Here is a 53,142-nt window from a genome sequence, read left to right as displayed (position 1 = left end):
ACTGGCCGACACCGATCGACTTGGGGTCGATCTTCACCAACTCGGCCAGTACCAGCACGATGTGACCCCGGGTTCGCTGGCCCGCAGCCTCGACGCCGTCGTCGAGGACGCCGTCAACGCGGTGGGGGTGGACCTCAACACCGCCTCGGTGCCGTTGCTGGCCCGGGTGTCGGGGGTCACCGAGTCGCTGGCCGAGGCGATCGTCGCGCACCGCGAGAGTGCCGGCGCGTTCCGCAGCCGCAAGGCCTTGCTGGATGTTCCGAGGCTGGGCCCCAAGGCATTCGAGCAGTGCGCGGGCTTCCTGCGGATCCGCGACGGAGACGATCCGCTCGACGCGTCCGGCGTGCACCCCGAGTCCTACCCGGTGGTGCGACGCATCCTGGACCGCTCGAAGGTCACCCTGGCCGAGCTCATCGGCGACGAACGTGCGTTGCGCTCGCTCAAGCCGGCCGAGTTCGCCGACGACCGGTTCGGTATCCCGACCGTCACCGACATCCTCGCCGAGCTCGAGAAACCGGGCCGCGATCCGCGCCCGGCGTTCTCCACGGCCACCTTCGCCGCCGGCGTCGAGAAGATCGCGGACCTGAAGCCCGGGATGGTGCTCGAGGGGGTGGTGACGAATGTGGCCGCGTTCGGAGCCTTCGTCGACGTCGGGGTGCACCAGGACGGCCTCGTGCATGTCTCGGCGATGGCCGACCGTTTCGTCTCCGATCCGCACGAGGTGGTCAAGTCCGGTCAGGTGGTCAAGGTCAAGGTGGTCGACGTCGACGTGGACCGCCAGCGGATCGGGCTGACCCTGCGCCTCAAAGACAGTCCGGACGGCAAGCGCAACGATCGCGGGGCCGGCCAGAACCGGCAAGGCGGCGGCAACCAGGGCCGAGGGCAACAGCGAAACCAGAACCGCGGCAAGAACTCAGGCCGCCGGGACGCGGGCCGGCCGACGGGTTCGATGGCCGACGCGCTGCGTAACGCGGGTTTCGGCCGGTAGCGCCGCCCGCGTCTAATTGAGGAACGAGGTGAGCCCGGGCGGAGCTTCCGCGGGGTGGTTGGCGGCCAGCCCGCGTTTGCTCAGCGCGGCCATGTGCCGAGCGGCCAGCTGCATGAAACGCCGGGTGGCCGGGGACATTCCACCCCCGGCCCGGGTGATGAAGGCGAACCGTTCCTCGTAGCGCGGATCCAGCGACACCCAGTTCACCCGGTTGGCTCCGTCGTAGCTACGGACGATGAAGTAGGACGCCAGGGTGTCACCGGCTCCGTGCGCGGCGAGTTCGAGGGCCCCGGACTGGAACTCGACTTCGACCGCGGGCTCGATCCGCACGCCGGCGTCGACCGCCCGCTCGGCGAGCCCGCGGCGCAGCGGGTCGTCGCTGCGCCAGTGCGCCTCGGACAGGATCAGGCTGCATTCCGACAGGTCGGTGATGGTCTTCGGGGTGACGGCCCGGGCCGGGTCGGCGGTGACGAACACGACCTCGTCGATCAGCACGGGTCTGCTCACCGCGAGGTTCTGCTCGTCGACCGGCAGTTGCACCAGCCCCGCCTCCAGGTCGCCGCTGCGGACACTCTCGGCGACCTCGGAGGAGTTCAACCCCAGGATGCGCACCCGCACGTGCGGGTGCAGGGCACGGAACTCGGTGATCAGCGGCGCCAACAGGTAGCGGTGCGCGCTGCTGAACGTGCCGAACGACACCTCGCCGCCGGCCAGGGTGCTGGCGGCGCGGGCCGCGGCGGCGAGATCATCGGCACTGCGGATGGTGTTCTCGGCGAGCGGAACGATGAGCCTGCCGACATCGGTCAGTTGCAGCCTGCGATTGGTCCGGGTGAACAGCTGCGACCCGATGGTGCGCTCCAGGCGACGGATCTGATCGGACAGGCTCGGCTGCGCCACGTATTCCGCGGCCGCGGCGGCGGAGAACGACCCGGTCTCCACGGCGCGCAGAAAGTATCGCAGCTGGCGAAGTGTCGGTCCCTCGGACATCCAGGTTGCTCCCGGCAGGTATAGCCAAAACCTTGATCTGCTGCTCGAAGTATCCCGTAGACGACTCGGCGTGGGCGGCCCACCCTGGAAAACAGCATTTCAGCCGCCGGCGGGGTGCGTACAACGCAGATCACACAAAGGAGTTCACGATGACGCTTGCCCCGGACGCGAAAGTCGCGGTGGTGACCGGAGCGGCCAGCGGCATGGGACGATCGACAGCCGTCACCCTGGCGAAAGAGGGGTGGAACATTCTCGCCATGGACCGGGTCGCGACCACCATCGCCGAACACGGCCATACCATCACCACCACCGAGGTCGACGTCACTCGGCGCGGCGAGGTGGCCGACGCGATCGCGGCGCACTGTGACGACTCGGGGCGGGCGGTCGATCTGGTGGCCAACATCGCCGGCATCTACCCACCCAGCACCCTCGACGATTTCACCGAGGACCTCTACCGCCGGGTGTTCGACGTCAACGTGCTGGGCGTGCTGAACGTGACCGCCGAGGCCGCCAGCCGGATGGCCGACGGCGGCGCGATCGTCAACTTCGCCTCTGCCGACGCGTTCGCGGTGTCACCCGGTCAGCTCCTCTACGGCGCGTCCAAGGCCGCTGTGGTGATGCTGACCAAGGAACTCGCGGTCGAACTTGCCCCGCGCCGCATCAGGGTCAACGCGATCGCTCCCGGATGGGTCAACACTCCCGGCAACGCGGCCACCGGCCGCATGGACGCCGCGGCGGCGGGCGTCCCGATCGGCCGGGTCGGCGAACCCGACGAAATCGCCCGCTGGGTCTCCATCCTCGCGGGCCCGGACGCCGGCTACATGACCGGCGAAACCATCATGCTCTCGGGCGGAGACGTCATCCGATGACGCCGACGACGAAATACTGCGTGATCGGGGCCGGCGCGGCGGGACTGTCCGCGCTCGACACGCTGCTCGGGCAGGGTTATCACGTCGACTGCTTCGAGAAGACCGGCGTGGTGGGAGGCCACTGGAACACCGACTACGACGCACTGCACTTGATTACCTCGCGCAATCAGACGGTGTTCGAAGGCTTTCCGATGCCCGAGCACTATCCGCACTTCCCACGGCGCGATCAGGTCGCCGAGTACATCGATGCCTACGCCGGCAGCCGCGGTCTGCACCGGCGCATCACCTTCGGCACCGAAGTCCTTTCGGTCACGCCGGTGCAGACCTCGGGACCGGTCGGCTCCGCGGGCTGGGTGGTCACGACATCGGCCGGGGCCGACACCTACGACGGGGTGCTCGTCGCCAACGGGCATCTGTGGGACAAAAAGGTGCCCGAGGTGCCGGGAACCTTCACCGGTCCGCAGATCCATTCCGGCGACTACCGCAACACCGACGACCTCGAAGGCACTCGCGTGTTGGTGATCGGGGCCGGCAACTCGGGCTGCGACCTGGCCGTCGACGCCGCCCAGCACCGGCTCGAGGTCGACGTCGTCATCCGCCACGGCGCCTACTTCCAGCCCAAGATGTATTTCGGGCGGCCCCGCGCGGAGCTGGCCTTCATGGCCGAATTCTCCGCCGCCGAACAGGATCTGATCGCCCGGCTGCTGGCCAGGGTCTCGATCGGTGAGAACTCCGACTATCCGGGGCTTCCCGTCCCGGCGCACCGGGCCATCGCCGACGGGCCCGCCGTCGTCAACGACCTACTCCTGTACTGGGTCCACCACGGCCGGATCGGGGTCATCGGCCACGATGTCGAGCGCTTCGACGGCAACACGGTGCACTTCGCCGACGGCACCGTCAAGGATTACGACAGCATCCTCTACGCCACCGGATTCCATGCCACCCTGCCCTTCCTCGACGATGCGCTGGTGCCCCGCCGCAACGGCGTGCCGCTGCGGTACGCCGGCGGCATCATCCCGCACGGTCTGGAGAAGCTCTACTACATCGGGCTGACCTCGCCGCGCGGACCCCAGCTGCCGGTCTACGGAATCCAGGCCAAGATCGTCGCCCGGTTGCTGGCCCTCCATGAGCGTGCCGGCGCGGACGGCGCGGGCATCGCCGACTATTTCCGACAGCTCCAGGATGCCGACGACCGGATCGACCTGCCGCGTGACATCTGGAACAACCAGCTCGCCGACACCGCACGACTGTTGGACGCGTTCGAGGTCGGCCACACCACCAGCGGGATGAGGGAGAGGCTATGACCCCGGCACCGACGGGACATCTGCTCGACGACAGTCCGCTGACGAAATACCACAAACGACTGATCGTCGCCTGCTCGGGCGGCCCGTTCCTCGACGGCTACCTGCTCAGCATCATCGGGGTGGCCCTGACCGGTGCGCAGGCCGACCTCAAGCTCGATTCCAGCACGCTCGGCATCGCCGGCGCGGTCTCGCTGGTCGGGATGTTCGTCGGCAGCCTCATCTTTGGCCCGATCACCGACCGCATCGGGCGACGCGTGATGTACACCGCCGACCTGCTGCTGATGATCGTCGGTTCGGCACTGTGCCTGGTGATCGGCACCGGATGGCAGCTGATCGTGCTGCGCCTGGTCATCGGAATAGCCGTCGGCGCCGATTACCCGATCGCCACATCGCTGCTCGCCGAATGGATACCCAGGAAGTCCCGGGGAACGATCCTCGGGCTGATGGCGACCACGATCTGGCTCGTGGGGGCCGTGGTGGCCTATGTCGTCGGGTTCCTGATGATCAGCGTCTGGGGCCATGAGTCGTGGCGATGGATGCTGGGCACCGGGGCGGTATTCGGTGTGATCGTCCTGCTGTTGCGGATCGGCGCCCACGAATCGCCGCGATGGCTGGTGTCGAAGGGACGTGCCGAAGAGGCGCGGGCAGATATCTCGAAGGTGCTCGGACGCGAGGTGAGCGCCGGTGAGCTGGCCGTGCTGACGGCGGACGACGCCCCCGGCCGGGCGGGTCTGACCAGCCTGCTGCGGGGCCGGTACCTGCGGCGCTCCCTGTTTTGTGGATTGACCTGGATGTGCTACGCGATCCCGCAGTTCGCGCTGTTCACCTACGGTCCGATCATTCTGTCGCACATGGGTTTCACCAACGGCGGGACCGGAGAAACACTGGGGCAGGTCGTGCTGAACCTCGGTTTTCTGCTCGGAACGCTGCCCGGGATGTGGTGGGTGGAGAGCCGTGGCCGCCGCCCGCTGATGCTGGCGACGTTCCTGTTTGGTGCCCTCGCGCTGGTGCCGCTCGGAATCTGGCCGGAAGCCCCGGCGTGGTTCGTGATGGTGTTCTTCTTCCTGTTCGCGCTGATCAACGGTGCGGGCACGATCCTGGTGCTGATCTACCCGAATGAACTGTTCCCCACCGAAATCCGGGCCAGCGCGGTCGGGCTCGCCACGGCGATCAGCCGGCTGGGTGCGGCGGTTGGGACCTACCTGGTTCCCGCGTCCCTGGAGGGGCTCGGCACCGGGCCGACCATGTACATCGGTGCCGGTCTGACCCTGCTCGGATTCGTGATCAGCATCTTCTGGGCCGAAGAGACGCGCAACCGAACCTTGTCCGACGCCGCGCGGGCCGACGGGTTGGGCACCGGGCCGTTGCAGAACAGGTCAGGGGAGCTGACCGTATGAGTTTGTGGTGGTCGGTAACTGGTCAGGGTTTCTTCGAGGTCTGACTCCCGGCTGTGTGCTGCCCCCGCCGTCGCCACGACCGGTAGCCGCGGTGCGCGGCGAACGCACCGACGACAGCCGTCACGCACCACACCCCGATCGCGGTGTAGGCCAACGGTGCCGACAGATCGCCGATCGAGGCGCCCAGCGCGGTGTAGACGAATGCGCGCGGCACCGACCCGATGAAGGATCCAACGGCCATCTGCCACAACGGGACCCCGAACGCGCCGAAGGCGTAGGAGGCCAGCGCATCGGAGATCCCCGGCACGAAGCGCTGACCCACGACGGCCCACAGCCCGCCGCGCTCGATCTGGCGGTCCAGCCGGTCCGCGCGTGCTGCCCCGAGCAGCGCCCTGGCACTGTCACGCCCGGCGCGCCTGCCGATCACGCTGGCCACCACGGCGGTGCCGACCGTCGCACCCAGCGTCACGAACGTCCCCAGCACCGGGCCGAACAACACGCCGCTGCCTGCCGCCAGCAGCGGACCGGGCACGAACAACGCTCCCAGACAGGCCGACACCACCACATAGGCCAACGGTGCTGCCGGGCCCGCCGAGGCGACCACCCCTCGGACGGCGTCGACGTCGATCACCCGCGCCACCGCGACCAGGTAGAACAACCCCAGCAGGAACACTGCGAACACGGCGAGCCGCACGATGTGGGGCCACCGGCGAGGGGCGGGGGAGTCGTCGCTGTCAGCCATGCCGGTCTGGTTGAGACGCGGCGGCGATCACCCCGTCGAGGACGTCGCGGGAGGTCGCGAGATCCCGGATGGCCCGGTCGAGGCGGGTCCGCTCGGCGGTGAGCTCATCGACCAGCCGCGGCGTGGCTTCGGGGGCCGGTCCGCCGTCGCTGTCGCGCATACACGGCAGCAGCGACGCGATGGTGCGGCTGTTGAGCCCGGCCGCGTACAGCTCCTGGATGTGTATCACCCGGTCAACCGCTCGCACCGGGTAGGTCCGCTGCCCGCTGGGAGTCCGGTCGGAGGCCAGCATGCCCTGCTGTTCGTAGTACCGCAACGACCGCTCACTGACCCCGGTCCGGCGTGCCAGCTCACCAATCCGCATGGTCCCGTTATACCGCGCGGACTTGACCCTGACATTGGTGTCAGCTCGTACCGTGCGGCATGACCACACCGCAGCCGCCCTTCAGCTACCTCCCGATCACCGAACGCGCCCCGTTGACCTGGCCCGACGGTGCCCGGGTGGCGGTCTACCTCGGGCTCAACGTCGAACATTTCCGGCTCGACCGGCCCTCGACCAGCGTCTGGCCCGGCACCGCGGACCTCACTCCGGACGCGCTCAACTACGGGTGGCGCGATTACGGTGCCCGCGTGGGCATCTGGCGCACAATCGAAAGTCTCGACCGGCACGGCGTGCGCCCCAGCGTGTTGCTCAACTCGGATGTGATCGACCATCATCCGCAGATCGTCACCGCCGGCCTGGAACGCGACTGGGCCTGGCTGGCGCACGGAGAGACCAACTCGGTGCTGCACACCGGCCTGTCCGTCGACGAGGAGCGCCGTGTTCTGGCCGAGATCACCCGGCGCATCACCGATGCGACCGGACAGCAGCCCCGAGGGTGGATGGGCCCCGGCCTCACCGAGACACACCACACGCCGGCCCTGCTGGCCGAACTGGGCTTCGACTATGTGCTGGACTGGACCAACGACGACCAGCCGTATCCGCTCACCACGCCCGGTATGCTCAGCGTTCCCTATTCGGTGGAGCTCAACGATCTGCTGATCTTCGGGAAGGGTTTCACCGGGCCGGAATTCGTGCAGATGGTGATCGACCAGTATGAGCAACTGTCCATCGACTCGGCCCGCAGCGGCCGGGTGCTGGCGCTGGCGCTGCACCCCTTCGTGATCGGGCAACCGTTCCGGCACAAGTACTTCGACCAGGTGCTGGGTTTCCTGTCCAGCCGACCCGACGTGTGGTTGACCACCAGCGACGACATCGCCGCACACGTGCGGCCTACCCTGCAGGGCTGACCGCGGTCACCGGCGACGGGCTGAACCTGCCCCGCCAGTACCGGGCCGGATGCCGATCGGGCAACGCCGGACCGGCGCCGAAGAGCTTGTCACGCAACGTGCCCGGTGCGTACTCGGTCTGGGCCAGCCCGCGCGACTGCAACTCGGGGACGACGTGGTTGACGAAATCCTCGAAGCTGCCCGGCGTGGTGATGTAGCGGATGTTCACCCCGTCGACCCCGGCGTCCTGCCAGTGTTCGAGGGCGTCGGCGATCTGTTCGGGGGTCCCGACGACGCGCGTCGACTCCTGCTGCTGGCGGATCAGGTCGGCGATGGTCGGGTTGGTTCCCGGTGGGGCCGCCGCGATGAGCGCCTCGATCGTGCTTCGGGTGCCCTGGATGTCGGGCGCCAGATCGCCGATCGGGGTGTGATGGTCGAGCCCGCCCAGGTCGACGCCGATCCCGCCGCTGCGGTGGGCGATCAGGCCGTCCACGCTGAGGTACTCGTCGAGTTCGGCGGCCCGCGCCCTGGCCTCGGCCTCGGTCGAGCCGACCACGAAGGACAGCCCCTGGAAGAACTTGATGTCCTCGCGGCGGCGTCCGGCCGCCACCGCCCGGTCCCTGGTGTCCTCGGTCACCACCCTGGCGCCGTTCGGCGATGCGGCGTTGATGAAGACGCCTTCGGCGTGCCGCGCCGCAAAGGTCCGGCCCGCCGTGGAGGTGCCGGCCTGAAAGATCACCGGGGTACGTTGCGGCGACGGGAAACTCAGGTGCGGTCCCTCAACCCGGTAGCGCTTGCCGGCGTGGTGGATCTTGTGCACCTTGTCGGGGTCGGCGTGGATCCCGCGGTCGCGGTCACGCAGCAGGGCACCGTCGTCCCATGAGCCCTCCCACAGCTTGTAGACGACCTCGGTGTACTCCTCGGCCCATTGGTAGCGTTCGTCGTGCTCCTCGCGTTCGGACAGGCCGAAGTTGCGGGCCGAGTTCTGCAGTGCACTCGTGACGACGTTCCAGCCGATCCGGCCCTTGGAGGCGTGGTCGAGGGTGGAGATCTTGCGGGCGAACGAGAACGGGTGGTCCTGCAGCACCGAGCTCGTGATGACCAGGCCGAGGTGTTCGGTCGACAGGGCCAGCGCCGACACGATCGCCGACGGATCGTGGTTGGGGATCTGCAGGCCCTCGCGCAGATAGGTCTCCCAGCCGCCGCGGTAGTCGTCGTACAGCCCGACGACATCGGCGAAGAACACCGAATCGAACTTGCCCCGCTCGAGCAGCTGCACCAGATCCACCCACACGTCGAGCTGGTCGAACTCGACGCTGCGGGTCTGCGGGTTGCGCCACGAGCCGTATGACACGTGGGTTGCGGTGTTCATGGTGAACGCGTTGAGGATCAGGCGCGGGCGGGTCATGATGGCCGACGGTAAGGAGCCGAGCGCACCCCGGCAACGGTTTATCTCACCTGGCGTCAAACACCCGCGTCGAACGGAACCGTGCGGTGCTGGTCGCGTCGATGTGACGCCAGCACCCAGTAGACCGCCATGGCGACCAGAAACGCCACGACCCAGTTGTAGTCGTAGAGCGGCCGCAGGAACGGGATGACGCCGTCGGCGGGGAAGGGACCGGTCTTCGCACCGTCGGGTCCGAGCGCCGAGTACGCTCCACCGACCGCGACGACCGCGCCTACCGCCGTGGCGATCACCGCGCGGACGTTCCACCCGCTGGTGAAGTGGTAGTGGCCGCCGAGGGAGAACAGGTCGGGCACCCGCAGTTCGGTCTTGCGGACCAGCCAATAGTCGGCCACCAGGACACCACCTACCGCGCCCATGACTCCACCGTAGAACCCCAGCCAGACGAACACGTAGGTCTCGGGGCTGGCGAGCAGCTTCCACGGCAGCACCAGAGTGCCGAGCGCCACCGACACCAGCACGCCGCGCCGGAAGGTGATGAGCTTGGGCAGTGCGTTGGCGAAGTCCAGCGCCGGGCTGACGAGGTTGGCCGCCATATTGGTCTGCACGCTGGAGACCACAATGGCCAACGCGCCCACGAAAACTGCTACCGGGCTGCCGAAATGGGACACCAATTCGTCGGGATTCCACAGCTCGGCGGCCGAGACACCGTAATGCTGCGAAGCGAGCGAGGTGGCAAGGATCGCCATGAAAGACACGACCAGCATGGTCGTCGGCAGGCCCCACGCCTGCCCTCGTCGCTGTGCCTGCATGTTCTCGGCGAACCTGGTGAAGTCGGGCATGTTGAGCGACAGGGTCGACCAGAAGGCGATGTTGGCCATCAGGCTGATCGGGAACACCGACACCCAGAAGTGCGCTCCCCAGCCCAGTTTCGAGGGCTGCGACACCACCGGCCCGAGATCGCCGCCGGTCTTGACCAGCAGGGTGATGATCAGGATCAGCACGGCGAACAGGACGATGGGTGCCGCGATCGCCTGGAATCGGCGCAGCGACTCGAACCCCTTGTAGATGATCGCCACCTGGACGATGAGACAGATCAGGTAGCACGCCAGGGTGGTGATCGGCACCGTTCCGATGACGCCGAGGTCGACCGGTGCGGCCTGCGACCAGGACGGCCCGATCGCCGCACCGAGGGCGAGGTTCAGACCGAGCCCGCCGAACCACGTCTGGATGCCGAACCATCCGCACGCGACCAGTCCGCGCATCACCGCGGGCAGGTTCGCGCCGCGCACCCCGTAGGCGGCCCTGGCGAACACCGGGAAGCTGATCCCGTGCTTGGCCCCGGCGTGGCTGTTGAGCAGCATGGGGATCAGCACGATCAGGTTGGCCAGCACGATCGTGAAGAGGGCTTGAATCCAGTTCATTCCCAACGCGATCAGTGATGCCGCCAGCGTCCAGGTGGCGGGGTTCATGGATATCGCCACCCACAACGCCAGATAGCTGCGGCCCTTCCAGGTGCGCATGGCGGGATGGATGGGACGCAGGTCGTCGTTGTAGAGCGACGGCTCAAGGGTGTGCCCGTGCTTGTCCAGGGTGATCGAGGACTCCATCTGTCCGGTTGACCTACCGGGCGGGGATGGCTTCGTAGGAATCGGGGCGACGATCGCGGTAGAACTGCCAGTCGTTGCGCGCCGCCCGCACCTGGGCCAGGTCGAGATCGCGCAGGACGATCTCCTCGGAATCCTGCGATGCCACGTCGCCGACGTAGTTGCCGCGGGGATCCACGAAGTATGAGCTCCCGTAGAAGGTCACCGCGTCATCACCGAATTCCTCGGTCTCGGTGCCGATGCGGTTGTTCGCCGCGACGAAATACTGATTGTTGGCGGCCGCGGCGGGCTGTTCGAGTTCCCAGAGGCGGTTGGACAGTCCGGGTTTGGTGGCCGACGGGTTGAAGACCAATTCGGCGCCGGCGAGGCCGAGTTCGCGCCACCCTTCCGGGAAATGGCGGTCGTAGCAGATGTACACGCCGACCTTGCCGACCGCGGTGTCGAACACCGGATAGCCGAGATTGCCGGGCCTGAAGTAGAACTTCTCCCAGAACCGATCGAGGTTGGGGATGTGGTGCTTCCGGTACTTGCCGAGATAGCTTCCGTCGGAATCGATCACCGCCGCCGTGTTGTAGTAGACGCCCGGCATCTCCTCTTCGTAGACCGGCAGGATCAGGACGATCCTGAGTTCCTTGGCGAGCTCGGCGAACCGGTCGGTGAGGGGACCGGGAACGGTCTGGGCGTAGTCGTAGTACTTCGCGTCCTCCACGATGCCGAAGTAGGGCCCGTGGAAGAGCTCCTGGAAGCAGACGATCTGTGCGCCGTCCGCTGCGGCACGTCGTGCCAGTTCCTCGTGTCTGGCCACCATCGACTCCTCGTCTCCGGTCCATGCCACCTGGGTGATCGCTGCCTTGATCGTGGTCATTGCGTATTACCTATCTCGCTGAATGGTGTTGTCTAGGTGAGGATGACGTCGGCGGGGCGGTTGATCGCGGGGATGACGGCTGTGCCGTAGGAGGCCAGGGTGTGGTCCTGGCCGTCATGTTGGAGGTAGATCGCGAACTGGTCGACACCGAGCTTCTGCAGTTCCTGCAGCTTGGCGATGTGAGCCTGGGCGGGGCCCAGGATGCAGAATCGGTCGATGATCTCGTCGGGCACGAAGTCGGTGTGTGAGCTTCCGGCGCGGCCGTGGTCGTTGTAGTCGTATCCGCTGCGGCCCTTGATGTAGTCGGTGAGTGCCGAGGGCACCGCGCCGCTGCTGCCGTACTTGGCGACGATGTCGGCGACGTGGTTGCCGACCATCCCGCCGAACCACCGGCATTGATCGCGCTGATGATCGAGATCGTCGCCGATATAGGCCGGTGCGCCGAGACACACTTTGATGTCGTCGGGGTTGCGGCCGGCGTCGGCCGCGGCGTTCTTGACCCGCTCGATCATCCACTTGGTGATGTCGGGATCAGCCAGTTGCAGCAGGAATCCGTCGGCGACCTGACCGCACAGGTCGAGAGCCTTCGGACCGTAGGCGCCGACGTAGACGTCCAGGGCGGACTTCGATGCCCAGGGAATCTGCACGGTGGAGCCGTTGACCTCGGTCGGCCGCCCGTTGGCCAGGTCGGAGATGACTTTGACCGCCGATCGCAGGGTGGCCAGACTCGAGGGTTTTCCGGACAACGTGCGCACCGCGCTGTCGCCCCGGCCGATCGAACACACGGTGCGGTTACCGAACATCGAGTTCAACGTCGCGTGGGTCGATGCGGTGACCGTCACGTCGCGGCTGAGTGGGTTGGTCACCATCGGGCCGACGATGACGTTGCGGGTGGCCGCGAGGATCTGGCTGTGGATGACGTAGGGCTCCTGCCACAGCAGGTGCGAGTCGAACGTCCAGACGTAGTCGAACCCTCTGTTCTCCGCGGCGACCGCCAGCTCCACCACGCGCGAGGCGGGTGGATCGGGCTGGAGTACGATGCCGAAATCCATTGGTATGCCCTTCTTTACTAAATGAGGTACTGGCTGAGGCTGCGCTTGAGGTACTGGCCGTGGCCGGCCCGGCCGTGGTAGGCCTCGCCGTCGACGATCACCTGCCCGCGGGACAGGACGGTGTCGACGTGGCCGTCGACCTGGAAGCCCTCCCAGGCGGAATGGTCGATGTTCATGTGATGGGTCTCGGCGCTGATGTGGGTCGTGCCCTTGGGGTCGTAGATGACGATGTCGGCGTCGGCGCCGGGCTGGATCACGCCCTTGCGCCCATAGATTCCGAACATGCGTGCCGGTGTCGTCGAGCAGATCTCGACCCACCGGGGCAGCGAGATCTCACCGAGCACGACGCCCTGGTAGAGCAGGTCCATCCGATGCTCGACCGAGCCGATTCCGTTGGGAATCTTGGAGAAGTCGCCCAGGCCCAACTCCTTTTGCCCCCTCATGCAGAACGGGCAGTGATCGGTGGAGACGACCTGCAGGTCGTTGGTCCGCAGCCCCTGCCACATGTACTGCTGGTGGTGTTCGGCGCGGGACCGCAGCGGCGTCGAACACACCCATTTGGCACCGTCGAAGCCGGGCGCCCCGAGATGCTCCTCGAGGGAGAGGTAGAGGTACTGCGGGCAGGTTTCGGCAAAGACGTTGCGTCCGTTGTCACGTGCGGCGGCGATCTGTTCCACGGCCTGCTTGGCGCTCACGTGCACGATATAGAGCGGGGCACCGGTGATGTCGGCGAGCATGATGGCGCGATGGGTTGCCTCGGCCTCGGCCTGCCATGGCCGGGTCAGGCCGTGGTGGTAGGGCGAGGTGTCGCCGCGCGCGATGGACTGCTGGACCAGCACGTCGATGACGCTGCCGTTCTCGGCGTGCATCATGATCATCGCGCCGTTGTCGCTTGCCTTCTGCATACCGCGCAGGATCTGACCGTCGTCGGACAGGAAGACGCCCTTGTAGGCCATGAAGAACTTGAAGCTGGTCACGCCCTCGGCGACCAGTTCGTCCATCGCGGCCAGCGACGAATCGTCCACGTCGCTGAGGATCTGGTGGAACCCGTAGTCGATGGCGCAGTTGCCGCGGGCCTTCTCCTGCCACCGTTCGTACTGGATCAGGGGGTTCTCCCCGGCCTTCTGGACGACGAAGTCGATGATCGTCGTGGTACCGCCCCAGGCCGCGGCCCTGGTCCCGGTCTCGAAGGTGTCGGATGCGCTGGTGCCGCCGAAGGGCATCTCCATATGGGTGTGGGCGTCCACCCCGCCGGGGATGACGTAGCGGCCGGTGGCGTCGATGGTGCGCTCGACCGCCAGCGGCCCGTCGCCCAACGTCGCGTGGGGCTCCAGCACGCCGACGATCCGCTCGCCGTCGACCAGAACATCGGCGGGGTAGGTGCCGGTGGCGTTGACGATCGTGCCGCCGGTGATCAGGGTTCTGCTCATTGCCAGTTCATTCACTCTCGTTGTACTGCCGATGGAGGACCTTGGCGAGAAGGTTGATAGTGGCGCACTGTGCGCCTCGGCGCGATTCGTGGCTTGTGGTCTGTGGCCGCCGTCACATCAATGTAGGTGACCGGAGAGCACTGAACCAGCCACTCGATGCACCGAAAATGCGCGTCATCTGTGTGCACCTGCACACTGCGGGTGACTACGGTGGCTTTCATGCAAACGGCGTCGGATCCCGGTCAGCGCTCCCACAGCCGCTGGATGGAATTGATCAACAGCGTCACCGACCACCGCGAAGACCTGGTCGACGCGTTCATGGCGCAGGTCGACGACGGGCGCCGGTTCTACGAATCGCGGGTGGAGACCGCCGACCTGCGCGACAGCTCCCGCGCGGCGTTCACGATGCTGCTCAGACAGCTTCGCGGCGCCCCGATCAGCGAGGAGGACCGGCGCATCACCCGTGAGCTCGGGGTGCGGCGTGCCACGCAGGGGGTGGAATCGGAGAAGCTCACCGCCGCTGTACACCGGGACTTCTCGGTGCTGTGGTCAGCGTTCCGGGAGTTGGCCGACGACGACGATGCCGCGGTGCTGGCGGCCCACGCCGAAGACGTATGGCGCGTGGTCGACGTCTTCGCGGGCGCCATCCATGCGGCGTACTTCGACGAGATGATCGCCATTACGCAGGAACGGTCGTCGAGTGTGCAGTCGTTGCTGGCGAAGTTGGTCACCGACGAAAAGCCGTCGGTGACCTTCATTGCCCGCGCGGGCCAGGCGCTGTCCATCCGTGAGGCCGACGGCATCTGGGTGGCCGCGGCCCTAGCCGCCGAGGGGACGCCCTTACAGCAGTTCGCCGAGCGGCTGCGTCGGCGCGGCCGATTGGCCTACACCTATGCGATGGGGCAGTGCATCGTGGCGGTGTGGGTGGCGGGCGCCGCCAATACCGGGCTCGACGGCTGCACCGAGGACCCGGACTATGCCGAACTCCGATCGGTGCGCTGCGGAGTCTCGCCACTGCACCGGGGAGTCTCGCAGTTGCGCGCCGCGGCCCAGCTCGCCTGTGAGATCGCCTTGTCCATGCATCCCGAACACGTCGGGCCCGCGACTGTCGCGGATGTCTGGACACTGGTGGCCGACGCTGCCGTGCGCGCCCGCATGCCGGCACTGGAGGAGTCGATTCGGGGGCCACTGCGCGAATGCCGGCCGGCCGAGCGGAAAGCGCTGCTCGAGACGATCAACGTTTTCGCGGGGAATGGTGACGCGAGTGCCACTGCGGCACAACTGTTCTGTCACCGCAACACGGTGATGAAACGGCTCCGGCGGCTGAAGGAACTCACCGGGCTGGACATGACCGTACCCAAGGACTCGGCCCGGGTGCTGGTGGTGCTTGCCTCGGAGCTGGCGGCGATCTAGCCGGTCAGGTTCCCGCGCAGGGTGGTGGCGGTGTATTCCCGGCGGAACAGCCCGCGCTTCTGCAGGATCGGCACCACATGGTCGACGAACGCCGACAGCCCGTCCGGCAGCCGGTCGATGTTCAGGTTGAACCCGTCGGCGGCCCCCTCGCGGAACCACAGCTCCAGATCGTCGGCGACCGATTCGGGCGAGCCCACCACATAACGGTGCCCGCCGGGATTGCGGGTCAACAGGTCACGCACCGTCAGGCCCTCGGTATGAGATTGCGCAACAAGAGCTTTCGCGAAGGCTGGGCTGACCGCACTGGCCCCGCGCGGAGCATCGAGCACCGCAGTCGGCACCCGCTGGTCCAGGACCAGCAGGTTCGCGTCGGCGCCGATCCGCTGGGCCAGCCGGTCGCGTTCGGTCTCGACGTCCACATAGGAGTCGATTTCGGCCTTTCGTGCCAGTGCCTCGGCCTCGGTGCCCGCCACCACGACGAACAGGCCGGGCAGGATCTTCAGCTCATCGGGGGAGCGCCCGTGCGCCCGGGCGCGACGCTTGGCGTCCCGCGAGAACTCCCTGGCGCTGTCGATGTCGCGCTGGACGGTGAAGATGGCATCGGCCCACCTGCTTGCCATGGCGCGCAGGTCTTCCGAGTCGCCGGCCTGCACGATCACCGGCCGGCCCTGGGGTGTCCGTGGCGCCACGAACGGCCCGGCCACCGAGAAGAACTCGCCGCGATGGTCGATGGCGTGCGCCTTGTCCGTGTCGAGGTAGACACCGGTATGCGGATCGGCCCGCACGGCATCGGGGTCGAAGCTGTCCCACAGTGCGCGCACCACCCGGACCGATTCCTGCGCCTTGCGGTAACGGTCGTGCGGGCCGATCGCGGCGACCTGTGAATAATTCTGCTGTGCCGCAGGATTGAGGCTGGTGACAATGTTCCAGCCGGCCCGACCGCCGCTGATGTGGTCCAGGCTGGAGATCTGGCGCGCGATGGTGAACGGTTCGGAGAACAACGCGTTGACCGTGGCGATGAACCCGATCCGTTCCGTCGCCTGCGAGAGCGCGCTGAACAACACGATCGGATCGAGGGCGCGCCACGGCCGGCGGTACGCCTCACCCTCAAGGGCCAGACTGTCGGCGAGGAACAGCGAATCGAACTGCCCGCGCTCGGCGATCCGCGCGATCTCGCGGAAATGCGAAACATCGGTCGCCGCGACGATGTCGGCCTGCGAGCGCCAGGCCTGATCGTGACGGCCGGTGGCCAGCAGGTTGAGGTTGAGATGCAGGTGGTGCGCCGAGCTCATCGAGCGAGCGCCTCGTGATCGGACCGGGTCGGGAGGCCGGGCGTCCGCGTGCCCAGCCGGTCCCGCAGCTCCGTGGAGCCGGAGTCTCCTTCGGTACGGAAGAGGCCGCGGTCCCGAAGCAGTGGGATGAGGTCCACCGCGATCCGGTCGAAGCTGGATCCGCCGAGCAGGGTGAACCCGTCGGCGGCCCGCTGGTCGATCCACCGGGCGATGGTCGCGGCGGCGGCCTCGGCCGTGCCGACGATCTGGAAATGGCCGAATGACGTCGCGTAGCGCACCAGGAAGTTCCGTAACCGTGCGTATGTCCCGGTGTCCACCCAATCGCGGTAGATCAGGGCCCGGCTGACCCGTCGGCCGGTCTTCTCCAGTTCGTCGCGGTCCGGGAACCGATCGACTGGGATGACGTCATCCCAGTCCAGATCGGACAGATCCAGGCCGGGCACCTCGTAGGTGATCGCCACCTTGGCGCGTTGCAGGTCGAGTTCGGTCAGCTCGGAATTGTAGGCGGCCCAGGCGTCTTCATCGGTGTCGCCGAGGTAGATCCGGATGCCGGGGAGCACCTTGATGTCGTCGGGACGGCGACCCTGCGCGGCGGCCGCGGCCTTGAGCCGGTGGTAGTACGCCTGGCCCGCCTCAATATCGGGGGCGGCGACGAACACCACCTCCGCGGTTTCGGCGGCCAGCGCGATACCGTCGTCGGACGCGCCGGCCTGCGCGATCAGCGGGAACACCTGCGGGCTGGGTGGCAGGTCGAGCGCCTGACGCACCCCGAAGTGTTCCCCGGTCCAATCGATGTCGTGGACCCGGTCGGTGTCGACGTACACCTCCGACAGGCCGTCGGCGACGATGGCGTCGGGCTGCCACGACAACCACAGCGCCTTGGTCACCGTCAGGAATTCGCCGGCGCGCCGGTAGCGGTCGGCAGGGGAGGGGATCTCGGTGTATCCGTAGTTGGTTTCACCGTTGAACGAGGTGACGACGTTCCATCCGGCCCGTCCGTCGGACAACCGGTCCAGCGAGGTGAGTTCGTGGGCCACCGTGTCGGGCTCGCTGAACTGGGTGGACAGCGTCAGCACCAGGCCGATGCGTTCGGTGTGTGCGGCGAGATAGCCGGCCAGCGTGACCGGCTCGAAGGACCGTGGTCCCGAATACCTGATCTGGGTCCGGTTCAGCCCCAGAAAGTCGGTGATGAAGATGGCATCGAAACCGATCCGGTCGAGTTCGCGGGCGAACTCTGCCTTCTCGGTGTGATTCTCATTCGGTGGGGTGTGGGCGCCGCCGGCCTTCCACCGCGGGAATCGATCCGAGAACGCGAACTCCGATGATACGAAGAACACCGCCGGTGTGGCGGTCATGAGGCGAGCGCCAATTTGGCGAGGCGGCGGCCGGGTACGGCGTCGATGAGCGCGCGGGTGTAGGGCGAGGTGGGTGCCGAGAAGACGGTGGCGGTGTCGCCGGTTTCGACGGCCTGACCCGACTTGAGCACGACGACCCGGTGCGATATCTGCCGGACCACCGAAAGGTCGTGCGAGATGAACAGGTAGGTCAGACCGAGATTGCCCTGCAGGTCCAGCAGCAGTCTCAGGATCTGGTCCTGGGTCACGACGTCGAGTGCCGACAGCGGTTCGTCAAGCAGGATGACCTCGGGCTGCACGACCAGCGCCCGGGCGATGGCGACCCGCTGCCGCTCGCCGCCGGACAGTTCGTAGGTGCGGCGGGCCAGCTTGTCCTGCGTGAGGTTGACGTTGTCGAGCGCCTCATCGAGGCGCCGGCGCCGGGTCTCGCGGTCGCCCAGATCGTAGGACTGCAGCGGTCTTTCGAGGATCTGGCGCACCGTCCAGCGCGGGTCGAGCGCGGAATCCGGATTCTGGTAGACGAACTGGATATCCTTCCAGTGCGCGCGGCGGGCCCGGTGATCCAGCCGGGTGACGTCACGGCCCAGCACCTCGATCGACCCGCGGGTCGGTTTGGTCAGGCCGATGATCATCTTGGCGGTCGTCGACTTGCCGGATCCGGACTCGCCGACCAGGGCCAGCGTTTCGCCGCGCCGAACCACCAGGCTCACGTCGTCGACGGCGGCGTGTGTGGCGCGCCGATTGATCCGGAATTCCTTGGAGGCGTGGGTGACCCGGATGACCTCGTCGGCTTCCTCGGAGCGAGCGGACGGGCGGGTGATGGTAGCGACGCGGCGCAGCAGGCTCGCGGTGTAGTCCGCTTTCGGCTCGCTGACGATCGTCTCGACCGCGGCGTCTTCCACGATCGCGCCGTCGCGCATGACCACCACCCGCGAGGCGTGGTCGGTGGCCACGCCGATGTCGTGGGTGACGAACAGCACCGTGGTGCCGTGCTCGGCCACCAGGCGGTCGAAGACGCGGAGTACCTGGCTCTGCACGGTGACGTCCAGGGCCGAGGTCGGCTCGTCGGCGACGAGCAGATCGGGGTTGAGCCCGAAGGCGATCGCGATCAGCACCCGTTGGCGCATCCCGCCGGACAGTTCACCCGGATACTGGCCCAGCCTGCGCTCCGGATCGTCGATCTCGACCTGCTCGAGCAGCTCGACGCATCGTCGTCTGCGTTCCCGTCGGTTCAGTTTCTCACCCTTGAGGTCGAAGATCTCGGCGATCTGGGATCCGATGGTGCGCACCGGGTTGAGTGATGCACCCGGATCCTGCGGAACCAGCCCGACGGTGGTTCCCCTGATGCGGCTCCATTCCCGTTCGGTCAGGCCCAGTGTGCTCGTGCCCTGCAGTTCGAGCGATCTGGCGGTCACCGTCGCCGTCGCGGGTAGCAGGCCGATCACGGTGTTGGCCAACGTGGTCTTTCCCGAGCCGGATTCGCCGACCACGGCGACGAACTCGCCCGGCGACAGGCTCAGGTTCACCCGGTCGAGCGCGATCTTGGGTTCGGCCTCCGGACCGTCGCCGGGGTAGGTCACCGTGAGCTCAGACAGTTCGAGCAGCGACATGTCAGATTCTCCAGGTCAGATGTTGTTGGATTTCAGGACGCGTCTGCTCACGACGCCGAGGGCGACGATCACCACGAGAATCACCCCGCCGGGCAGGCTGGTGAGCCACCACGCGGTCGCGAGATAGCTGCGGCCCTCGGCCACCAGCAGTCCCCATTCCGGGGTCGGTGGCGGTGCGCTGTAACCCAGATAGCCGAGCGCGGAGATCGCCAGGATCGCCGCGCTCAGGTCGATCACGGCCAGCGCCACGACCGCACCGATCGCATTGGGCACGATGTGGCGGCGGATCACCGACCACCGGCTTTCGCCGGACAGGAAGGCGGCTTCGACGTAGTCGAGTGCGCGCACCCGCATCACCTCGGCCCGGAAGACCCTGGCGAAGATGGCGATCGACCCGATCCCGACACCGATGCCCACCGACAGCGGTCCCGGGCCGTAGGCCGTGACGATCCACACCGACACCAGGAAGCCGGGCAGGGCCAACAGCACGTCGCTGAACCGCATGCCGACCGCATCGGCGAACGGTCCGGACACTCCGGCAACAATGCCGACGATGCTGCCGATCACCAGGCCGACCGCGACGGCCAGCCCCGCGGTCAGCATGGTGTGCGAGGTGCCGTAGATGACCCGGGTCAGCACGTCGCGACCGAGATGGTCGGTGCCGAACCAATGGGCCCAGCTGGGTGGCTGAAACCTGGCGACAGGTTCACCGTTGAGTGGGTCCTGGTCGGTGAACAGTCCAGGGGCCAGTGCCCAGGCCGCGACGAGAACCAGCACGGCGGACGAGATCCGAACGGTCCACGGTGCCGCCTTGACGGCCGAGATGACCGGGGACGCAACGGTGGTGGTCAACTGAACCTCCCCAACCGGGTGTTGAAACCCTGTCGCTGAAGTTTGGTGACCCGCGGGTCGAGGATCGGATAGATCAGATCCACCAGCAGGTTCACCCCGACGATCACGACCGTGGTGAGCAGTACCAGACCCTGGATCAGCGAGATGTCCTGGTTGGACACGGCCTGCAGCAACACCGTGCCAAGGCCGGAACGGGAGAACACCGTCTCGGTGACCACTGACCCGCCCAGCAGAGCACCGATGGTGGTCGCGGTGACCGTCAGCGCCGGGCCCACCGCATTCTTGAGCACATGCCTGCGGATCACCCAGGCCGGGCTACCACCTTTGGCGCGTGCGGTATTGACATGCGGAAGGGCGAGGGTGGCCTCGGCGTTCTTGAGCAACACCTGCGCGATCGGTGCGGAGATCGGCACCGACAGCACCAGCGCCGGGACCAGCAGGGAGGCCACCGATCCGTCCGGGAACAACGAGAACAGTCCGAGCTGAACCGAGAAGATCTGCAGAATCACCAGCCCCAACCAGAATGTCGGGACCGCGCTGAACAACGGAGGGATGCTGCGCACAAATGTCCGCAGCCAGCCGAACTTCGTGGTCGCCGACAGCAACAGGATGCTCAGCGCGAAGGCGATCGCCAGCGCGGTCGCGGTCGCGGCCAGTTTGAGCGTTTCGCCGATGACGCCACCGATCCGCTCGGTGACCGCCTGCCCGCTCGACAAGGAGAAACCGAACTGCCCGTGCAACAACTGGTTGAGCTGGGCGAAGTACTGTACGTACACGGGCCGGTCGTAGCCGTAGAACTCCTTGACCTGGTTGATCACATCGGCATTGAATTGCCCGTCTCCCTTCGCCACGAAGATCGACACCGGGTCCGTGGGAAGCATGGTCACCCCGATGAAGATCGCGGTGTAGGCGACCACAAGGACGAACAACGATTGCGCGACCCGGGCCGCCGCGTAGCGAACCATCAGTTCTTCCAGGCACTCTGCAACAGTGGCTCGGTGTAGGCGCCGAACTGGACGTGCACATTCGGTGCGGCCGCGTGCACCTGCACCTCGTCCCACAGGATCAAAGCCAGCTGGTCGTCGACGATCTTCTTCTGTTCGCGGGCTACCGCATCCTTGAGCGCCGCCGGGTCGGTGGCCTTCAGTTCTTCGTCGCCGAGGGCGATCAGGTCGTCGTCGCGGGTGAAGGTCATCCTGCCGTTGTCCGCACCGAACAGTTGGCCCAGCCCGGCGTTGTAGTAGGTCCGGGTGCCCAGCAACGGGATCCGTGGATCGGTATTGGCCTGGTTGAACGCGGTGTTGTCGCCGGCGCGATTCTGCAGCGCGATACCCAGATCCCGCCAAGACGATTCGATGAACTCGAACGCCGGCCGGAACACCACGCTCTGGTTGGACGCCGTCACGGTGATATCGAGTTTCTTGCCGTCCTTCTCCCGGATACCGTCGCTTCCGGGTTTCCACCCGGCCTCGTCGAGCAGTGCGGCCGCTTTGCCCGGGTCGTAGCCGATATCGGCGCTCACATCGGTGAACAGCGGGTCGTCGTGGTTGAGCACCGATTGACTGGGCCGGTAGCTGGGCGACAGCACGGCCTGCACCAGTGCGTCGCGGTCGATACCCAGCTGCAGGGCGCGGCGGACCCGCACGTCGTTCACGGTGTCGTTGCCGATTCGAACACCGGTCAGATTCACCGTCAGTGTCGGTGCAGGCACCGGGATGACCTGCAGGCCCGCACCCGACAGCCCGGCCTCGTCGGTGGGCTGGATGCCCCGCGCGACATCGACCTGATGGGACTGGATCGCACCGGCGCGCAGTCCGGGCTCGCCGATCACCCGGAACACCAGTTTGTCCAGATACGCCGCGCCCTGATTGGGCGAGTCCTGGGGCGGCCAGGCGTAGTCCGCCCGTTTGGTGAGCGTCACCTCCTGATCGGGAACCTGCGATTCATAGACGAAAGCCCCTGAGCCGACGATGTTCTCGATCTTCGCCTGGCCGTCGTAGTCGAGTGCCAGGGTCTTCAGGCCGCGGATACCGGCCCGGCTGTTGGCCAACACCTTGTACAGGTAGGCATTGGGCTGCTTGAGGAACACCGTGACGGTGTTGCCGTTGACCGCCGTGTGGTCATAACCGATGAAATCGGTGAACGGCGGCACCTTCTTGGCCTTGTCGCCGTTGGCGAGTTGGTCCAGATTCGCCTTCACCACCTCACCCGTCAGCGGAGTGCCGTCACTGAAGGTGACGTCGTCGCGCAGCGTGAAGGTGTATTGGGTGGCGTCGGCGTTGCGGGAGAAATCCTTCGCGAGCCAGCCCGACACTTCGCCGGTCTTGGGGTCCAGGCTCACCAGCCGGTCGACCAGTTGGAGGCTCAGGTTGGCGGTGGTGTAGTTGGTGCTCAGCGCATCGGTGACGAACTGCACGTCGGAGAAGGTGAGGGTGCCGCCCGGCTGTGGTTCCCCGGTCGGGCCCGAACTCGCCGATTGCTGCTGCCCGGAGCAGCCGGCCAGCACGGTCATCGCGACGGCACTGGCGATCAGTTTGTACATTCGGCGCATCGGCGTCCTTCACCTCGTTACGTATGGGTTCGAGCGGCCCGCAGGGGTTTTCACCCGCGCACCAACGGCGCCGGGACCGTCCGAACGTAGGCGAAAGGTTAGGTCGGCGACCGTCCGGTAACAACGGTTTATTTTGCAGTGCGCAAAACTATCCTGCTTGCCGGGAAGCGGTGCTGGTACTGGCGTCCCCGGAGGCCTGCGATGCCTTCCGCGGATCGCGCAGACCGAGCCGTTCCCGGATCGTCGAGCCGTCGTATTCGGTGGGGAATGCGCCCGAGGCCTGCAGCAGCGGGATGACGTCGCGATTGAACTCGGCGATGCCATCGGGCAGCACCGGGATGTGGATGTTGAAACCGTCGACGGCGCCATCGCCCCACCACTGCAGGATGGAATCGGCGACATCCTGCGGTGTGCCGATGGCCAGGCGGTGTCCGCCCTCGACGCGGCGGACCAGCTGCCGGGGTGTGATCTCCTCAGCCGAAGCCAGTTCGGCGAAGGACCGTACGAACCCGACGGGCCGCGACTGGTCCTCTGTGTAGTCGAACAGCTTCGGGTCAAGCGGTTTGTCCGGGTCGAGCCGCTCGGTGATGTCGAACAGTGCGGCCCGCTTGAAGAAATCGGCGATCAGCCCGTCCTCGCCGTTGAACCCGTGCAGTGCCTCGTGTTTGCGGTAGGCCTCCTCGCGGGTGGCGCCGACGATGGCCGTCAGGCCGGGCATGAGCCGGATCGCTTCGGGATCGCGGCCGTGGAAGGCGGCCCGTTCCCGAAGTTGCTCCTGGTAATCGAAAGCCGCCTGCTTGTGCAGCAGTGACGCGTACACGATGTCGGCGTGTTTGGCGGCCAGGTCGACACCGGCCTGCGACGCGCCTGCCTGCGCGATCACCGGGTGCCCCTGCGGTCCGATGGGGACATTCAGTGGCCCCGCGACGTCGAAGAATTCGCCGTGGTGGTCGATGGGCCGTGCGGTCGTCGAGTCCCATACGGTGTCGGTCGGCGCGGTGTCGGACGGGGTGTCCCAGCTGAGCCAGAGTTCTTTGACCACGTCGAGGAACTCATCGGCGCGGCGGTATCTTTCGGCCCGCGGCGGCAGCGGGGCGGCCGAGAAGTTGGCCGCGATGTCCGGGTTGAAGCTGGACACCACGTTCCAGATCACCCGTCCACCGGAGATGTGGTCGAGTGTGGCCAGCCTGCGCGCAAGGTTGTACGGGGAGTTATAGGAGGACGACGCGGTGAGCAGGAACCCGATATCGGGCACCGATGCGGCGATGGCGGAGAACAGCACCGTCGGGTCGAAGCTGTGCAGCGGTCGAGAGGTGTTGTCCCGTTGCAGTGCGGGGTGATCGGAGACGAACACGATGTCGAACACCCCGTCGTGCGCGAGCTGCGCCGAGCGCAGGTAGTGGTCCCAATCGCTGAACCGGTTCCATTTGGTTCCCGGCCAGGCCCAGGACCGGGCCGCCGAGCCGGTGCTGTTGACCGCGACGCTGAGGAACAACCGCCGCCGGGTCATCGGACGCCTTCGCCCGACAGCGCGGTCAACTGGTCGCGCAGGCGCTTACCCGGTGTGGCGTCGAGCAGTGCACGGGTGTAGTCCTGGCCCGGTGTGGCGAAGATCTGGGCCGTCGGCCCGGTCTCGACCACCCGACCGTGGCGCATCACCGCGACGTCATCGGAGATGGAGTGAACCAGGTCGAGGTCATGCGAGATGAACAGGTAGGTCCAGGTAGGTCAGCTCGAGTTCGCGTTGCACCTCGGTGAGAAGGTCGAGAATGCGGGTCTGCGTCACGACATCCAACGCCGACAACGCTTCATCGAGCACCACGATCGGTGACCGTGGTGCCAGTGCCCGCGCGATCGCGACCCGCTGCAGTTGCCCACCGGACAGCTCGCGCGGTTTGCGGGTGGCGAAGACGCCGGGCAGGCCGACCTGGTCGAGGAGTTCGGCGACACGACGGCGACGGTCGGCGCGATCGCCGAGCCCGAACGATCGCAGAGGTTCGTCCACGATCTGTTCGACCGTGAGTCGCGGGTCCAGGGCGACCTGTGGATTCTGTTGTACCAGTTGGATTTCCCGCCACACCTCGCGCCGTGCCCGCCCGGTCAGGCCGCTGACCTGCCTGCCGTGTACAGACACCGCACCCGCGTCGGGCCGGACCAGGCCCAGGATCAGCCGCGCGGTGGTCGACTTGCCCGACCCGGACTCGCCCACCAGCGCGAAGGTGCTGTTGGGCGCGAGGGCGAACGTGACATCGTCGACGGCCTTGAACTGTCCGCTCGGGCCGTGGGTGAAGTTTTTGGTCAGTCCGGTGACCTCGACGACGGCGGGACCGCTCGGCGGGGCGGGCCTCGGGCCGTCACGCTGGGTCAGTCCGAAGGCGCTGCTGATCAGATGGCGGGTGTAGTCGTGCTGGGGTGACAACACCAGATCGTCGACGGGTCCGCTGTCGAGCACCTCTCCGGCGCGCATCACGACCGCGCGATCGGCGTGATCGGAGGCCACCGCCAGATTGTGGGTCACGAAAAGTACGGCGACCCCGGTTTGTTCGGTGAGCCGGTCAATGACCTCGAGCACCTGCTTCTGCACCGTGACGTCCAGCGCAGAGGTGGGCTCGTCGGCGATCAGCAGCACTGGACGCAACCCGAACGCGATGGCGATGAGCACCCGTTGTCTCATGCCGCCGGACAGCTCGTGTGGATACTGTCGCAGCCGCTGATCGGGGTGATCGACACCGACCAGCTCCAGCAGCTCGACCGCCTTGGCGCGTAATTCGGCGCGGGACAGTTTCTTCCCGTCGCGATGCAGCCGGAACACCTCGGTCAGTTGGCGACCGATGGGCGCGACGGGATCCAGCGATGTCGCGGGATCCTGCGGGACCAGCGCGATGGTCCTGCCGCGCAACCTGACCAGCTCACGCTCGTTCAATGCGGAGAGCTCGCGACCACCCACCCGGATCGAGCCGCTCTCGATCCGGGCGGTCGCGGGCAGCAACCCGATCGCGGCCCGGCTCAATGTCGATTTCCCCGAACCGGATTCACCGATCACCGCGACCACTTCGCCGGGCCGGATGGTGAGGTCGGCGCCGCGCACGGCGGGCTGGGCCGATCCGCGGTAGGAGATGGTGAGGTTCGCTATCTCCAGTACCGGTTCGTTGTCGTGGTCGGCGGCCTGCTGTTCTGCGGCGGGAAGTGTGGTGGTCATGGAGGGCCTCCGTATCAGATCCTGAAGCGACGCTGCAGCAGTCGGCCGGTCTGGGCAACCGCGAGAACAGCGACGAGGACGACGAAACCGGGCAGGGTGGTCAGCCACCATGCGTTGGCGAGGTAGTCGCGCCCCTCGGACAGCAGGGTGCCCCATTCCGGTGTCGGCGGTGGCTCGCCGTAGCCGAGGAATCCCAGACCGGCGATGTTGAGGATGGTCGACCCCAATTCGGTGGGGATGAGCGCCACGATCGCCCCTGCCGAGTTCGGCAGCACATGCCGGAACAGCACCGCCGATGGTCGCGCCCCGGAAATGCGTGCCGCGTCGACATATTCGAGCGTGACGACGCGCAATGCCTCGCCCCTGGCCACCCTGGCGAACGGCGCGACGGCGGCGATGCCGACACCGATCGCGACGTGCGTGGTGCCGGGGCCGAACGCGGCGACCACGCACAGCGCCAGCAGGAAGCCGGGTAGCGCGAGCAGCACGTCGACCAGCCGCATCACCACCGCGTCGACCGCCCCGCGTAACACGCCGGCGGTGACCCCGAGGACGGTGCCGAGGATCAGGCCGATCGAGGTCCCGATGACCGCGCCGTAGACGGTATTGCGGGTGCCGTGCACGACCCGGGTGAAGGTGTCGCGCCCGGCCCGGTCGGTGCCGAACCAGTGCTCGAAGCTCGGGGGGAGGAACTTCTGGGCGCTGTCACCGATGAGCGGGTCCTGGCTGGTGAACCAACCGGGCACAAATGTCCACAACACCACAGTGATCAGCACGAGCAGTGCGATGATTGTGGCAATGCCGCTGGGGCCGAGCCGAATTCGGAGGCGCTGCTCCGGTGGCCGGGTGACCGGCGGGAGGGTCGTCGTCACGCCCGCCCCCCGGTGGTGGTCAGCAGGATTCGCCGGTCAAGGGCGGGGTAGAGCAGGTCGATGATCAGATTCACCACGACGTACACCCCCGCGATGATCAGGATGAAGCCCTGGACCAGCGAGACGTCCTGCGAGGACACCGCGGTCTGCAGCACCCGGCCGATTCCCGCCCGCGCGAACACGGTCTCGGTCACCACCGTTCCGCCGACCAGCGTGCCCAGTACGGTGCCTGCCACCGTCAGACCGGGCCCCGCCGCATTGCGGGTCACATGCCGCCAGAACACCCAGTGCCTGCCCGCACCTTTCGCGCGGACGACGTCGATGAAATCGCTGGCCAGCACGGTCTCGACACTCTTGAGCAGAACCTGGGCCAGCGCCGCCGACAGCGGCAGGCCCAGCACCAGGGACGGCACCAGGATCGACAGGAAGGTGCCGTCGGGAAAGGCCGAGATCCAGCCCAACCGAAACGACAGCACGTTCAGCACGACGATCCCGACCCAGAAAACCGGCGCGGCGGCGAACAGCGGGGGCAGCAGCACCACCGAGGACCGCAGCCAGCGCCAACGTCCGAGCGAGGCCGTCGCGACGATGGTGCCCGCGATGATCAGGGCCACGATGAACGCGGTAAGGGCGAGCCGCAGGGTCGGCAGTGCTGCCTCGCCGATCGCCTGCGAGACGGTCTGTCCGGTGCTCATCGAATAGCCGAGCCCGCCACGCACGACGTGACCGAGTTCGATGAAATACCGCGCGATGACCCCGTGGTCGTAGCCGTAATACAGCTTCATCTGTTCGACGGTCTGCGGGTCGATCACCCCGCTGTCGTCGATGGCGAACATGGCGATCGGATTCGACGGCAGCAGCGTGATCGCGATGAACGTCAGGGTGTAGGCCAGCCACAGCACGACGACGGCCTGAACGAGGCGCCCGCCGATATAGTGATTCACGGCTTTTTCCAGGCGTTGTAGAAGTCCGGGTAGGTCTGGGTCTGGAATGTCACGTGAACGTCGGGGGAGGCGCCGAACGTCTGCGCCTCCTCGAAGTAGGCGATCACGTAGGAGCCCTTGATCAGGGCCTTTTGTTGTTCTGCCTGAACGGCTTTGAACTCGGTGTCGTCTTTGGCTTCGAGTTCGCGGGTGTAGAGCGCGGTCAGCTCCGGCGGCGAGCCGAGCAGCGCGGTGTTGCCCTCGCCGCCGAAACTCTGGCCAAGGGAGATGATCGAGGTCCTACTCACCACGATGGGGACGGTGACGTCGGTGTTCGCGGCGTTGGCGAACGACGGGTCGTTGCGGACGTCGAGGACGATGCCGAGTTCCTTGCGCCACTGCTGTGCGATGTATTCCCACGCGGGCCCGAGCGCCACCTGCTGGGCGCTCTGTGGCACGGTCAGATGCAGCTGCTTGCCGCCCTTGGCCCGGATGCCGTCGGATCCCTGCTGCCAGCCGGCCTGTCCCAGCAGTTCCCGCGCCTTGTCCGGGTTGTAGGCGAACTCGCCCGCGAGATCGACGACATTGGGGTTGTTCACGTTGAGGATCGAGACCGGAGTCGGGTAACTGGGCGTCAGCGCATCACGGGTCAGCCCGTCACGATCGATGCCGAGCACCAGCGCCCGGCGCACCAGCGGGTCTTTGGTGAACTCGTTGTTCACCCGTAGCCCCGCGTAGTTCGCCGTGCCGAGCGGTGGACGATACAGCAGCAACTGGTAGCCGGCCGCCTGGATGGCCGCTTCATCCGACGGTTGGATACCGCGGGCGACGTCGACCTGGCGAGAGGTCAAAGCGCCGGTGCGCAAGCCGCTTTCGGGCAGTACCTTCCAGACGATCTCGTCGAGATAGGCCTCACCCTGGTTCGGTGAGCTGGCCGGCGCCCACCGGTATCCCTGACGACGGGTCAGCACCGCGGACTGATTGGGCACCTGCGATGTGAAGACGAACGGCCCGGCGCCGACATGATTCTCGGGGCGGGCGGCCTCTTCGAGCTCCAGGCCGATCGTCTTCGCGCCGAGAATCGGTGAGTTCAGCCGGGTGGTGTCGATGAGGAACTGCTGGTTGGGCTTGGAGAGCACGACCGTGACGGTGTCGCCGTCCACCTCGACGTGGTCGTACCCGCGCGAGATGTTCGGGTGCACCGAAATCCGCAACTTCTCGTTGCCGCGGCCGTAGAGCTCGTAGTTCTGCGCGACGATCTCCGGCGTCAGCTGGGTGCCGTCACTGAACGTGATGCCCTTGCGGATCTTGAAGCTGAACCGGGTGTTCTCGTCGTTCTTGGTCCAGGATTCGGCGACCCACGGTTGCAGCTGCTTCTTGTACGGATCGAAATAGAGCAGGAACACGTTCGTCGGGAAGGTGAGATTGCCCGCGCTGTAGGTGCTCAGTTTCTGGGCCTGCCAACTGGTGACCGCCTCGGTGTCGGAGAATGTCAGCGTTCCACCGCGAACCGGATCGCCGGTCGGTCCGGTGGGGGTCGCACCCGGGTTGTTGGCGCCGGGCCCGCCGCACGCCACCAACAGGCCCGAACCGAGTGCGGCGGCGCTGAGACCGAAGAATCTTCTGCGGTCGAGGAGGTATGTCATCGGATCGGTTGTCCTAGTCTGTGCGGCTGTCGGGTGAGTGCGTCAAAGACGACAAAGACAGCGGGCACGACAACATGGACCGGTCACGGAAAGAGCCTCTCCCCAGGCCGAATCGGAAACAACGCACTCTGACTACGCGAATGCTTGACCGCAGCTTAAGAGTGGGGACTCGCACCGATTAAGCAATGCTGAAGGGTTCCGGTAGCGCGGAGGCCTTGTTCGGCGCCGTGGCCGCGGCCAGCCTTAGCCGAGCGTTTCGACTCCGTCGAATCCGGTGCGCCGACCGAAAGGGCTTACCCATGTCATCCCAGCTGGTCCTGAACTCGGTGATCCGGGCCATCGGATTCACCCAGGGTGGGTGGCGCCATCCCGAGGCCACCCCGCACCGCGCCCTGGATCTCGACTACTACCAGGAGTACGCCCGCATTTCCGAACGCGGGTTGTTCGACGGCCTGTTCGTCGCGAACACGCCCGCTGCCAGGAGCAACGACTGGACGACGTTGTTCTCCCCGCTCGAACCCGTCGCCCTGCTGTCGGCGTTGGCGGCGACCACCACCCACATCGGGCTGATCCCGACGCTGTCGTCGAGTTTCAACGAGCCGTTCAACGTGGCGCGTCAGATCGCCACATTGGATCACCTCAGCGGCGGCCGGGCCGGTGTCAACATCGTGACCTCCGGGTCGTTGGATGCCGCCCGCAATTTCGGGTACGACGAGCTACCCGGTCATGACGACAGGTATGACCGGGCGCACGAGTTTCTCGATGTGCTGTATCAGCTGTGGGACAGCTGGGATACCGACTCGCTGATCGTTGACAAGGCCGCTGGGGTGCAGTCGAAGCCGGGCAGCATCCGCCCGATCGGCCATCGCGGCAAGCATTTCGCCGTGCACGGGGCACTCGATGTTCCGCGTTCCCCGCAGGACCGCCCCCTGGTGTTCCAGTCCGGTTCGTCGGCGCCGGGCCGCCGGTTGGCCGCGGCCTACGCCGACGCCGTCTACACCGCCCAGCGCACGATCGAAGAGTCCCGGGCCTTCCGCGAGGATCTGCACCGGACCCAGCAGCAGTTGGGGCGGACCGGGCCGCTGGTGAAGGTGCTACCCGGGTTGATCCCGGTCGTGGCGAGTACCGATGCCGAGGCGCACGAACTGCACGACGAGATCAGCGCATTGAACCCGCCGGAGCGTTCGATCGGGATCCTCGAAGAGCGGCTCAAGGTCGATCTGACCGGTGTCGCCCTCGATGAGCCGTTCCCGGTGCGGCGGCTCCCTGCGGTGGACAGCCTGGCGGGGGAGCGCAGCTTCCACGAGATCGTCCGCAGCCACGCCGATGCCGGGGGAACACTGCGCGACATCCTGAGGATCACCGACTCGGGCAATGGGCATCTGCGCTTCGTCGGGTCGGCCGAGCATGTCGCCGATGACATCGAGAAGTGGTTCACCGCAGGTGCGGTCGACGGATTCAACATCAACCCGGCGATCACGCCCACCGGCCTGACCGACTTCGTCGACCAGGTCATCCCACGGCTGCAGGCCAAGGGCATCTACAAGCGCGAGTACAGCGCCGCGGGAGCGCGGGCCGCATTCGGGTAGTCCGGCGTGGTCTCACGGCTTGAGCTGGGAACCCGACCGGAACAACCAGGCCAGCCATCCGCTCAGCGTCAACGCGGCCGCGCCGACGACGAGCAGCGCCACCGGTGCCGAGATATCGGCCGCACCGAGCATGCCGTGCCGCATCGCCTGAACTCCGTAGAAGACCGGGTTCAGGTGGTTGAGTGCCCGCCACCCCGGCGACAGGTCGTGCACCGAATAGAACACACCGCCGAGGAAGCACAGCGGTTGCACGACGAGCACCTGGATCGCGGCGGTGTGCTCCTGGGTCTTGGCGTACATGGCCGCGATCATGCCCGCCTGGGCGGCGAGCAACAGCACCGCCGCGCTCGCCGCGACGAAGTAGCCGGGCCGGGCGATGTGGGAGCCGGTGAGCGGGATCGCCACGGCGAGAATGCCTGCCGAGATGAGGATTCCGCGCACCACCGACCCGAGAACGAGCGCCAGGTTGATCTCCCACCACCGCAATGAGCTGGCCAGCACCGCATTGATGAAACGGTCCTTGCGTGCTTCGAACAGTGATGCGTTGCCCTGGATGTAACCGGCGGTGACCACTGACAGTACGAGCAGACCGGGCAGGATGAACTGGTCGTAGGGCAGCCCGTGTATCCCGTCGATCCGGCTGCCGATGGCCAGTCCGAAAACGACGAGGAACAACAGCGACGCCAGCATCTGCCCGAGGACGGTGAAGTGCCAGTTCTTCAGGTACCGCACGATTTCGCGCTGCAGCAGCCACGTGAAGGCCGGACGTTGCGCACGGTACGGCCGGTCATAGGACGTCAGCGGTGCCGAGGCCAGCCAGTTTTCAGTCATTGGCGGCCTCGGTCAGTGTGGCGGCCATCGCCCGGTTGTAGACCTCCGCGAGATCGGTTGCGCCGAACTCGGCGCGCAGCGCCGCGGCATTGTTGCGGGAGATCAGCCGGCCCGCCTTGATCAGGGCGACCTCGTCGCACAGCGCCTCAGCCTCCTCCAGATAGTGCGTTGTGAGCAATATGGTGTGGCCCATCCGGTGCAGATCCCGCATGTAACCCCACAGGTCGGATCGCAGCTCAACGTCGACGCCCGCGGTCGGCTCGTCCAGGATCAGCAGCCGCGGGCGGTGGATCAGGGCCCGCGCGACCAGCAGTCGGCGCTGCATGCCGCCGGAGAGTGCATGGGGATGTTGCTTGGCCTTGTCTGCCAGGCCGAGCAGTTCGAGCAGGTCGTAGGCACGCCGGGCGGCTTCGCGACGGGCCACACCGTGATAACCGGCGTGGTAGATCAGAATCTCGGCGTTGGTCAGGAAGCGATCGAGGTTCACGTCCTGCTCGGCGAGGCCGATCAGCGCCCGCGCGGTACGGGAGTCGTTGGGATGCCCGAAGACCCTGATCTCACCCGCCGTCGGGCGCAGCAGATTGCATGTCGCCGAGATCAGCGTCGATTTGCCGGCACCGTTGGGGCCGAGCAACCCGAAGAACGCACCGTCGGGGATGTCCAGATCCAGGTCGTGCAGGGCCGTGAAGCCCGAACCGTACGTCTTACGCAAGTGCCGGACTTCCAGGGCAGGGGGCGCCACCGCTGTTCACCTCCAGTGGGTCAAGGACAGTGCGCCCAATAGCCGCCGTCGATCACGGGTTTATTCCCGAAAAGTTGAAACCGCCATGAGCAAAACACCTGCCCGGTAGCGGCGACGAATAGTTAAGCCAGAACGTGCCATTCCTGTAGCGCAAGCCGCTTGATCGGCCGCCCCGCCGGCCCCAGACTCGGTGCCGACGCACCCGCCCCAGTAAGGATCGCCGATGACCTCAGTTGCGACAGCCACGATCAGCGCCGATGAGCTGCACGAGTTATTCGGTGCGGGAAGCGAATACGCGCTGGTCGATGTTCGGGAACCCGGTGTGACGGCGGCGCAGGGCTCGATCCTGCTCGCGGTGTCGATTCCGCTCAGTGTCCTGGAGTTGCGGGTGCGGACCCGGATCCCCAGGTTGTCCACACCCGTCATCGTCTACGACGGCGGCGATGACGATCGGGGTGACGGCAGCCACCTCGCCGCCCGTGCGGCCGCCCGACTGACGGCACTGGGCTACACCGATGTCCGGGTGCTGGCCGGCGGTCTGCGGGCCTGGTCGGAGGCCGGGCACAAGGTGCAGACCGGCGGGGACCACGTCATCGGCCAGGCGTTCGGTGAGTGGATCGAGCACATCTACCAGACCCCGCACATCAGCGTGCCCGAGTATCTGAAGCGTATCGAGGCGGGGGAGGATATCGTCCTGCTCGACAGTCGTCCGATCGGCGAGTTCGAGAACCACAGCCTGCCCGGTGGCACCTCCATTCCCGGTGCCGAATTGGTGTACCGCGCAGGCGAGGTGGTGAAATCGCCGGACGCGCTGGTCGTGGTGAACTGCGCCGGGCGCACCCGCAGCATTCTCGGCGCACAGGTGCTGATCAACGCCGGACTGCCCAACCGGGTGGTCGCGCTTGAGGGCGGCACCCAGTCCTGGGTGCTGGAGGGGCACGATCTCGAGCACGGCAAGTCCGTTGCCGCGCCCGCCCCGAGCGGTGAGAGCTTCCGATCGGCGCAGCACGCCGCCGCCCGCTTCACCGACCGGTTCGCGATCACCCACATCGACACAGCCACACTGGAGCAGTTCCGCACCGAAGCAGACACCCGCTCGCTCTACCTGCTCGATGTCCGCACCCCGGGGGAGTACGAGGCGGGCCACCTCCCCGGGTCACGCTCGGCGCCCAGTTGGGATGTCGCGCCGTGGACGTTCCGCCATGTCGGCACCCACAATGCGCGCATCGTGCTCGTCGACGACGACACCGTTCGCGCAACCGTCGCCGCGTCGTGGATCACCCAGATCGGCTGGGGCGAGGTTTTCGTTCTGGACCACGCGCTCGACGGTGTTGAACTCGAAACGGGAACCGCACCACAAGCATTCGCTGTCCCCGACGAAGGCTACACGTTGATCGACGCCGACGGCCTGAACGAGGCATTCCATGACGTCGTCGTGCTCGACCTGGCGCCGAGCCCGGCCTACCGAACCGGACACATTCCGGGTGCGAGCTTCGCCATCCGGTCCCGGCTGGCCGAGTCCGTCGCGGAGATCCCCGGCGCCGGCCCCATTGTCCTGACCTCCGAGGACGGCGTCCTGGCCCGGTTCGCGGCCGGCGAACTGTCCGGAGCCACCGACCGGCCGGTGCGGGTCCTGCAGGGGGGCACGACGGCCTGGGAGGCCGCGGGTTATGCGCTGGAGTCCGGTGTCGAGAACTGGCTGCACGACGCCGACGACGTTGTGCCGTCCGGTTGGCGTGAGACGGATCCGGAGCGGCGCAAGGCCGGATTCCGTCGTTACCTGTCTTGGGAGCTCGGGCTGGTCGCCGAGTTGGAGCAGGACGACACCGTGCCGTTCAAGAAGTACGCCTAGCATGCGTCACCCGAGGGCGGCGTGGACAGCGGTCTGTCTGGCCGCGGTGATGGTGATCGCCACCGCCTGCGGGGGTGGGGGCACCGTCGCCGGTAAGAGCGCCGAGCTCAAATGGGCCATCGGCATCCCGACCAGTTGGGATCCGGTCACCTCCCAGATCGGCTGGGATATCTTCGGTTTGCCATTGGCCTATGAGGGTCTGACCGAGATCGACCCGGACGGGAAACCGAGGCCGGGACTGGCCGAACGCTGGGAGTACAACGGTGACGGCACCCAGGTGACGTTCCACTTGCGGCCCGGCCTGAAGTTCAGCGACGGAACCCCGGTCAATGCCGAGGCGGTGAAGTTTCATTTCGACCGGGCCAAGACTCAACAGAACTCCCGTTCGAAGGATCTGATCGAGACGATCCGGTCCGTCGATGTGGTCGACGACCTGTCGGCCCGGTTCAACCTGGCGCAAAAGGACTACCAGGTGCCGCTGCTGGTCGCGGGACGGCCCGGCCTGATCGCCAGTAAGGACGCGGCAGCCAAGGACCCGGCCGCCCTTGAGACCAAGCCGGTGGGCGCGGGGCCGTTCGTGCTGCAGGAGTTCGTCCGCGACGACCATGCGACGCTGGTGAAGAATCCCGACTACTGGAACGCCGACGCGATCAAGATCGACAAGGTCACCATCTACGAGAAACCCGATCAGGCCACCGTCGTCCCCTCGGTGCAGACCGGGGTCTACAACGTCGCCTACGCGCTGCCCGCGGCGGCCAAGAACGCTGAGAAGCAGGGTCTTCCGGTCGAGTACACCAAGACCGGGCAGGTCTACGGCGTGATCGTCAACAACAACAAGGCGCCGTTCGACAACCCGAAGGTGGTCGAGGCGCTGCGCTACGCCTTCGACCGCCAGGAGTTCGTGGACAAGAGCTCACTGGGTACCGGCCAGGTGACCAATCAGCCCTTCCCGCTGCGGTATCCGCAGAACGACAATGATTTTCTGCCGACCTGGCCGTACGACCCGGAGAAATCCAGGCGAATCCTGGCCGACGCCGGCTACCCGCCCGGCCGGCTCAAGGTGCAGCTCGACAGTCAGGATGCGGGCGGTGTTCCCGAGCTCCTGCAGGATCAGCTGGTCAAGGCCGGGTTCGACGTATCCATCAAGATCATCAGCTCGGCGGAGAGTAACCAGCTCGTGCTGGTGAAGCGGGAGCCCGCGCTGGCGCTGAACACCTCGACGGGGCGGGAGTCCCCGGTGCAGGCCCTGCTGTCCTTCTACGGCTCGGCCGGACTGATGAATCTCAGTGCCCCGTATGCCACGCCACGCTTCGAATCGGCGTTGGACCGGTTGCGCGGCACCCCGCTGGATGCGCCCGACTACGACAGCATTCTCAAGCAGACGGTGCGTACCGCCGCCGAGGAGTCACCACACGACTATCTGTTCGATATTCCGTGGACGTTCATCAAATCCGACGCCGTCTCCGGTCTGGATGCGCGCCAGGGCCAGATTCGTTGGGAGGGCGTGACAATCAAATGATCGGAGCAGCCCGCTGGCTGGCCCGGCCGGTACGCCTGGTGGTCATCTCCGTGGTGGTGTTCCTGCTGGCCAGCATTGTCACGTACTCGCTCGGGGTGGTCAGCGGCATCAGCCCGGCCGCATTCGTCGCGGGCGATGACGCCACCGCGGAGGATCTGGCCCGGATCACCCACGAGTGGGGACTGGACCGTCCGATCCTCGTACAGTACTTCGATTGGCTGGGTGGTCTGTTCCGTGGTGACCTGGGCGTCTCGTGGTCCAACGGGCAGTCGGTGTCCGAATTGCTGCTCCAGAAGGCGCCGATCAGTCTTTCGGTCGCACTGCTGGCACTCGTCATCGGCATTCTCGGCGGAGTGGGATTGGGAGTGGTGGCGGCGTTCCGACAGCACGGCGTGGTCGACCGCGTCGTCACCTGGGTGGCGTCGGTCGGCACGGCCGTACCGGCCTTCGCGATCGGTGTGCTGCTGATCCTGGTGTTCGCGGTCGGTTTCAAAATGTTTCCGGCGGGCGGTTACGTACCGTTCGAGGAGGACCCCGCGCTGTGGCTGTGGACGATCACGCTGCCTGCGTTCGCGCTGAGTTTCGACACCATCGGAGATCTCGCGCGGCAGGTCCGCTCCGGGCTCATCGGTGCCCTTGACGGCAATTACGTGACAGGGGCCATTCTGCAGGGCTTTTCGCGTCGCCGGATCATTTTCGGCCATGTCTTCCGCAACGGGATCGGGCCCGCGCTGAGCATCCTCGGTCTCAAGTTCCCCACCTTGCTCGGCGGGGCCGTCATCACCGAATCAGTGTTCTCGATGGCCGGATACGGCGCCTACACCGCCAAGGCCGCCCAGGGTGGCGATCTGCCCGTCGTTCAAGGCGCGCTGATCATCTCGATCGTCATCGTGCTGGTGTTCAACACCCTGGTGAACGTCCTGCTCGACCGGTTCTCCCCGGACCGCAGGGGGACGCTGTGAGCGCGCGGGGCGCGCTCGGGCGCACACATCAGGCAGTCGGTGTGTTCGGCTGGATCAGCGTGGGCATCCTCGCGGTGATCCTGGGCCTTGCGACGTTCGGACCGGTGCTGGCTCCGCACGATCCGCTGGCCCTGACCGACAACATCCTGGCGAGCCCGTCGACGCAGCACCTGCTGGGCACCGACTACCTGGGGCGCGACGTTGCGAGCCGGATCCTGTACGGCTCGCGGCTGTCGGTGTTCTCGGCCCTCGAGGTGGCCGGGGTGGCGTTTCTGGTCGGTGTGCCCGCCGCAGTCTTCTCGGTGTACTCGCACCGCGCGGTGGAGTGGGTCAGCCTTCGTGTCATCGACATGCTGATCGTCGTACCGTTCCTGGTGTTCGCCGTCGCGGTAACGCAATTGGTCGGCAATGGGCTGCATCAGGCGATGATCGTCGTCGGGGTTCTCACCGCTCCGCTGTTCTACCGGGTGACCCGGGCGGCCTGCCTCGCCGTCGGGCAGGCGGACTACGTGCAGAGCGCAAGACTCTACGGCGGTTCGACGTGGTACCTGGTCCGGGCACACATCCTGCCCAAGATCATCCAGCCGGTCCTGATCGCCGGCGCCAACACCGTCGCGACCGGTCTGATCATCGTGTCCAGCCTGACGTTCCTCGGAATCGGCATCGTCCCGCCCGCGCCCACCTGGGGTGGGGCGATCTCCAGCGATCTCGGATACCTTGGCCAGCGGCCTTATTCGCCCTTAGTGCCGACCCTGCTGATCGCCGCGGCGGTCATCGCACTGAACGGCCTCGCCGACATCGCCCGCAGGCCGGCGGGCCGGGGCGAGGTGTCCAGTGGGCTGTTTCTGCTTCGGGCACGGGGTAGCGATGACTGATCCGGTGCTGCGCGTCGACGGACTGACCGTCACCACCACGGACGGTGACGCCATCGTGTCCGACATCGGATTCGAGGTGGCGCCGGGACAGATCCTCGGCGTCGTCGGTGAGTCGGGCAGCGGAAAGTCGGTCACCTGCAGGGCCGTGCTGGGTCTGCTGCCGCAACGCCTGCGGGTGGGTGCCGGCGACGTCGACCTGGCCGGCCACCCGGTCCTGTCCTACGGCTTCGCCGAGTGGCGTGCGCTGCGGGGAAGCGTGATATCGGCGGTCTTTCAGGACCCCGGTTCGTATCTCAACCCCAGCGTGCCGGTCGGTAAACAGCTGGCCACCGCACTGCGGGTGCGGTTCGGGTTGAGTCGGCGCGAAGCCGTCACCCGCGCCGGGGAACTGTTCGCCGAGCTGGGGTTGTCCGCCGGATCCGGCATCGCCACCAAACTGCCGCGCGAGTTGTCGGGCGGCATGCTGCAGCGGTCGGTGCTGGCGATCGCCTTGGCCGGCCGGCCGTCACTGCTGATCGCCGACGAAATCACCACCGCCTTGGATGTCTCGGTGCAAGCCCAGGTGCTTGAACTGTTGACCGGCAGGCGGGACGCGACCGGAATGAGCATCGTCTTCGTCTCGCACGATCTGGCGGTGGTGAGCACGATCTGTGACGCGGTGCTCGTCATGCGCGACGGCCGGATCGTGGAATCCGGGTTCACAGCGCAGGTTCTGGAGAATCCGCAGCACCCCTACACCCGACTGCTGATCAGCGAGCATCGGCGCTACGGCATCGAACGCTTCACCGCACCCGAGGACGGTCATGAGCCGCGATACGCCACTGCTTGAGATCTCCGGCGTCGAGGTGGGTTACGGCCGGGACAACATCTTGGACGGGGTCGACCTGCGCGTCGACGCCGGGCAGATCGTCGGACTGATCGGTGAGACCGGGTCGGGCAAGACCACGCTGTGCCGCGCGGTGCTGGGGTTGGCACCAGTGCGGCGCGGATCGATCGGGTTCGACGGCACCGGGATCAGCTCACTGTCGCGACGCCGGCTACGAAAGTTCCGTTCCAGCGGGGAAGTCCAGTACGTCTTCCAGGACCCGCTGGCCAGTCTCGAACCGGACTGGACCATCCAGCGGTCGGTGGTCGAGCCCCTGGCACTCGGTGCCCCGCTACCCGCCGGTGTCACCCGCCGCGCGCGAGCCGAGCAGGCGTTCACCGAGGTCGGTCTCGATATCGGACTGCTGGACCGCAGGCCGGGTGATCTGTCCGGCGGACAACGGCAGCGCGTCGTCATCGCCAGGGCGTTGATCACCCAGCCCCGGTTGTTGTTGTGCGACGAGCCGGTCAGCGCACTCGACGCGGGCAACCGAACCCTGGTGCTGGAACTGTTCGACAAACTGCGGGAACGGCACGGGATGTCGATCATCTTCGTCTCGCACGACATCGGTTCGATCGCCGGGACCTGTGATCGGCTGGCCGTGCTGCATGACGGCAGGGTGGTCGAAGACGGGCCGGCTCGCGACATCGTCGGTTCACCGTCGAGTGCCTACGCCCGCCGGCTCATCGCGGACGTGCCGTCGTTGGCGTAATTGCCTGCGTTGAAATCCCGTTGAACTGGACTGTGTCCAGCAACCCGGGCACCTCATATCTTGAGGATTGCGTCGCGAAGGAAGCCTTGATCTCGAGGAGGCACTGATGACTAAGCAGAGCAGCTACCTCACCGTGTTTCAGAAAATGCAGCCCCAAGCATTGCCGCGGCCGATTCTGGAGGAATGGAACTGGCAGTTGGAGGGCAGCTGCCAGGGCTATCCCTCAGAGGTGTTCTTTCCCGAGAGTGAGGGCCGGCAGGGCCGGCGCCAACGCGAGGAGGCGGCCAAGGAGATCTGCCGGGAGTGCCCTGTGCTGGCCCGCTGCCGCGATCACGCGCTGAAAACTCCTGAGGTGCATGGTGTCTGGGGAGCCATGACCGCGCGCGAACGCGCCAAGGCATTGGCACAGGCCCACTGAGCCATGAACACGACCGGCCAGTAGAACGTGCGGGTCGGGTCAGTAATTCACGGTGCCGAGCAAGCCACCGCCGACCGCGACCGCGTCGCCGGTGATGCTGACGCTGCGCGGGGAAGCCAGGAAGGTGATGACATCGGCGACTTCCGATGCGTCGACCACCCGCCCGATCGCGTTGCTCGCGAGCTGCTTCTCGTACTCGGCCACGTCGATGCCCGCCTTCTCGGCCGCGGCCCGGTATTCGAGTGTCTTGGACTCCGTGCGCGTCTGCCCGGGATGCACGACGGTGACGTTCACCCCGTGCGGGCTCAGCTCGTCGGCGAGGTTCTTGGTCAACGCGGCAACACTCACGTTGCGGATGCTGCGCACGATCGAATGCGTCTGGCGGTAGCCCAACCCGCTGACGTTGATGATCCGTCCCCAGCCCGCATCGACGAGGTGCGGTGCGACGGCTCGCGCCGTGCGCAGGTAACCGACAACCTTGATGTTGACGTCGTCCCAGAACACCTGGTCCGTCGTGTCGGCCAGGTCGGGATTTCCCTTGCCGACGGCTTGATTGGACGCATTGTTGACCAGAATGTCGACCCCGCCGAGCTCTTCGACGGCGCGCGCCACCAACGCCTTGACCGACTCGTCGTCGCCGGTGTCGGTGACGACCGGGATGGCGCGCCGGCCACTGCGCTCGGCGACCTCGGCGGCGGCCTTCTCCAGGGTTTCCTTGGTGCGCGCGGCCAGCACCACGTCCACCCCCTCCGCGGCCAGCGCGTGCGCGACGGCCAGACCGATGCCCTTGCTGCCACCGGTGATGATGGCGCGTTTACCCGTCAGTTGTAGATCCATCTGAACTCTCCTCGGTGTTTTCGGATCAGTGTCGTCGTTCGGTGAGGACTTCCGCGGCATCCAGTGAGCGCGGCGGCCGACCGCGACGCGCATGTTCGGCGGTCACGCGTTGGATGAGTTCGTTGACCGGTGCCGACTCACCCAACAGACGGGCCTGCAGCACGATTTCACCGTTGAACCAGTCGGTCTCGACATCCGGGTGTCCCCGCGCCACGCTCTGCCAGGTGGAGCCGAAATAGTCGTCGCGAACCCTGCCATCCAGAAGCTCACCGCGGCGCTGCCGATCCCGCTCGGCGCTGATCACCGGTATGCCCGCGGCCGTCAACACGTTCTCGGCCTCGGACCGGGCCTGGGCCACGAGTTCCTCGGCCTCGGGTCCGGGACGAAACGATGCGGTCACCCCGTTCCCGAGGTTGGCGATCAACTTGCGGTACTTCCACGCCATGATGTCCTCGCGGACCTCGGAACCGAAGTGCGCCGATCGGAATGCCGCCGAAAGCTGCTCGGCGACCTCGTCACGACCGTGCGGATACCGGCCGAGGTCGAGCAGGCCCGCCACGGGCGAACTCTGCTGAACCACGATCCCGGCCTCGAGGTGTGCCGCCGACAGCAGCACGGCGACCCCGTAGACATTGGCGAACCTGCGCAACACCGCCTGCTCATTGGCCACACCGTTCTGCGCGACGAATATCGGCGTCAGGGCCGGTGCATGGGCGGCGAGATCGTCGAGCGCGGCCGCAGTCTGGTGACTCTTGACGGCCAGCACCACGATCGGATCGGCCGCCCAGTCGACTGCGCCCGCCCCGGACGCGGCAGGCAGGGCGATGGTGTCGGTACCGGCCTTGGTCACCAGCGTGAGGCCGGCGTTCCGGATCGCGGCCAGGTGGGCGCCGCGTGCCACCGCCGTGACATCGAACCCGGCCAGGCTCAGCCGCGCGGCGATGACCCCGCCGATCGCACCGGCTCCGTAGACGACCACCGGTCGCGTGGACGGTGCTGTCACCGCACGCCCGCGGGCTGCCGAAGCAGCGGTAGCAGTTGGTCGCCGACCCTGCCGACCTCGGTCTTGTAGGGGGTGTCGGACAAGACGAAATGCGTGATGCCCAGCTCGGCGTATCTCTCCAGGGCGAGCGCCACCTCCGCGGCCGAGCCGACCAGCCATGTGGTCCCGGCACCGCCTCCGCCGTAGAGGCCGGGTGTGGTGTAGAGGCAGGAGTCGAGTACCTCGCCGCGCTCGGCGAGGTCGAGCAGCCGCTGCTGGCCGACGGCCGTGCCCTGCCTGCGGCCGTGCAGGTCGGGCCGGCCGGCGATCGCGGCGATCTTGGCCTCGGCGTCGCGCCACGCCTCCTCTGAGGTATCGCGCACCAGTGTGGTGACCCGCAATCCGAACTCGAGCGGGGGGTGGGCCCGGCCGAGCTTGTCGGACAACGATTTGAGCCGGTCGATCCGCTCGGCGATCCCGGCGAGCGGTTCACCCCAGAACAGCTGGACGTCGGCCTCGGCCACGGCCACCTGCTCGGCGGCATCCGACGCGCCCCCGAAGTACAGCCTGGGGTGGCGGCCCGACTCGGCGCCGAACGGCCGCGGTGCGACGGTGGAGTGCTCGACCCGGAAGAACTCGCCGGTGAACGTGACGTCCTCCTCGTGCCACAGCCGGCGCAGCACCTGCAGGAATTCCCTGGTCCGGTCGTAGCGGCGGGATTTGTCGAACTCGCCGTCACCGTAGGCGGCGAGATCGTCGGTGCCACTGACGATGTTGATGAACAACCGCCCGCCGGTGAGCTGGTCGAGGGTGGCGGCGGCACTGGCGAAGTGGGCCGGGTGCCAGTATCCGGGGCGGATCGCGGCCAGCGGGGTGAACGTCGTGGTCCTGGCCGCGATGGCGGTCGCGACGGTGAAGGTGTCGGGGCGTCCCCACCCGGTTCCGATCAGGGCACCTCCCCAGCCGTGACGCTCGGCGCGAACGGCCAGATCGACCGAATAGTCGAGACTGCCCCAGCCGTCGACGGTGTCGTCCCCGCGGTGTCCCGGTTCGACGGTGTTCGGCACGTACCAGAGGAACGTCATCGGGCACCCAGGTCGGCCAGGACCAGATCCCGGGTGATCGCCCGGGCCAACCGCGGTACCCCGACGCGCAGGCTGGGGATGTCGCCGACCGGGCGGCCGAAGCTCACGTTGGCGCCGATGCTGAACACGTGGATGTCGGCCAGCCACGGCGCGGTACCGGGATCCTTCTCGGTGAGTTCGTATCCGTGGCCCAGATACGGTGCGCTACCGAGCAACTCGTTCTCCTGGCCTTCGGGCGGCCGGTAGATGTCCTTCCACAGCGCGATGTGCGGTGCGATGGTCGCCAGTTCCGGCCGGGTGTTGGGGTCTTGCTGATAACCCGTTCCCGCGATGACGTAGTCGAAGATCCGGACACCGTCGGCGGCGTCGACGCGCACCCGCCCGTCCCGTTCGGATGCCGAAGCCCAGCCGGCCGACACATGCAGGTGGTAGTTGTCGAAGGCGGCCGCACGGGTCACGGAGTCCTCGGGAACGTTGGCGCCCGCGGCGGCCGCCTTCCAGCGTTGCTGCCAGCGCTGCGCGTCGGGTAGTAGGTGGAAGACATCCTGTGCCAACGGATTGGGCCGGTTGGCGAGGTTGGCGACGACGACGGCTGGGCGGCGGGTGTAGACGTGCACCTCCGCGGCCCCGGCCTCCAGTGCGGTCGCGGCGGCGTCGTAGGCCGACGCCGCCGCACCGAGCACCGCGACCGACTTGCCGCGCAGCGCAGCGAAATCGATGGCATCGGCCGTGTGCGCCCACAAGGTCGCGGGCAGGCTGTGCAAGGCTGCCGGGACATGCGGCCCCCCGGTGCCCGCGACGCCACCGGCCAGCACCACCTTGCGGACATCCTCGGTCCACCGCCGACCGTCCTGCTCGAGGGTCAGACGCAGGCCGGCCGTGGCCGGCGCGATGTCGGTGACCCGGATTCCTCGGCGAACCTCGACCCCGACCTGGCGGCGGAACCAGCTCAGATAGGCCGACCAGTCGGCCGTGGCGATCCGGTCGACAGTCTCGAAAACATCAGGACCGTAGACACTTTCGAACCAGGCCAGAAACGTCAGCGTGGGGTTCCCCAGCTCGGGCCCCGAGATCGTCTTGGCGGTCCGCAGGGTGCGCATCCTGGCGCGGGACTGCCACGCCGATTCTGATTCGGCGGCGCCGGCGTCGATCACCGTCACCCTCGCCACCCCGGCGCGGAGCAGGGCGTGCGCCGTGGTGATCCCGCTCTGCCCGCCGCCGATGACCGCCACGTCGTGGTCGACATCGGTGCGTGGGGCGATCCAGTTGTTGCCGTCGAGCCCGAGCAGCCGCAACGACTCACGAGCCGCGATCTCGGCAGGTTCGGTCGCTACCGCGTCGGTGGTCATCGGCCCACCGCCCCGGCGAGCTGTTGGGCATCGAGGTTGGAGTTGGCGGGGCGGTCCAGCCCGTAGTGCCCGCGCAGGGTGGAGGAGGTGTACTCGTGGCGGAACAGCCCGCGGGCCCGCAGGATCGGCACCACGTGGTCCACGAACACCTCCAGACCCGACGGCAGCAGTGGCGGCATGATGTTGAACCCGTCGGCGACACCACCGCGGAACCATTCCTCGATGGTGTCGGCGACCCGCTCCGGGGTTCCGGTGAACGTGCGGTGACCACGGCCCCCGCCGAGGCGCCCGATCAGCTGGCGCACGGTCAGCCTCTCGCGTCGGGCCAGTTCGACGATCAGGGTGTAGCGACTCTTGGCACCCTCGATCTCGTCCTCGGGTAGCAGCTCGTCCGGCAGCTGGCGGTCGAGATCCAGTTGCTCCAGGGGAATTCGCAGTGTGGTCGCCAGCTGGCGGTGCGCATACCCGGGGACGATCGCCTCGTCGAGCTCGCGGTCCTTGGCCTCGGCCTCGGCCTCGGTGCCGGCGATCACCGGCACGATGCCGGGCAGGATCTTGATCGTGTCCGGATCGCGGCCAAGGGCGGCCGCGCGGCCTTTCAGGTCGGTGTAGAAGGCCCGTGCCTCGTCGACGGTCTGCTGCGCGGTGAACACCGCTTCGGCGTACCGGGCCGCCAACGCCTTGCCGTCCTCCGACGAACCGGCCTGGACCAGCAGGGGATAGCCCTGTGGGGACCGCGGGATGTTCAGTGCGCCCTGGACCGAGAAGTGCTCACCGCGGTGGGCGGCCGGATGGATCTTGGCTTGGTCGCCCCACAGACCAGTCGCCTTGTCGGCCACGATCGCGTCGTCTTCCCAGCTGTCCCAGAGCTTCTGCGCGACCCGGACGAACTCGTCGGCCCGTGCGTAGCGCGACGAATGGTCGGGCAGGTCATCGAGACCGAAGTTGCGGGCGGCGTCGACGGTCGCGGTCGTGACGATGTTCCAGCCCGCGCGCCCGCCGCTCACGTGGTCCAGCGAGGCGAACCGGCGCGCCAGGTTGTAGGGCGAGTTGTACGAGGTCGACGCCGTGGCGATCAGCCCGATCTGCTCGGTGACGCCGACCAGCGCGGTGAGCAACGTCAACGGCTCGAGGACCCCGAGCGGTCGGCGGCCCACATCCCCGTTGAGTTGGGGACTGTCGGCCAGAAACAACGAATCGAACGTGCCGCGCTCGGCGATCCGGGCCAGTTCGGTGTAGTGCGCGACGTCGGTCGCCGCGAACGGATTGCTCTCCGGCAGCCGCCATGACGCCTCATGGTGCCCGGTGCTCATCAGGAACGCGTTCAGATGCAGCTGACGTTTGCCCACGAACATGACCTCCTAAAATCGCCAGATCACAACGTATCTGCCGACCGCGGCAGAATCAGCGAACATCGGCTACGGGAAAACTGAAGCCGGACTATGTAGTTCGCGTTCTCACGATGCGACGCCGAGCTCCTCGGCGGACGGCTCCGGTAATGCTTCGGCAGCGATCGTCTGCAGCGTGCGCAGGATCAACGCGATGTTGGGGTCGCGTTGTCGGCCGGCCCGCACCACGGCGCTGATCGTGCGGCCGCCGAGCTTCATTCCGGGAACGATCAGCCCGGTCAGCTCCTGGGGCACCGACAGCCGCGGCACGATCGCCGAGGCGATCTCGGTGGCCGCCAGGTCACAGATGTTCTGGGCACCGATCAGCCGGTGTTTGATCTGGGGTGTGAAACCGGCGCTCTCGCCGGCCCGCATGACCGCCACGCCGAGCCCGGAGTTCTGCGGACCGGTCACCCACGGGCCGTCGGCCAGCGCCGAAAGCCCCTGCTTGCGGATCCTCAGGTGCGAGTGGCCCGGGGCCAGTAGCACGAGCGGCTCGAACAGCAGCTCCGCGGCGGTCAGGCCGCCGGATGTCTGGTGTCCGACGAAGTCGTAGTGGCAGGTGATCGCGACGTCGACCTCACCCTGACGCAGCAGACGCAACGCGTCGGTACTGGTCTCCTGCTGGACCTGCACCCGCAGATCCGGCTCGGATGTACTGAGCCGCCGCATCATGGGCGCGGCAAGAGTCGGTAGACCCATGTTGAACGTGGCGATCGCGACCTGGCCCGAGACCCGGTCCCTGGTCTCGGCCACCGCGCTCATGGCTTCGTCGACCGCGACCAGAACGCGGCGCACATGTTCGGCCAGGACATGGCCGCTCCGGGTCAGCCCGAGGGTCCTGCCGTCGCGGCGGAACAGCACCGCCCCCGCTTCCTCCTCCAAGACGCGCAGCTGTTGTGACACAGCCGAGCTCGTGATGCTGCGGCGTTCGGCGACAGCGGTGACCGAACCGAGGTCGGCCAGATCGGACAGAAGCATCATGCGGCGTAGGTCGAGCATGGGAACCTCATCGATTCGGTGTCGAGGATGCGGGGCTGTAACGCAGGCGGGTTCAGCGACAACAGTCGCGACGACAGCAGTGCATCGGATCGACGTGGCACCGGTTGATGAGGTCCGTCGAGTTCACAGCCGAATAATGACAGACCACGGCGGGTGGGCGCGGACAGTCCGCGCCCACCCGGCCGGTGTCCGCCGCTGTGACCAGGTGTTACGTCGCGAGGCTCGCAGGAATCACGGCGGGTGTAATTCCGGCGTCGTCGAGGCGTCGTTGCGCCTCGGCGTACAGATCGTCGGGCAGCCGTCCACGGCGTGCGGCCGCGACGTTGTCGCGGACATGGTCCGGATCGGCCGTGCCCGCGATGATCGTCGTGACACCGGGGGTGCTGATGGCGTACCGCAACAGGAAGCCCTGTTCGGTGTCCCCGTCACGTAACTCGTCGAGTCCGGTGTCGGCCCAGGTGACGGTGCGCCCGTCCGCGGTGGTCTTCTGCCGTTTGCCTGCCTGCGCGACGCCCCCGCGGACGATGATGCCGAAGCCGAGCCCACCGGCGAGCCGAATACGGCACTCAAGCTGGCGCTCGAGTGCCGAGAAGGGCACCTGGAACGCCGAGAACTCCTTGATCTGCAGGTGATCGTCGAACTCGGGCAGGGTCGAGGAGACACCGAACGCCACGATTTTGCCCTCATCGCGCAGGGCGGCCAGCGTTTCGACCGCGCCCTGGCTGCGCAGCACCTCCAGCGACGGGCTGATATGCAGCTGTACCAGGTCGAGCCGGTCGGTCGGCAACCGCCGCAGGCTCTGCTCGACGCCGGCGCGGATGCTGGCCGGCGAGTAGTCGTGGGGCAGTGGTCCCGGCGGCGCGTCGGGACGGAAATCCAAGGGGCAACCGGCCTTCGAGGCGAGGATATACTCGTCACGGCGAGATCCGATGTGCCTGCCGATCCGTTCTTCGCTGAGCGCGTAGTCGACCGAGGTGTCGATGAACGTGATGCCCTCGTCGAGCACCGTATTCAGCACGGCGGCGGCCACCGATTCATCCAGCGGTCGCGGATTGCGGTGCGGGGTCCCGCGCAGTTCCATGGCGCCGAATCCGAGCACGGTCACCTCCGGGCCGCTGTCACCGAGCCGGCGAAGCTCCAGATCGCTCACTGTGGGTGTTCCTCCGATCGTGGGTGGTGTATCGCGATCGTCGCGGGCCGTGCACATCTCGATCAACGACAGTTCGCTACGGATTCTGTTAACGAGAAGTATGCGGTCGCGGCGAGCGTTAAGCCGGCCTGAACGGTTCCGGTAGCCGAAGACGATTGTTTCGCCGCGGCGGGGAACCGACGCTGGCTTCACCAGCCCGCCACGACAAGGGAGTCAGCCCATGACCGAACTCGCCGACACCGGCCTTCGCACCGACCTGGACGTCGTCCCACAAGCCGGCTACATCGGGGCCGAGATCCGCGGTGTGGATCTGCGCAACCCGCTCGAAGACGGCCTGGTCGGGGAGATCCGCGACGCACTGCACACCTACAAGGTGATCTTCTTCCGAGACCAGCAGATCGGCCACGCCGAGCAGATCGCATTCGCCCGCCAGTTCGGAAAGGTGACCCCGGCCCACCCGCACGAGGAAGAGCCGCCGGAAGGCTTCCCGGAGATCCTGCCGATCGACAGCCGTCGCTACGAACGGAATCTGGGCCGCAAACGGACCTCGTACGACGCCAGTTGGCACACCGATGTGACTGCACTGGTGAACCCACCGGCCGCTTCGATCCTGCGCGCCCACATCCTGCCGCCCTACGGTGGTGACACCGCCTGGACCAACCTGGTTGCGGCATATGAGAACCTGCCGAAAGACCTGCGCGATTTCGCCGACAAGCTCGATATCAAGCATCAGTTCAACACCAGGGCCGCCGAGGGCAGCCAACGTGAGCGCAAGGTGCGCGAGGCGAATCTGGTGGCCTACCACCCGGCGGTGCGAGTGCATCCGGTGACCGGGGAGCGGGCATTGTTCGTCAGCCCCGGATTCACCCGCGGTGCGCGCAAGATCCGCGGTTTCACCCCTTCGCAGAGCGAATCGATCCTCAAACTGTTCTGGGAGGAGGCGACCCGCACCGAATACACCGTCCGGTTCCGCTGGGCGCCGGGAAGTGTCGCGTTCTGGGACAACCGGGCCACTTCGCACCTGGCGATCCCGGATGCGGGCCATCTCGACTACGACCGGGTGCTCTACCGCGTTACGCTCGAAGGCGATGTGCCCAAGGGCGTCGACGGACGTGAGTCCGAACTGGTGTCGGGTGAGCCGTTCTACGGTTCCTGACCGCCGCCAGCCACCCCCTCTCGAACAGGAAACGGACACCGCATGACAGTGACACCATTGAGTGCCGACCGGCGCCGTCTCGGCGCGAACGGGCCCGAAGTCTCAGCGATCGGGCTGGGGTTCATGAGTTTTCGGGCGTCGGCCGGACCCGATGACGAGAAGCAGGCGAAGACTCTCGTCGACACCGCCGTCGACCTGGGCGTCACGTTCTTCGACACCGCCGACATCTACGGGCCGGAGTTCAGCGAGATCCTGCTGGGCAAGGCGATCCGTGGGCGGCGGGATTCACTCACGATCGCCACCAAGTTCGGCAACACCCTCGACCGGGACAGCAATCCGCGCGCGCTGGACGGCAGGCCCGAGTACGTCCGAAGCGCCATCGAGGGCTCGTTGCGGCGGCTCGGCATCGACCATGTCGACCTCTACTACCAGCACCGGATCGATCCCGAGGTGCCGATCGAGGACACCGTGGGGGCGCTCGCCGAACTCGTCGAGGCCGGAAAGGTCCGCTACATCGGTCTGTCGGAACCGGGTCCGCAGACGCTGCGGCGCGCACACACCGTGCATCCGATCACCGCCATCCAGAACGAGTGGTCGTTGTTCACCCGCGACATCGAGAACGACACCGTGCCGATCGCGCGCGAACTCGGCATCGGAATCGTGCCGTACTCACCGCTGGGGCGGGGCTGGCTGACCGGGCGGGTCCGCACACCCGAGGACGTCAGCGCGACGCATAAGCGCCATCCGCGTTTCGGGGCCGAGGCGTTTGACCGCAACCGTGCGCTGGCCGACAACGTCGCCACCATCGCCGCCGAGATCGGCGTAGAGCCAAGCCAAGTCGCGTTGGCGTGGGTGTTGTCCCGCGGCCGGGACGTGGTCCCCATTCCGGGGACCCGCCACCCCGAATACCTGCGGGAGAACGCCGGAGCGGTGGGTGTCGAGTTGACCGACGACCACCTGCAGCGTCTCGAGTCGATCGCCGGTCAGGTCGCCGGCCACCGATCGATCCGGCCCGAGAATCTCGGTACCGAGGCCCCGCCGGTGGATGCGGCGGCGGCAGAGCGCACATGACCGTCATCGCGAGGTACGGCGACGTGGACGCCGAACTCGGGATCCACAACGAGACGCTGGCGCTGCAACTCGCGCACCGGTCGGTACGAAGGTTCCTGCCGGATGCGGTGTCCGATGAACAACTTGCGGCGATCGTCGCCGCCGCTCAGTCGGCGGCGACGTCGTCGAACCTGCAGCCGTGGAGCGTCATCGCGATCCGCGATTCGGAACGTAAAGCGCGACTGGCCGTGCTGGCCAACAACCAGCAGTTCATCAATGAGGCGGGGCTGTTTCTGGTTTGGATCGCCGACCTGGGGCGGGCTCGCCGGATCGCCGAGCGGGCCGGCGCCGCGCTGGACGGTGCGGACTACCTGGAATCCACCATCATCGGGTTCGTCGACACCACGCTGGCCGCCCAGAATGCGGTGCTCGCGGCCGAGTCATTCGGTTTGGGAACGGTTTTCGTCGGCGCGATCCGTAACCATCCTCGGGAGGTGGCCGCAGAGCTGGGGTTACCGCCGCACGCCGTCGCCACGTTCGGGCTGGCGGTCGGGGTGGCCGATCCGACCGAGAACGCCGGGATCAAGCCCCGTCTGCCGCGCGACGCCGTTCTGCACCGGGAACGCTACGACGCCGAAGGTACCGACGCCCACGTCCCGGCCTACGACGAACGACTGGCCGCCTACAACACGCGCCACGGGTTGTCGGGGAACTGGAGTGCGCGGGTCCTCGGCCGGCTGGCCGGGCCGCATTCCCTGTCCGGACGGCACAAGCTGCGCGAACACCTCGAACGTCTCGGACTGCCCTCGCGGTAATCGGGCCGACCAGCCCCGGCCGGGCCGCCTGGTCAGGGGGGCGCGCCCACCCGCCGGGTAGCGTCGCTCCCGTGGACAAGCCGGTCGCCGTCGTCACGGGAGGAAGTCGGGGCGCGGGCCGCGGGATCGCCGCGGCCCTGATCGCGCACGGCTGGCACGTCTACGTCACCGGTCGCACGGTGACCGATCTGGGGGAGCGCGGCACCGCGGTCCGCCTGGACCATGCCGACGATGCCGCGGTCGGCGCGCTGTTTCGGCGGGTCGCGGACGAGGCGGGCCGGCTGGACCTGCTGGTGAACAACGCCGCCGCCATCCACGACGACCTGGTTGATCCCAAGCCGTTCTGGGAGAAACCCCTCGACCTGGCCGACGTCCTCGATGTCGGGCTGCGGTCGGCGTATGTGGCGTCGTGGTATGCGGCACCGCTGCTGCTCGGCGGCGACACCGGGCTGATCGCCTTCACCTCATCGCCGGGGTCGGTGTGCTACATGCACGGCCCGGCCTACGGGTCTCAGAAGGCCGGGGTGGACAAGCTGGCCGCCGATATGGCCGTCGACTTCCGCGGTACCGGGGTGGCAACGATCTCGATCTGGATGGGCATCCTGCTCACCGAGAAACTGCGGGCCGCGTTCGACGGGCATCCCGACGCCCTGGCGAAAACCGCCGAGCATGCCGAAACCCCGGAATTCACCGGGCATCTGATCGACGCGCTCTACCGAGATCCGGAGCTGCCCGAGCTGTCCGGACACACCGTGATCGGTGCCGAACTCGCCGCCCGCTACGGAATCACCGACGAGGGTGGACGGGTACCTCCGTCGCACCGGGAGATGCTGGGTGCCCCTCGGGTCGCGCACCCGGCCGTGGTCCGCTGATGGGCCAGGAATTCCTGGTCGGTCGCTACGAGTTGCGCGGTCTGCTCGGCGCCGGGGGAATGGCCGAAGTCTGGGACGGCTGGGACCACCGGCTGCAACGCGCCGTCGCGGTGAAACTGCTGCACCGCGCCGTTGCGGCGCATCCCGACCTGCGGCGACGCTTCGAGAACGAGGCACGCGCGGCGGCGGGTTTATCGCATCCCAACATCGTCGCCATCCATGATTTCGGTGAGCACGCAGGCACCCCGTTCCTGGTGATGGAACGCCTGCCGGGGCAGTCCCTCGCCGACCTGATCTCCCGGGAACCGTTGCCCCCGCCGCTGGTTCGGGCCGCGCTCGCCGACGTGCTGGCCGCGCTCGCGGTCGCGCACCACGCCGGCGTCCTGCACCGCGATATCAAACCGGGCAACATCCTCACCGCCGTCACCGGTGACAGTGTGAAGGTCGCCGACTTCGGCATCGCCAAGGTCGCCGGTGACGATCCGACCATGGCCGGTCAGGTACTCGGAACCGTGGCCTACATGAGTCCCGAACGTATCGCCGGCGCCCCCGCGTCGGTGAGCGACGATCTGTACGCCGTCGGCGTGATGGGATACGAGGCGCTGACCGGGCGACGGGCCTATCCGCCGCCCCCACCGCTCGGCGTGGCCCGGCCCGATATCGACCCCGCCCTGGCCGGGGTGATCGACCGGGCCATGGCCCACGATCCGCGGCAGCGCTTCGGCCGTGCCGACGAGATGCGCTCGGCCCTGGCCGCGATGGCACCGCCCCGACCGGCCACCCTGGTGCTCACCGAGCACCCGCCCGCGCCACCGCGCCGGCTCCCCGGCCGCACCCGCACACTCCTCGGTGCCGCGGCGATCATCGCGGCCTTCGTGGTGGCGATCGTCGCCTTCACCGCGGGTTCGTCCAACACCCGGGAGCCGGTGCCCGTCGACACCGGCACCTCGGTGCCCGCCCCGACCAGCGCCGCGCCCCCACCGCCGGCCGTCGCGCCGCCGCCGCCGTTGACCGCGGACGAGAAGCCCCCCAAGAAGAAAGGCCCAGGGAACGGCAAAGGGAACGGACACGGACACGGCAAAGGCAAGGAAGACTAGGTCAACAGTCCCTGTTCGATCAGCCACTCGCGGGCCACGATCGCCGGGTCGTCGCCGTCGCTGTCGACCTTCGCGTTGAGCGTCAGCATGGTCTCGTTGGTGAGCAGCGGATTGAGCTGGGCGAAGATCTCGGCAAGTTCGGGATGCGCCCCGAGCAGGTCGGAATCGATCACCTCGGTGAGGTTGTAGAGCGGGAAGAACTGCTTGTCGTCCTCGAGAACCCGCAGGTTGAGAGCCGGGATCCGGCCGTCGGTGGTGAACACCTCGCCGAAGTTGCAGTCCCCGTCCGCGGTCGCCGTGTAGATGACGCCGGTGTCGAGGTTGGTCACCCGGCCGAGATCCCCCCGATTCAACCCGTAGGTCTGC

The 53,142-nt window shown here is 67.1% G+C and carries 47 protein-coding genes and 1 pseudogene (1 of these 48 only partly in view); 19 read left to right on the top strand and 29 right to left on the bottom strand.

Annotated features, from left to right (window positions below; translation table 11 throughout):
* Nucleotides 1-988, top strand: a 988-nt coding sequence (locus ACWDTP_RS02640) for a helix-hairpin-helix domain-containing protein (RefSeq protein ID WP_450016284.1), incomplete at its 5' end; no start/stop codon positions are given.
* 12 nt (nt 989-1,000) lie between these two features.
* Here the strand turns inward: ACWDTP_RS02640 and ACWDTP_RS02635 are convergent.
* Nucleotides 1,001-1,975: a LysR family transcriptional regulator gene (locus tag ACWDTP_RS02635; protein ID WP_450016282.1), complete on the bottom strand. Its 975-nt coding sequence runs from the start codon at nt 1,973-1,975 to the stop codon at nt 1,001-1,003.
* 149 nt (nt 1,976-2,124) lie between these two features.
* On the opposite strand from ACWDTP_RS02635, the gene ACWDTP_RS02630 reads away from it, so the two are divergent.
* Genes ACWDTP_RS02630 through ACWDTP_RS02620 form a run of 3 tightly spaced genes read left to right on the top strand, consistent with a single transcriptional unit; the run spans nt 2,125 to nt 5,545 of the window.
* A complete protein-coding gene (locus tag ACWDTP_RS02630; RefSeq protein WP_450016280.1) occupies nt 2,125-2,844 on the top strand; it encodes an SDR family NAD(P)-dependent oxidoreductase in 720 nt (239 codons plus the stop codon).
* Nucleotides 2,841-4,148: a flavin-containing monooxygenase gene (locus ACWDTP_RS02625; protein ID WP_450016278.1), complete on the top strand. Its 1,308-nt coding sequence runs from the start codon at nt 2,841-2,843 to the stop codon at nt 4,146-4,148. The genes ACWDTP_RS02630 and ACWDTP_RS02625 overlap by 4 nt, the downstream gene beginning before the upstream one ends.
* Nucleotides 4,145-5,545, top strand: coding sequence for an MFS transporter (locus ACWDTP_RS02620; protein ID WP_450016276.1), 1,401 nt, complete (start codon nt 4,145-4,147; stop codon nt 5,543-5,545). Before ACWDTP_RS02625 ends, ACWDTP_RS02620 begins: the two co-directional genes overlap by 4 nt.
* 22 nt (nt 5,546-5,567) lie before the next feature.
* Here ACWDTP_RS02620 and ACWDTP_RS02615 read toward each other — a convergent pair whose 3' ends face one another.
* Together ACWDTP_RS02615 and ACWDTP_RS02610 are read right to left on the bottom strand one after the other, a co-directional pair.
* Nucleotides 5,568-6,287, bottom strand: coding sequence for a TVP38/TMEM64 family protein (locus tag ACWDTP_RS02615; RefSeq protein ID WP_450016274.1), 720 nt, complete (start codon nt 6,285-6,287; stop codon nt 5,568-5,570).
* The gene (locus ACWDTP_RS02610) at nt 6,280-6,651 is read right to left on the bottom strand and encodes a MerR family transcriptional regulator (protein WP_450016272.1); all 372 of its coding nucleotides are present in this window, start codon (nt 6,649-6,651) and stop codon (nt 6,280-6,282) included. Before ACWDTP_RS02610 ends, ACWDTP_RS02615 begins: the two co-directional genes overlap by 8 nt.
* Nucleotides 6,652-6,710: 59 nt before the next feature.
* Between ACWDTP_RS02610 and ACWDTP_RS02605 the strand changes: the two genes are divergently transcribed.
* On the top strand, nt 6,711-7,577 hold the full coding sequence (locus tag ACWDTP_RS02605) for a polysaccharide deacetylase family protein (protein ID WP_450016270.1): 867 nt from the start codon (nt 6,711-6,713) through the stop codon (nt 7,575-7,577).
* Here the strand turns inward: ACWDTP_RS02605 and ACWDTP_RS02600 are convergent.
* From ACWDTP_RS02600 to hydA, 5 genes are read right to left on the bottom strand one after another with little or no spacing between them, the layout of a single operon-like run.
* The gene (locus ACWDTP_RS02600; RefSeq protein WP_450016268.1) at nt 7,561-8,964 is read right to left on the bottom strand and encodes an LLM class flavin-dependent oxidoreductase; all 1,404 of its coding nucleotides are present in this window, start codon (nt 8,962-8,964) and stop codon (nt 7,561-7,563) included. The two genes, ACWDTP_RS02605 and ACWDTP_RS02600, sit on opposite strands and share 17 nt — an antisense overlap.
* Before the next feature lie 56 nt (nt 8,965-9,020).
* The gene (locus ACWDTP_RS02595; protein WP_450016266.1) at nt 9,021-10,571 is read right to left on the bottom strand and encodes an NCS1 family nucleobase:cation symporter-1; all 1,551 of its coding nucleotides are present in this window, start codon (nt 10,569-10,571) and stop codon (nt 9,021-9,023) included.
* Nucleotides 10,572-10,584: 13 nt separating this feature from the next.
* Nucleotides 10,585-11,433, bottom strand: coding sequence for a nitrilase-related carbon-nitrogen hydrolase (locus ACWDTP_RS02590; RefSeq protein WP_450016265.1), 849 nt, complete (start codon nt 11,431-11,433; stop codon nt 10,585-10,587).
* 32 nt (nt 11,434-11,465) lie between these two features.
* On the bottom strand, nt 11,466-12,485 hold the full coding sequence (locus ACWDTP_RS02585) for a TIGR03842 family LLM class F420-dependent oxidoreductase (protein WP_450016263.1): 1,020 nt from the start codon (nt 12,483-12,485) through the stop codon (nt 11,466-11,468).
* 17 nt (nt 12,486-12,502) lie between these two features.
* Nucleotides 12,503-13,915 carry a dihydropyrimidinase gene (hydA, locus tag ACWDTP_RS02580; protein ID WP_450016261.1) on the bottom strand — a complete coding sequence of 471 codons (1,413 nt, stop codon included), beginning with the start codon at nt 13,913-13,915 and terminating at the stop codon, nt 12,503-12,505.
* Between the two features lie 219 nt (nt 13,916-14,134).
* Here hydA and ACWDTP_RS02575 point away from each other — a divergent pair, with 219 nt between their 5' ends.
* A complete protein-coding gene (locus tag ACWDTP_RS02575; protein WP_450016259.1) occupies nt 14,135-15,328 on the top strand; it encodes a PucR family transcriptional regulator in 1,194 nt (397 codons plus the stop codon).
* On the opposite strand, the gene ACWDTP_RS02570 is transcribed toward ACWDTP_RS02575, so the two are convergent.
* The 11 genes and pseudogenes from ACWDTP_RS02570 to ACWDTP_RS02520 form a co-directional block, all read right to left on the bottom strand.
* A complete protein-coding gene (locus tag ACWDTP_RS02570; RefSeq protein ID WP_450016257.1) occupies nt 15,325-16,620 on the bottom strand; it encodes an NtaA/DmoA family FMN-dependent monooxygenase in 1,296 nt (431 codons plus the stop codon). The genes ACWDTP_RS02575 and ACWDTP_RS02570 overlap by 4 nt on opposite strands.
* Complete coding sequence (locus ACWDTP_RS02565) at nt 16,617-17,975, bottom strand: NtaA/DmoA family FMN-dependent monooxygenase (protein ID WP_450016255.1); 1,359 nt, start codon at nt 17,973-17,975, stop codon at nt 16,617-16,619. Before ACWDTP_RS02565 ends, ACWDTP_RS02570 begins: the two co-directional genes overlap by 4 nt.
* A complete protein-coding gene (locus ACWDTP_RS02560) occupies nt 17,972-19,585 on the bottom strand; it encodes an ABC transporter ATP-binding protein (protein WP_450016253.1) in 1,614 nt (537 codons plus the stop codon). The genes ACWDTP_RS02565 and ACWDTP_RS02560 overlap by 4 nt, the downstream gene beginning before the upstream one ends.
* Before the next feature lie 15 nt (nt 19,586-19,600).
* Nucleotides 19,601-20,437, bottom strand: a complete 837-nt coding sequence (locus ACWDTP_RS02555) for an ABC transporter permease (protein ID WP_450016251.1) — start codon at nt 20,435-20,437, stop codon at nt 19,601-19,603.
* Nucleotides 20,434-21,402 carry an ABC transporter permease gene (locus tag ACWDTP_RS02550; protein ID WP_450016249.1) on the bottom strand — a complete coding sequence of 323 codons (969 nt, stop codon included), beginning with the start codon at nt 21,400-21,402 and terminating at the stop codon, nt 20,434-20,436. The genes ACWDTP_RS02555 and ACWDTP_RS02550 overlap by 4 nt, the downstream gene beginning before the upstream one ends.
* Nucleotides 21,402-22,988, bottom strand: a complete 1,587-nt coding sequence (locus ACWDTP_RS02545) for an ABC transporter substrate-binding protein (RefSeq protein WP_450016247.1) — start codon at nt 22,986-22,988, stop codon at nt 21,402-21,404. The genes ACWDTP_RS02550 and ACWDTP_RS02545 overlap by 1 nt, the downstream gene beginning before the upstream one ends.
* 148 nt (nt 22,989-23,136) lie before the next feature.
* Nucleotides 23,137-24,498, bottom strand: a complete 1,362-nt coding sequence (locus ACWDTP_RS02540; RefSeq protein WP_450016245.1) for an NtaA/DmoA family FMN-dependent monooxygenase — start codon at nt 24,496-24,498, stop codon at nt 23,137-23,139.
* Nucleotides 24,495-26,187, bottom strand: a pseudogene (nikE, locus tag ACWDTP_RS02535) (nickel ABC transporter ATP-binding protein NikE). The gene ACWDTP_RS02540 and the pseudogene nikE overlap by 4 nt, the downstream one beginning before the upstream one ends.
* A gap of 14 nt (nt 26,188-26,201) precedes the next feature.
* The gene (locus ACWDTP_RS02530) at nt 26,202-27,008 is read right to left on the bottom strand and encodes an ABC transporter permease (protein WP_450016293.1); all 807 of its coding nucleotides are present in this window, start codon (nt 27,006-27,008) and stop codon (nt 26,202-26,204) included.
* A gap of 47 nt (nt 27,009-27,055) precedes the next feature.
* A complete protein-coding gene (locus ACWDTP_RS02525; protein ID WP_450016243.1) occupies nt 27,056-28,003 on the bottom strand; it encodes an ABC transporter permease in 948 nt (315 codons plus the stop codon).
* A complete protein-coding gene (locus ACWDTP_RS02520) occupies nt 28,000-29,628 on the bottom strand; it encodes an ABC transporter substrate-binding protein (protein ID WP_450016241.1) in 1,629 nt (542 codons plus the stop codon). The genes ACWDTP_RS02525 and ACWDTP_RS02520 overlap by 4 nt, the downstream gene beginning before the upstream one ends.
* A 299-nt stretch (nt 29,629-29,927) precedes the next feature.
* Between ACWDTP_RS02520 and ACWDTP_RS02515 the strand changes: the two genes are divergently transcribed.
* A complete protein-coding gene (locus ACWDTP_RS02515) occupies nt 29,928-31,217 on the top strand; it encodes an NtaA/DmoA family FMN-dependent monooxygenase (RefSeq protein ID WP_450016239.1) in 1,290 nt (429 codons plus the stop codon).
* A gap of 12 nt (nt 31,218-31,229) precedes the next feature.
* Here the strand turns inward: ACWDTP_RS02515 and ACWDTP_RS02510 are convergent, their stop codons facing one another.
* Nucleotides 31,230-32,048 (bottom strand): ABC transporter permease, encoded by an 819-nt coding sequence (locus tag ACWDTP_RS02510; protein WP_450016237.1) that lies wholly within the window; start codon nt 32,046-32,048, stop codon nt 31,230-31,232.
* A complete protein-coding gene (locus tag ACWDTP_RS02505) occupies nt 32,041-32,790 on the bottom strand; it encodes an ABC transporter ATP-binding protein (RefSeq protein ID WP_450016235.1) in 750 nt (249 codons plus the stop codon). Before ACWDTP_RS02505 ends, ACWDTP_RS02510 begins: the two co-directional genes overlap by 8 nt.
* A gap of 223 nt (nt 32,791-33,013) precedes the next feature.
* Between ACWDTP_RS02505 and ACWDTP_RS02500 the strand changes: the two genes are divergently transcribed.
* From ACWDTP_RS02500 to ACWDTP_RS02470, 7 genes are all read left to right on the top strand, one after another.
* Nucleotides 33,014-34,642 (top strand): rhodanese-like domain-containing protein, encoded by a 1,629-nt coding sequence (locus ACWDTP_RS02500; RefSeq protein WP_450016233.1) that lies wholly within the window; start codon nt 33,014-33,016, stop codon nt 34,640-34,642.
* Nucleotide 34,643: 1 nt separating this feature from the next.
* On the top strand, nt 34,644-36,161 hold the full coding sequence (locus ACWDTP_RS02495; protein ID WP_450016231.1) for an ABC transporter substrate-binding protein: 1,518 nt from the start codon (nt 34,644-34,646) through the stop codon (nt 36,159-36,161).
* Nucleotides 36,158-37,123 (top strand): ABC transporter permease, encoded by a 966-nt coding sequence (locus ACWDTP_RS02490; RefSeq protein ID WP_450016229.1) that lies wholly within the window; start codon nt 36,158-36,160, stop codon nt 37,121-37,123. Before ACWDTP_RS02495 ends, ACWDTP_RS02490 begins: the two co-directional genes overlap by 4 nt.
* A complete protein-coding gene (locus tag ACWDTP_RS02485; protein WP_450016227.1) occupies nt 37,120-37,998 on the top strand; it encodes an ABC transporter permease in 879 nt (292 codons plus the stop codon). The genes ACWDTP_RS02490 and ACWDTP_RS02485 overlap by 4 nt, the downstream gene beginning before the upstream one ends.
* On the top strand, nt 37,991-38,827 hold the full coding sequence (locus tag ACWDTP_RS02480; protein WP_450016225.1) for an ABC transporter ATP-binding protein: 837 nt from the start codon (nt 37,991-37,993) through the stop codon (nt 38,825-38,827). The genes ACWDTP_RS02485 and ACWDTP_RS02480 overlap by 8 nt, the downstream gene beginning before the upstream one ends.
* A complete protein-coding gene (locus tag ACWDTP_RS02475; protein WP_450016223.1) occupies nt 38,802-39,575 on the top strand; it encodes an ABC transporter ATP-binding protein in 774 nt (257 codons plus the stop codon). The genes ACWDTP_RS02480 and ACWDTP_RS02475 overlap by 26 nt, the downstream gene beginning before the upstream one ends.
* Before the next feature lie 106 nt (nt 39,576-39,681).
* The gene (locus ACWDTP_RS02470) at nt 39,682-39,993 is read left to right on the top strand and encodes a WhiB family transcriptional regulator (protein WP_450016221.1); all 312 of its coding nucleotides are present in this window, start codon (nt 39,682-39,684) and stop codon (nt 39,991-39,993) included.
* Nucleotides 39,994-40,032: 39 nt separating this feature from the next.
* On the opposite strand, the gene ACWDTP_RS02465 is transcribed toward ACWDTP_RS02470, so the two are convergent.
* The 7 genes from ACWDTP_RS02465 to ACWDTP_RS02435 form a co-directional block, all read right to left on the bottom strand.
* Nucleotides 40,033-40,830, bottom strand: coding sequence for an SDR family NAD(P)-dependent oxidoreductase (locus ACWDTP_RS02465; RefSeq protein ID WP_450016219.1), 798 nt, complete (start codon nt 40,828-40,830; stop codon nt 40,033-40,035).
* Nucleotides 40,831-40,855: 25 nt separating this feature from the next.
* Complete coding sequence (locus ACWDTP_RS02460; RefSeq protein ID WP_450016218.1) at nt 40,856-41,833, bottom strand: ketopantoate reductase family protein; 978 nt, start codon at nt 41,831-41,833, stop codon at nt 40,856-40,858.
* Nucleotides 41,830-42,897 carry an LLM class flavin-dependent oxidoreductase gene (locus tag ACWDTP_RS02455; protein WP_450016216.1) on the bottom strand — a complete coding sequence of 356 codons (1,068 nt, stop codon included), beginning with the start codon at nt 42,895-42,897 and terminating at the stop codon, nt 41,830-41,832. Before ACWDTP_RS02455 ends, ACWDTP_RS02460 begins: the two co-directional genes overlap by 4 nt.
* On the bottom strand, nt 42,894-44,246 hold the full coding sequence (locus tag ACWDTP_RS02450; protein WP_450016214.1) for an NAD(P)-binding domain-containing protein: 1,353 nt from the start codon (nt 44,244-44,246) through the stop codon (nt 42,894-42,896). The genes ACWDTP_RS02455 and ACWDTP_RS02450 overlap by 4 nt, the downstream gene beginning before the upstream one ends.
* Nucleotides 44,243-45,595, bottom strand: a complete 1,353-nt coding sequence (locus ACWDTP_RS02445; RefSeq protein ID WP_450016212.1) for an LLM class flavin-dependent oxidoreductase — start codon at nt 45,593-45,595, stop codon at nt 44,243-44,245. The genes ACWDTP_RS02450 and ACWDTP_RS02445 overlap by 4 nt, the downstream gene beginning before the upstream one ends.
* A gap of 108 nt (nt 45,596-45,703) precedes the next feature.
* Complete coding sequence (locus ACWDTP_RS02440) at nt 45,704-46,636, bottom strand: LysR family transcriptional regulator (RefSeq protein ID WP_450016210.1); 933 nt, start codon at nt 46,634-46,636, stop codon at nt 45,704-45,706.
* 208 nt (nt 46,637-46,844) lie between these two features.
* Nucleotides 46,845-47,786: an aldo/keto reductase gene (locus tag ACWDTP_RS02435; RefSeq protein ID WP_450016208.1), complete on the bottom strand. Its 942-nt coding sequence runs from the start codon at nt 47,784-47,786 to the stop codon at nt 46,845-46,847.
* A 220-nt stretch (nt 47,787-48,006) separates the two neighbouring features.
* On the opposite strand from ACWDTP_RS02435, the gene ACWDTP_RS02430 reads away from it, so the two are divergent.
* The 5 genes from ACWDTP_RS02430 (at nt 48,007) to ACWDTP_RS02410 (ending at nt 52,776) form a co-directional block, all read left to right on the top strand.
* Nucleotides 48,007-48,942, top strand: a complete 936-nt coding sequence (locus ACWDTP_RS02430) for a TauD/TfdA dioxygenase family protein (RefSeq protein WP_450016206.1) — start codon at nt 48,007-48,009, stop codon at nt 48,940-48,942.
* A gap of 42 nt (nt 48,943-48,984) precedes the next feature.
* A complete protein-coding gene (locus ACWDTP_RS02425; protein ID WP_450016204.1) occupies nt 48,985-50,013 on the top strand; it encodes an aldo/keto reductase in 1,029 nt (342 codons plus the stop codon).
* A complete protein-coding gene (locus tag ACWDTP_RS02420) occupies nt 50,010-50,807 on the top strand; it encodes an NADPH-dependent oxidoreductase (protein ID WP_450016202.1) in 798 nt (265 codons plus the stop codon). Before ACWDTP_RS02425 ends, ACWDTP_RS02420 begins: the two co-directional genes overlap by 4 nt.
* Before the next feature lie 71 nt (nt 50,808-50,878).
* Nucleotides 50,879-51,679, top strand: a complete 801-nt coding sequence (locus tag ACWDTP_RS02415; RefSeq protein WP_450016200.1) for an SDR family NAD(P)-dependent oxidoreductase — start codon at nt 50,879-50,881, stop codon at nt 51,677-51,679.
* Nucleotides 51,679-52,776, top strand: a complete 1,098-nt coding sequence (locus ACWDTP_RS02410; protein ID WP_450016198.1) for a serine/threonine-protein kinase — start codon at nt 51,679-51,681, stop codon at nt 52,774-52,776. The genes ACWDTP_RS02415 and ACWDTP_RS02410 overlap by 1 nt, the downstream gene beginning before the upstream one ends.
* On the opposite strand, the gene ACWDTP_RS02405 is transcribed toward ACWDTP_RS02410, so the two are convergent.
* On the bottom strand, nt 52,773-53,142 hold the end of the coding sequence (locus tag ACWDTP_RS02405) for a glycine betaine ABC transporter substrate-binding protein (RefSeq protein WP_450016196.1). It continues 584 nt past the right edge of the window; the window shows 370 of its 954 coding nt (coding positions 585-954); its start codon lies beyond the right edge, outside the window — the gene reads right to left on this strand; the stop codon is at nt 52,773-52,775. The genes ACWDTP_RS02410 and ACWDTP_RS02405 overlap by 4 nt on opposite strands.

The organism is Mycobacterium sp. NPDC003449 (assembly GCF_053588415.1).
Note: the sequence above shows the minus strand (reverse complement) of the source record. Positions and strands in the feature narration are given on the sequence as shown.

What these genes read in the sequence shown, in the direction of transcription:
- ACWDTP_RS02635 (WP_450016282.1), bottom strand. Translation starts at nt 1,975, where the DNA reads ATGTCCGAGGGACCGACACTTCGCCAGCTGCGATACTTTCTGCGCGCC.
- ACWDTP_RS02630 (WP_450016280.1), top strand. Translation starts at nt 2,125, where the DNA reads ATGACGCTTGCCCCGGACGCGAAAGTCGCGGTGGTGACCGGAGCGGCC.
- ACWDTP_RS02625 (WP_450016278.1), top strand. Translation starts at nt 2,841, where the DNA reads ATGACGCCGACGACGAAATACTGCGTGATCGGGGCCGGCGCGGCGGGA.
- ACWDTP_RS02620 (WP_450016276.1), top strand. Translation starts at nt 4,145, where the DNA reads ATGACCCCGGCACCGACGGGACATCTGCTCGACGACAGTCCGCTGACG.
- ACWDTP_RS02615 (WP_450016274.1), bottom strand. Translation starts at nt 6,287, where the DNA reads ATGGCTGACAGCGACGACTCCCCCGCCCCTCGCCGGTGGCCCCACATC.
- ACWDTP_RS02610 (WP_450016272.1), bottom strand. Translation starts at nt 6,651, where the DNA reads ATGCGGATTGGTGAGCTGGCACGCCGGACCGGGGTCAGTGAGCGGTCG.
- ACWDTP_RS02605 (WP_450016270.1), top strand. Translation starts at nt 6,711, where the DNA reads ATGACCACACCGCAGCCGCCCTTCAGCTACCTCCCGATCACCGAACGC.
- ACWDTP_RS02600 (WP_450016268.1), bottom strand. Translation starts at nt 8,964, where the DNA reads ATGACCCGCCCGCGCCTGATCCTCAACGCGTTCACCATGAACACCGCA.
- ACWDTP_RS02595 (WP_450016266.1), bottom strand. Translation starts at nt 10,571, where the DNA reads ATGGAGTCCTCGATCACCCTGGACAAGCACGGGCACACCCTTGAGCCG.
- ACWDTP_RS02590 (WP_450016265.1), bottom strand. Translation starts at nt 11,433, where the DNA reads ATGACCACGATCAAGGCAGCGATCACCCAGGTGGCATGGACCGGAGAC.
- ACWDTP_RS02585 (WP_450016263.1), bottom strand. Translation starts at nt 12,485, where the DNA reads ATGGATTTCGGCATCGTACTCCAGCCCGATCCACCCGCCTCGCGCGTG.
- hydA (WP_450016261.1), bottom strand. Translation starts at nt 13,915, where the DNA reads ATGAGCAGAACCCTGATCACCGGCGGCACGATCGTCAACGCCACCGGC.
- ACWDTP_RS02575 (WP_450016259.1), top strand. Translation starts at nt 14,135, where the DNA reads ATGCAAACGGCGTCGGATCCCGGTCAGCGCTCCCACAGCCGCTGGATG.
- ACWDTP_RS02570 (WP_450016257.1), bottom strand. Translation starts at nt 16,620, where the DNA reads ATGAGCTCGGCGCACCACCTGCATCTCAACCTCAACCTGCTGGCCACC.
- ACWDTP_RS02565 (WP_450016255.1), bottom strand. Translation starts at nt 17,975, where the DNA reads ATGACCGCCACACCGGCGGTGTTCTTCGTATCATCGGAGTTCGCGTTC.
- ACWDTP_RS02560 (WP_450016253.1), bottom strand. Translation starts at nt 19,585, where the DNA reads ATGTCGCTGCTCGAACTGTCTGAGCTCACGGTGACCTACCCCGGCGAC.
- ACWDTP_RS02550 (WP_450016249.1), bottom strand. Translation starts at nt 21,402, where the DNA reads ATGGTTCGCTACGCGGCGGCCCGGGTCGCGCAATCGTTGTTCGTCCTT.
- ACWDTP_RS02545 (WP_450016247.1), bottom strand. Translation starts at nt 22,988, where the DNA reads ATGCGCCGAATGTACAAACTGATCGCCAGTGCCGTCGCGATGACCGTG.
- ACWDTP_RS02540 (WP_450016245.1), bottom strand. Translation starts at nt 24,498, where the DNA reads ATGACCCGGCGGCGGTTGTTCCTCAGCGTCGCGGTCAACAGCACCGGC.
- ACWDTP_RS02520 (WP_450016241.1), bottom strand. Translation starts at nt 29,628, where the DNA reads ATGACATACCTCCTCGACCGCAGAAGATTCTTCGGTCTCAGCGCCGCC.
- ACWDTP_RS02515 (WP_450016239.1), top strand. Translation starts at nt 29,928, where the DNA reads ATGTCATCCCAGCTGGTCCTGAACTCGGTGATCCGGGCCATCGGATTC.
- ACWDTP_RS02510 (WP_450016237.1), bottom strand. Translation starts at nt 32,048, where the DNA reads ATGACTGAAAACTGGCTGGCCTCGGCACCGCTGACGTCCTATGACCGG.
- ACWDTP_RS02500 (WP_450016233.1), top strand. Translation starts at nt 33,014, where the DNA reads ATGACCTCAGTTGCGACAGCCACGATCAGCGCCGATGAGCTGCACGAG.
- ACWDTP_RS02495 (WP_450016231.1), top strand. Translation starts at nt 34,644, where the DNA reads ATGCGTCACCCGAGGGCGGCGTGGACAGCGGTCTGTCTGGCCGCGGTG.
- ACWDTP_RS02490 (WP_450016229.1), top strand. Translation starts at nt 36,158, where the DNA reads ATGATCGGAGCAGCCCGCTGGCTGGCCCGGCCGGTACGCCTGGTGGTC.
- ACWDTP_RS02480 (WP_450016225.1), top strand. Translation starts at nt 37,991, where the DNA reads ATGACTGATCCGGTGCTGCGCGTCGACGGACTGACCGTCACCACCACG.
- ACWDTP_RS02475 (WP_450016223.1), top strand. Translation starts at nt 38,802, where the DNA reads ATGAGCCGCGATACGCCACTGCTTGAGATCTCCGGCGTCGAGGTGGGT.
- ACWDTP_RS02470 (WP_450016221.1), top strand. Translation starts at nt 39,682, where the DNA reads ATGACTAAGCAGAGCAGCTACCTCACCGTGTTTCAGAAAATGCAGCCC.
- ACWDTP_RS02465 (WP_450016219.1), bottom strand. Translation starts at nt 40,830, where the DNA reads ATGGATCTACAACTGACGGGTAAACGCGCCATCATCACCGGTGGCAGC.
- ACWDTP_RS02455 (WP_450016216.1), bottom strand. Translation starts at nt 42,897, where the DNA reads ATGACGTTCCTCTGGTACGTGCCGAACACCGTCGAACCGGGACACCGC.
- ACWDTP_RS02450 (WP_450016214.1), bottom strand. Translation starts at nt 44,246, where the DNA reads ATGACCACCGACGCGGTAGCGACCGAACCTGCCGAGATCGCGGCTCGT.
- ACWDTP_RS02440 (WP_450016210.1), bottom strand. Translation starts at nt 46,636, where the DNA reads ATGCTCGACCTACGCCGCATGATGCTTCTGTCCGATCTGGCCGACCTC.
- ACWDTP_RS02430 (WP_450016206.1), top strand. Translation starts at nt 48,007, where the DNA reads ATGACCGAACTCGCCGACACCGGCCTTCGCACCGACCTGGACGTCGTC.
- ACWDTP_RS02425 (WP_450016204.1), top strand. Translation starts at nt 48,985, where the DNA reads ATGACAGTGACACCATTGAGTGCCGACCGGCGCCGTCTCGGCGCGAAC.
- ACWDTP_RS02420 (WP_450016202.1), top strand. Translation starts at nt 50,010, where the DNA reads ATGACCGTCATCGCGAGGTACGGCGACGTGGACGCCGAACTCGGGATC.
- ACWDTP_RS02410 (WP_450016198.1), top strand. Translation starts at nt 51,679, where the DNA reads ATGGGCCAGGAATTCCTGGTCGGTCGCTACGAGTTGCGCGGTCTGCTC.